The sequence below is a fragment of the Pseudomaricurvus hydrocarbonicus genome, from assembly GCF_011602365.1.
GTDB classification, from domain to species: Bacteria; Pseudomonadota; Gammaproteobacteria; order Pseudomonadales; family Cellvibrionaceae; genus Pseudomaricurvus; species Pseudomaricurvus hydrocarbonicus.
In genome coordinates this window covers 1-57,671 of the sequence record NZ_JAAONZ010000022.1, presented here as the reverse complement: position 1 = coordinate 57,671, position 57,671 = coordinate 1, and the positions used below count along the sequence as shown (strand labels likewise).

51 protein-coding genes are annotated in these 57,671 nt (G+C 56.6%); 24 read left to right on the top strand and 27 right to left on the bottom strand.

Annotation, left to right across the window (positions count from 1 at the left end; genetic code table 11):
- Nucleotides 1-290: 290 nt before the first annotated feature.
- Entirely contained in the window at nt 291-3,047 is a 2,757-nt protein-coding gene (gene polA / locus G8770_RS20675; protein ID WP_167191521.1) for a DNA polymerase I, read from the bottom strand.
- 580 nt (nt 3,048-3,627) lie between these two features.
- Here polA and G8770_RS20670 point away from each other — a divergent pair.
- Complete coding sequence (locus G8770_RS20670) at nt 3,628-3,888, top strand: hypothetical protein (RefSeq protein ID WP_167191519.1); 261 nt, start codon at nt 3,628-3,630, stop codon at nt 3,886-3,888.
- 240 nt (nt 3,889-4,128) lie between these two features.
- Here G8770_RS20670 and G8770_RS20665 read toward each other — a convergent pair whose 3' ends face one another.
- Complete coding sequence (locus tag G8770_RS20665) at nt 4,129-5,256, bottom strand: metal ABC transporter solute-binding protein, Zn/Mn family (RefSeq protein WP_167191517.1); 1,128 nt, start codon at nt 5,254-5,256, stop codon at nt 4,129-4,131.
- A 143-nt stretch (nt 5,257-5,399) separates the two neighbouring features.
- On the opposite strand from G8770_RS20665, the gene G8770_RS20660 reads away from it, so the two are divergent.
- The 3 genes from G8770_RS20660 to znuB are packed head-to-tail and all read left to right on the top strand — an operon-like array spanning nt 5,400 to nt 7,534.
- A complete protein-coding gene (locus G8770_RS20660) occupies nt 5,400-5,909 on the top strand; it encodes a Fur family transcriptional regulator (protein ID WP_167191515.1) in 510 nt (169 codons plus the stop codon).
- Nucleotides 5,902-6,756 carry a zinc ABC transporter ATP-binding protein ZnuC gene (gene znuC / locus G8770_RS20655; RefSeq protein ID WP_167191513.1) on the top strand — a complete coding sequence of 285 codons (855 nt, stop codon included), beginning with the start codon at nt 5,902-5,904 and terminating at the stop codon, nt 6,754-6,756. Before G8770_RS20660 ends, znuC begins: the two co-directional genes overlap by 8 nt.
- Entirely contained in the window at nt 6,749-7,534 is a 786-nt protein-coding gene (gene znuB / locus G8770_RS20650) for a zinc ABC transporter permease subunit ZnuB (RefSeq protein ID WP_167191511.1), read from the top strand. Before znuC ends, znuB begins: the two co-directional genes overlap by 8 nt.
- A 43-nt stretch (nt 7,535-7,577) precedes the next feature.
- On the opposite strand, the gene G8770_RS20645 is transcribed toward znuB, so the two are convergent.
- From G8770_RS20645 to G8770_RS20625, 5 genes are read right to left on the bottom strand one after another with little or no spacing between them, the layout of a single operon-like run.
- The gene (locus G8770_RS20645) at nt 7,578-8,297 is read right to left on the bottom strand and encodes an SCO family protein (RefSeq protein ID WP_208022415.1); all 720 of its coding nucleotides are present in this window, start codon (nt 8,295-8,297) and stop codon (nt 7,578-7,580) included.
- Nucleotides 8,298-8,303: 6 nt separating this feature from the next.
- Entirely contained in the window at nt 8,304-9,239 is a 936-nt protein-coding gene (gene cyoE / locus G8770_RS20640) for a heme o synthase (RefSeq protein WP_167191509.1), read from the bottom strand.
- A 52-nt stretch (nt 9,240-9,291) separates the two neighbouring features.
- Nucleotides 9,292-10,428 (bottom strand): COX15/CtaA family protein, encoded by a 1,137-nt coding sequence (locus tag G8770_RS20635; RefSeq protein WP_167191507.1) that lies wholly within the window; start codon nt 10,426-10,428, stop codon nt 9,292-9,294.
- Between the two features lie 10 nt (nt 10,429-10,438).
- A complete protein-coding gene (locus tag G8770_RS20630; protein ID WP_167191505.1) occupies nt 10,439-11,080 on the bottom strand; it encodes a hypothetical protein in 642 nt (213 codons plus the stop codon).
- Entirely contained in the window at nt 11,070-11,858 is a 789-nt protein-coding gene (locus G8770_RS20625) for an SURF1 family protein (RefSeq protein ID WP_167191503.1), read from the bottom strand. The genes G8770_RS20630 and G8770_RS20625 overlap by 11 nt, the downstream gene beginning before the upstream one ends.
- 94 nt (nt 11,859-11,952) lie before the next feature.
- Here G8770_RS20625 and G8770_RS20620 point away from each other — a divergent pair, with 94 nt between their 5' ends.
- Nucleotides 11,953-12,195, top strand: coding sequence for a DUF2909 domain-containing protein (locus tag G8770_RS20620; RefSeq protein ID WP_167191501.1), 243 nt, complete (start codon nt 11,953-11,955; stop codon nt 12,193-12,195).
- Nucleotides 12,196-12,234: 39 nt separating this feature from the next.
- Here the strand turns inward: G8770_RS20620 and G8770_RS20615 are convergent, their stop codons facing one another.
- The 4 genes from G8770_RS20615 to coxB form a co-directional block, all read right to left on the bottom strand.
- Nucleotides 12,235-13,152, bottom strand: a complete 918-nt coding sequence (locus tag G8770_RS20615) for a cytochrome c oxidase subunit 3 (protein WP_167191499.1) — start codon at nt 13,150-13,152, stop codon at nt 12,235-12,237.
- Nucleotides 13,153-13,226: 74 nt separating this feature from the next.
- A complete protein-coding gene (locus G8770_RS20610; protein WP_167191497.1) occupies nt 13,227-13,874 on the bottom strand; it encodes a cytochrome c oxidase assembly protein in 648 nt (215 codons plus the stop codon).
- 151 nt (nt 13,875-14,025) lie between these two features.
- Nucleotides 14,026-15,576 carry a cytochrome c oxidase subunit I gene (ctaD, locus tag G8770_RS20605; protein ID WP_167191495.1) on the bottom strand — a complete coding sequence of 517 codons (1,551 nt, stop codon included), beginning with the start codon at nt 15,574-15,576 and terminating at the stop codon, nt 14,026-14,028.
- 12 nt (nt 15,577-15,588) lie between these two features.
- Nucleotides 15,589-16,752, bottom strand: a complete 1,164-nt coding sequence (gene coxB / locus G8770_RS20600) for a cytochrome c oxidase subunit II (protein WP_167191493.1) — start codon at nt 16,750-16,752, stop codon at nt 15,589-15,591.
- A 455-nt stretch (nt 16,753-17,207) separates the two neighbouring features.
- Here coxB and G8770_RS20595 point away from each other — a divergent pair, with 455 nt between their 5' ends.
- Nucleotides 17,208-18,506, top strand: a complete 1,299-nt coding sequence (locus G8770_RS20595) for an MATE family efflux transporter (RefSeq protein WP_208022414.1) — start codon at nt 17,208-17,210, stop codon at nt 18,504-18,506.
- Nucleotides 18,507-18,671: 165 nt separating this feature from the next.
- Nucleotides 18,672-19,460, top strand: a complete 789-nt coding sequence (locus G8770_RS20590; protein WP_208022413.1) for a hypothetical protein — start codon at nt 18,672-18,674, stop codon at nt 19,458-19,460.
- 97 nt (nt 19,461-19,557) lie between these two features.
- On the opposite strand, the gene G8770_RS20585 is transcribed toward G8770_RS20590, so the two are convergent.
- Both G8770_RS20585 and prlC read right to left on the bottom strand, forming a co-directional pair.
- A complete protein-coding gene (locus tag G8770_RS20585; RefSeq protein WP_167191489.1) occupies nt 19,558-19,803 on the bottom strand; it encodes a YheV family putative zinc ribbon protein in 246 nt (81 codons plus the stop codon).
- Nucleotides 19,804-20,006: 203 nt separating this feature from the next.
- The gene (gene prlC, locus G8770_RS20580; RefSeq protein ID WP_167191488.1) at nt 20,007-22,043 is read right to left on the bottom strand and encodes an oligopeptidase A; all 2,037 of its coding nucleotides are present in this window, start codon (nt 22,041-22,043) and stop codon (nt 20,007-20,009) included.
- Between the two features lie 358 nt (nt 22,044-22,401).
- Here prlC and G8770_RS20575 point away from each other — a divergent pair, with 358 nt between their 5' ends.
- On the top strand, nt 22,402-22,959 hold the full coding sequence (locus tag G8770_RS20575) for a gamma carbonic anhydrase family protein (protein WP_167191486.1): 558 nt from the start codon (nt 22,402-22,404) through the stop codon (nt 22,957-22,959).
- Nucleotides 22,960-23,048: 89 nt separating this feature from the next.
- Here G8770_RS20575 and G8770_RS20570 read toward each other — a convergent pair whose 3' ends face one another.
- From G8770_RS20570 to G8770_RS20540, 7 genes are all read right to left on the bottom strand, one after another.
- Nucleotides 23,049-23,543 (bottom strand): bacteriohemerythrin, encoded by a 495-nt coding sequence (locus G8770_RS20570; protein ID WP_167191484.1) that lies wholly within the window; start codon nt 23,541-23,543, stop codon nt 23,049-23,051.
- Between the two features lie 27 nt (nt 23,544-23,570).
- The gene (locus tag G8770_RS20565; RefSeq protein ID WP_167191482.1) at nt 23,571-24,023 is read right to left on the bottom strand and encodes a bacteriohemerythrin; all 453 of its coding nucleotides are present in this window, start codon (nt 24,021-24,023) and stop codon (nt 23,571-23,573) included.
- 204 nt (nt 24,024-24,227) lie between these two features.
- Nucleotides 24,228-25,055, bottom strand: a complete 828-nt coding sequence (gene aroE, locus G8770_RS20560; RefSeq protein WP_167191480.1) for a shikimate dehydrogenase — start codon at nt 25,053-25,055, stop codon at nt 24,228-24,230.
- Between the two features lie 115 nt (nt 25,056-25,170).
- Entirely contained in the window at nt 25,171-26,079 is a 909-nt protein-coding gene (gene hemF / locus G8770_RS20555; protein ID WP_167191478.1) for an oxygen-dependent coproporphyrinogen oxidase, read from the bottom strand.
- Nucleotides 26,080-26,260: 181 nt separating this feature from the next.
- Nucleotides 26,261-26,830: an L-threonylcarbamoyladenylate synthase type 1 TsaC gene (tsaC, locus tag G8770_RS20550; protein ID WP_167191476.1), complete on the bottom strand. Its 570-nt coding sequence runs from the start codon at nt 26,828-26,830 to the stop codon at nt 26,261-26,263.
- 233 nt (nt 26,831-27,063) lie between these two features.
- Nucleotides 27,064-28,368, bottom strand: a complete 1,305-nt coding sequence (dprA, locus tag G8770_RS20545) for a DNA-processing protein DprA (protein WP_167191474.1) — start codon at nt 28,366-28,368, stop codon at nt 27,064-27,066.
- Nucleotides 28,369-28,533: 165 nt separating this feature from the next.
- On the bottom strand, nt 28,534-29,553 hold the full coding sequence (locus G8770_RS20540) for a LysM peptidoglycan-binding domain-containing protein (RefSeq protein ID WP_167191471.1): 1,020 nt from the start codon (nt 29,551-29,553) through the stop codon (nt 28,534-28,536).
- 279 nt (nt 29,554-29,832) lie between these two features.
- Here G8770_RS20540 and def point away from each other — a divergent pair, with 279 nt between their 5' ends.
- The 5 genes from def to G8770_RS20515 all read left to right on the top strand — a co-directional run bounded on the left by def (nt 29,833) and on the right by G8770_RS20515 (nt 35,991).
- Nucleotides 29,833-30,339, top strand: a complete 507-nt coding sequence (def, locus tag G8770_RS20535; protein WP_167191469.1) for a peptide deformylase — start codon at nt 29,833-29,835, stop codon at nt 30,337-30,339.
- Between the two features lie 97 nt (nt 30,340-30,436).
- Nucleotides 30,437-31,390, top strand: coding sequence for a methionyl-tRNA formyltransferase (fmt, locus tag G8770_RS20530; protein WP_167191467.1), 954 nt, complete (start codon nt 30,437-30,439; stop codon nt 31,388-31,390).
- Nucleotides 31,391-32,734, top strand: coding sequence for a 16S rRNA (cytosine(967)-C(5))-methyltransferase RsmB (gene rsmB / locus G8770_RS20525; RefSeq protein WP_167191465.1), 1,344 nt, complete (start codon nt 31,391-31,393; stop codon nt 32,732-32,734).
- Nucleotides 32,735-32,985: 251 nt separating this feature from the next.
- Nucleotides 32,986-34,371 carry a Trk system potassium transporter TrkA gene (gene trkA / locus G8770_RS20520; protein WP_167191463.1) on the top strand — a complete coding sequence of 462 codons (1,386 nt, stop codon included), beginning with the start codon at nt 32,986-32,988 and terminating at the stop codon, nt 34,369-34,371.
- A gap of 171 nt (nt 34,372-34,542) precedes the next feature.
- Complete coding sequence (locus G8770_RS20515; protein ID WP_167191461.1) at nt 34,543-35,991, top strand: TrkH family potassium uptake protein; 1,449 nt, start codon at nt 34,543-34,545, stop codon at nt 35,989-35,991.
- Nucleotides 35,992-36,079: 88 nt separating this feature from the next.
- On the opposite strand, the gene G8770_RS20510 is transcribed toward G8770_RS20515, so the two are convergent.
- Nucleotides 36,080-37,015, bottom strand: coding sequence for a lysophospholipid acyltransferase family protein (locus tag G8770_RS20510; protein ID WP_167191459.1), 936 nt, complete (start codon nt 37,013-37,015; stop codon nt 36,080-36,082).
- Between the two features lie 305 nt (nt 37,016-37,320).
- Between G8770_RS20510 and glyQ the strand changes: the two genes are divergently transcribed.
- The 8 genes from glyQ (at nt 37,321) to G8770_RS20470 (ending at nt 44,977) form a co-directional block, all read left to right on the top strand.
- On the top strand, nt 37,321-38,295 hold the full coding sequence (glyQ, locus tag G8770_RS20505; RefSeq protein WP_167191457.1) for a glycine--tRNA ligase subunit alpha: 975 nt from the start codon (nt 37,321-37,323) through the stop codon (nt 38,293-38,295).
- A 2-nt stretch (nt 38,296-38,297) separates the two neighbouring features.
- The gene (gene glyS, locus G8770_RS20500) at nt 38,298-40,379 is read left to right on the top strand and encodes a glycine--tRNA ligase subunit beta (RefSeq protein WP_167191455.1); all 2,082 of its coding nucleotides are present in this window, start codon (nt 38,298-38,300) and stop codon (nt 40,377-40,379) included.
- Nucleotides 40,380-40,513: 134 nt separating this feature from the next.
- Complete coding sequence (gene gmhB, locus G8770_RS20495; RefSeq protein WP_167191452.1) at nt 40,514-41,107, top strand: D-glycero-beta-D-manno-heptose 1,7-bisphosphate 7-phosphatase; 594 nt, start codon at nt 40,514-40,516, stop codon at nt 41,105-41,107.
- 3 nt (nt 41,108-41,110) lie between these two features.
- Nucleotides 41,111-41,836 carry a lysophospholipid acyltransferase family protein gene (locus tag G8770_RS20490; protein ID WP_167191450.1) on the top strand — a complete coding sequence of 242 codons (726 nt, stop codon included), beginning with the start codon at nt 41,111-41,113 and terminating at the stop codon, nt 41,834-41,836.
- A gap of 384 nt (nt 41,837-42,220) precedes the next feature.
- On the top strand, nt 42,221-42,805 hold the full coding sequence (locus tag G8770_RS20485) for a nicotinamide mononucleotide transporter (protein WP_167191448.1): 585 nt from the start codon (nt 42,221-42,223) through the stop codon (nt 42,803-42,805).
- Nucleotides 42,806-42,890: 85 nt separating this feature from the next.
- Nucleotides 42,891-43,283, top strand: coding sequence for a hypothetical protein (locus tag G8770_RS20480; protein WP_167191446.1), 393 nt, complete (start codon nt 42,891-42,893; stop codon nt 43,281-43,283).
- Nucleotides 43,284-43,751: 468 nt separating this feature from the next.
- The gene (locus G8770_RS20475; RefSeq protein WP_243760604.1) at nt 43,752-44,099 is read left to right on the top strand and encodes a YunC family protein; all 348 of its coding nucleotides are present in this window, start codon (nt 43,752-43,754) and stop codon (nt 44,097-44,099) included.
- 245 nt (nt 44,100-44,344) lie between these two features.
- Nucleotides 44,345-44,977, top strand: a complete 633-nt coding sequence (locus G8770_RS20470) for a cytochrome P460 family protein (protein ID WP_167191444.1) — start codon at nt 44,345-44,347, stop codon at nt 44,975-44,977.
- Here G8770_RS20470 and G8770_RS20465 read toward each other — a convergent pair.
- The 6 genes from G8770_RS20465 to G8770_RS20440 form a co-directional block, all read right to left on the bottom strand.
- On the bottom strand, nt 44,974-45,405 hold the full coding sequence (locus G8770_RS20465) for an ion channel (protein WP_167191442.1): 432 nt from the start codon (nt 45,403-45,405) through the stop codon (nt 44,974-44,976). The genes G8770_RS20470 and G8770_RS20465 overlap by 4 nt on opposite strands.
- A 41-nt stretch (nt 45,406-45,446) precedes the next feature.
- Nucleotides 45,447-46,487 (bottom strand): DUF2955 domain-containing protein, encoded by a 1,041-nt coding sequence (locus G8770_RS20460; RefSeq protein WP_167191440.1) that lies wholly within the window; start codon nt 46,485-46,487, stop codon nt 45,447-45,449.
- Nucleotides 46,488-46,595: 108 nt separating this feature from the next.
- Complete coding sequence (locus G8770_RS20455) at nt 46,596-47,822, bottom strand: HlyD family secretion protein (protein ID WP_167191438.1); 1,227 nt, start codon at nt 47,820-47,822, stop codon at nt 46,596-46,598.
- Nucleotides 47,819-49,339, bottom strand: coding sequence for an efflux transporter outer membrane subunit (locus tag G8770_RS20450; protein WP_167191436.1), 1,521 nt, complete (start codon nt 49,337-49,339; stop codon nt 47,819-47,821). Before G8770_RS20450 ends, G8770_RS20455 begins: the two co-directional genes overlap by 4 nt.
- 86 nt (nt 49,340-49,425) lie before the next feature.
- Nucleotides 49,426-50,544: an AI-2E family transporter gene (locus G8770_RS20445; RefSeq protein ID WP_167191434.1), complete on the bottom strand. Its 1,119-nt coding sequence runs from the start codon at nt 50,542-50,544 to the stop codon at nt 49,426-49,428.
- A gap of 487 nt (nt 50,545-51,031) precedes the next feature.
- Nucleotides 51,032-51,571, bottom strand: coding sequence for a manganese efflux pump MntP (locus G8770_RS20440; protein WP_167191432.1), 540 nt, complete (start codon nt 51,569-51,571; stop codon nt 51,032-51,034).
- 223 nt (nt 51,572-51,794) lie between these two features.
- Here G8770_RS20440 and gtfA point away from each other — a divergent pair, with 223 nt between their 5' ends.
- The 3 genes from gtfA (at nt 51,795) to ggpS (ending at nt 57,359) form a co-directional block, all read left to right on the top strand.
- Nucleotides 51,795-53,237, top strand: a complete 1,443-nt coding sequence (gene gtfA, locus G8770_RS20435; protein WP_167191430.1) for a sucrose phosphorylase — start codon at nt 51,795-51,797, stop codon at nt 53,235-53,237.
- 222 nt (nt 53,238-53,459) lie between these two features.
- The gene (locus tag G8770_RS20430; protein WP_167191428.1) at nt 53,460-54,701 is read left to right on the top strand and encodes an MFS transporter; all 1,242 of its coding nucleotides are present in this window, start codon (nt 53,460-53,462) and stop codon (nt 54,699-54,701) included.
- 381 nt (nt 54,702-55,082) lie between these two features.
- Nucleotides 55,083-57,359 (top strand): glucosylglycerol-phosphate synthase, encoded by a 2,277-nt coding sequence (ggpS, locus tag G8770_RS20425; protein WP_167191426.1) that lies wholly within the window; start codon nt 55,083-55,085, stop codon nt 57,357-57,359.
- The last annotated feature ends 312 nt before the right edge of the window (nt 57,360-57,671 follow it).

Genomic DNA, 57,671 nt, shown 5'->3' with positions numbered 1-57,671 from the left:
TCATTGCGGCGCTCCCCCTGCTCACACTCCTGCTCACACCCCAACTCTCACCCCAGTTCACACCGCGGACAAAAAAAAGCCCCGGTCATTCATTACCGAGGCGCTTTGAAAGTTTAAAGCAGCTGGCCAGTCGCCAGTCTTAAGAGGAGAGCAAGATACCATGAAATATCTCGCTAATTGAGACTGGCCGGTGTCCTCAAAGTTCCCGGCTAAGGAAAGTTGTCGCCGTTTTGATCGTGACGTCCCGAGGCCGGTCTCTTAGTTCAGGTCTCTTAATTCAGGCCTCTCAATTAATGCGCTTCGTCCCAATTATCGCCCACACCGGCTTCAACCAACAGCGGCACATCCAGACTCATGGCCGATTCCATGCGTGCTTTCAACCCCTCACTGACCGACTCAACCTGATCCTCTGCCACTTCCAGCACCAGTTCATCGTGGACCTGCATGATCATGCGAGCATCCACCTCCGAGCTGGCCAGCCAGCTATCCACATCGAGCATGGCCAGTTTGATAATGTCTGCCGCGGTGCCCTGCATGGGTGCGTTAATCGCGGTCCGCTCTGCCGCCTGCCGGCGCATGCCATTGCGTGAATTGATCTCGGGCAGATACAAGCGGCGACCTTTCAAGGTCTCAACGTAACCCTTTTCCGCCGCTTCAACCCGGGTTTCATCCATATAGCGCTGCACGCCCGGGTAGCGTTCAAAGTACCGGTCAATGTATTGCTGCGCTTCGTGGCGCCCCACATGCAGCTGTTTGGCCAGCCCAAAAGCGGACATGCCATAAATCAGGCCAAAGTTAATGGCTTTGGCACTGCGACGCTGTTCACTGGTGACCTGCTCAACACCCACGCCGAACACTTCCGCCGCGGTTGCCCGGTGCACATCCAGCCCCTGGGCGAACGCGCTTTGCAGCCCCGCGTCACCGGACAGGTGCGCCATGATGCGCAACTCAATTTGGGAATAATCCGCCGCCACAATTTTATAGCCCTTCGGGGCAATAAAGGCTTTGCGGATGCGCCGCCCCTCTTCCGTGCGAATGGGAATGTTCTGCAGATTGGGGTCCGAGGACGACAGTCGGCCGGTGGCGGTAACGGCCTGATGATACGAGGTGTGAACCCGACCCGTGAGCGGGTTGGCCATCTTCGGCAGCTTATCGGTGTAGGTGGACTTGAGTTTGGCCAGACCGCGGTATTCAATCAACAGTTTGGGCAGCGGGTAATCCAACGCCAGCTCCTGTAGCACTTCTTCGGCCGTGGAAGGGGCGCCCTTCGGCGTTTTCTTAATCACCGGCAGTTCCAGCTTTTCAAACAGGATACGGCCGAGCTGCTGCGTGGAGCCGAGATTAAATTCTTCCCCTGCCAGGTCGAAGGCCTGCTTCTCCAGCGCGTCGAGTCGCTCGGCGATTTCGACACTCTGCTGGCCCAACAGCTGCGAGTCGATCATCGCCCCATTGCGCTCAATACGGGAGAGGACGGACACCAGGGGCCGCTCAATCTCATTAAACACGCGGGCCAGAGTCTCGGTCGCCAGCAACTGGGGCCACAAGGTCTGATGTAACCTGAGGGTGATGTCCGCATCTTCAGCGGCGTAAGGTCCCGCCTGTTCGAGCGCGATCTGGTTGAAGGTGAGCTGCTTGGCCCCCTTGCCAGCGATGTCTTCGAAATGAATGGTTTGCACATCCAGGTGCCGCTCCGCCAGGGTGTCCATGTCGTGACGGCTGCCCGCGGAGTCCAGCACATAGGATTCCAGCATGGTGTCAAAGGCGATACCGCGCAGGTTGATGCCATGGTTTGCCAGCACACTCATGTCGTATTTGAGGTTTTGACCAACTTTCTTCTGGTCCGGGTCTTCCAGCAAAGGCTTCAAGTGTTGCCACACCCAGGTTTCCGACAGCTGCTCTGGGGCATCCAGGTAGTCGTGGCCAAAAGGCACATAGGCCGCCTTGCCCGGTTCGACGGCAAAGGACACCCCCACCACCCGGGCTTCCATGTAATTGAGGCTGGTGGTTTCTGTATCAAACGCAAACACCTCAGCCTGCCGCAACGCCTCCAGCCAGCGCAGGAAGTCAGCTTCGCTCAACACGGTCTCGTATTCGGTCTCCGTTACGGTCGCCGGGGCAGCGGGGGCAGCCTCCCCGCCGTTCGCCGGACTCACACCGGCATCATCGCCGGCCACTGGCTGACCGATTTCTTTGACCCAGGTTTTAAACTCCATGTCCTCGTACAGCGCCAGCAAGGCGGTCTGGTCGGCTTCGTCCATGAGCAGGTCTTTGGGGCCACAGTCCAGCGGTACATCCACCTTGATGGTGGCCAGTTCGTAGGACAGGTACGCAGATTCCTTGTTTTCCAGCAGCTTTTCCGGCATTTTCTTGGCGCCGCGAAACCCCAATTCACGCACCGCCTCCAGATCGCCGTAAATGGCATCCAGCCCCCCCATGTTTTGCAACAGGGCCAGCGCTGTTTTTTCACCCACCCCCGGCACACCGGGGATGTTATCGACCTTGTCCCCCATCAGTGCCAGATAATCAATGATCAGCTCGGCCGGGATACCGAACTTTTCTTTCACCCCTTCGCGATCCATTGTGGTATTGGTCATGGTGTTCACCAGCGTCACGTGCTCTGTCACCAGCTGCGCCATGTCTTTGTCGCCGGTGGAGACCACCACATCGACCCCCTGCTCCGTCGCCTGGCGCGCCAGGGTGCCAATGACATCATCCGCCTCCACCCCGTCTATGATCAGCAGCGGCAAGCCCATGGCTTTGATGATGTTGTGAATCGGCTCGATCTGGCAGCGCAAATCATCGGGCATCGGCGGGCGGTGCGCCTTGTACTCCGAATAGATGTCGTCGCGAAAGGTTTTGCCTTTGGCATCAAAAATCACTGCGACCACCGACCCGGGATAATCTTTATCCATACGCCGCAACATACTGATGACACCTTTGACCGCACCGGTCGGCTGACCTTTGGAGTTGGTGAGTGGAGGCAGGGCGTGAAAGGCGCGGTACAGGTACGAAGATCCATCCACCAGGACCAGGGGGGCTTTAGACATGCGAGATTCCATTAAGACAAGTGATCGCTTCGGTTTTGCAGAGGCGTGTATATAAAGAAGCCTATTCTAACAGCCGCCGGCGAAGAACAAACCCTATCTCTGCCGAGTACCGCTACTGCCCGCGACAACATCGCCGCCGGCCCGATGACTCGCGGCCCCAAAACCCAACACGCACGGCGGGCCACCCCATCCTTGCGGCAACCGTCCCTGCGCCATTTTGAGTCGCGGCCGCACCATTTCAGTTCAGGCTGAAACCCGTTAAAACCCAATTATCGAAGTTCAAGAATTGAAATACCCGAAAATTATTAGCAAAAACCTGCCCGGTAACACTTTTTTACACATCTCCCGCACCCCCTCATAGTGTTACCAGTCCGTTACCAGCTACTATATATGGTGTTACCTTGCTTTTTTCGAGTCAAAACAACACACCACCGATGGTTTTTTGCACTTTTAGGTTAAATAAAACTGGCGTAACCCCCGCCTCTTCGTTACAATGCGTAACACAAGGTAACAAAACAACTGATCAACAGGTTCCAAGCCCTGTTGGTCGGAATCAACCACTCTCATGGAGGACCGCACTATGAAAAAACTTGGTTTCCTGATTGCCCTAGCTCTTTGCGCCCAAGGCGCTCTGGCTAACAAGGTTGGTTCCAGCTACTCCAACGTCGCAGTACTCGTTGCAGAAACTGGCGCTAGCTCAAGCTGGGCAACAACAGAAATTGTTAATGCAGAATTGAATTCCCAGAAAATGGAAAAAACTCTGGATGAGGCCAATGAGAAACTGGCTTCAAAGATGGAAGAACGCTTCAACCTGATGCTTGAAGTCGCTGCTCAGAACTAATTTATCAACGCTGCGGTGGCTCAGCCGCAGCGGGTGTCTGCAAACACCCATTTGTCAGTAAGTTGTAAAAGTTTATTCATCGCTCTTCCCTGCGCCGGAACTCTCTCCTCCCTTATTCCCGGTGCAGGGCTCTTTTTCCCCTGCCACATCCCACACAAGCCCCTTATCTAAGACCCTTACACCAGCCTCGACCGTCAATCGACCTCGTACTCCACCGCCATTACGCCAGGTATACGCCTGTCACTCTAGCGGGGGCACTGCCGTACAACCATCAAAAGTCTTAACCAGCTCTTCGAGCAACCGATAGTAAGTGGTTACACCGTCCGACGACCCCATAATGTCGGCCCTGACCAGCTTCAGCTGCTGCCGCTGGGCAAAGCTGTTGACCCATTTTCGGGGGCTTGCGGACTCAATCAGCAAACAATCGCCCGCCGAGAGCTGTTCCCCCACCCGCCACAGTTGGCGAGCGCCAGGGCTGAGTTCCGGTATCGGGGTCAACACCAAGGGGCTGGGGTAACCGAAGTATTCCAAAAAGTGCTGATAGGCTTTATGCACAACGGCGTACTGCCTGGCTGCAGGACTCGTGTCATGACGGACCTCTGCATCGCGGTCTTCCACCGGGCGGCGACGTGATGTCAACGACAACACCCGGCGGCTTTCATCGCGTGCATTCTGCTGATACTCAGCCGCGTTAACGGGATCCAGCTCTGCCAGGCGCTTTGCCAACGCCTGCATCATGGCCGCACCGTACTCCGGGTTCAGCCAGAGGTGCTGGTCGCCATGGGAGAGATGATGGCTGGCATGATCCCCCTCACCACGGTGGTGATCACTGTTTTTCTCATTGTTGTCCTCATTGCTGTCCCCACGATGCGCATCCCCGCTTTCGCGGTCACCGTCAGATCCCGCCGGTTGCAGCCCCTGGCGGCCACTGGATGACACCAGCGAGGCCATGGACAGCTGCGGTTGCAACGCCGCAATCGAAACGAGGTAAGGCTCCAACGCTTCACCCACCCACAGTAACAGGTCCGCGCGCTCCAGCCGCTGCCGGTCAGACACTTTAAAAGCAAAATCATGCGGGGTTTGACCCGGCTGTAGCAGGTTGGTGACGTCAACATGATCCCCAACCACCGCTTTGGCCATCAGGCTCAGCGGCTGAATGGAGGTGACGATTGTTAAGCGCCTCGGAGTTAATGACTCAGGTGTTAGGGCCTCAGGGGTTAACGCCGCGGAGGCCACCGGCGCAGCCGCCCTTGCCGACCCGGCAGGTTCATAACCCGCCGGCTGCGCTTCAGCCCAGACACACACACACAAGCTCGCCGCCCATAAGCTGACGCCCAAAAGACCCCGACGTATCAAAGAAGTGTTCAAAAGTAGATCTACCCGGAAAAGATTATGTTATATAATAACATAAATTTTCAGACAGCCTTACTGGTTATCCCCATCCACTCGGGACAGCCGAACCCAGTCGGGTGCGCTCTGAGCCATCAATAAACACAACCACGGCACCCGCTATGGCCTTACCCAAATCGCCCCTGCCTACGTCCATCGCCTCGCAGCAGCACGATCACACACAGTGCATCGCCACCGCGATGACCCAGGCCCAGGAAATCTGTACCCACAATGGGGCCCGCCTGACCCGATTACGCGAGCAGGTACTGCGGCTGATCTGGCAAAGCCACAAGCCCCTGGGGGCGTACGCGCTGATGGACATGCTGGCACAAGAGTCGACCCGACGGGTCGCGCCACCCACCGTCTATCGAGCCCTGGAGTTTTTATTGGAGCAAGGCCTGATCCACCGGATTAATACCCTCAACGCCTACATTGGTTGTACCCACCCCAGTGCCCATCACGCCAACAATTTTTTGATCTGTGAACACTGCGGTGTCGCCATTGAATTTTCCACCCAATCCCTGCAAGACAACATCAACCAGACCGCCAGGGATCTGGGGTTCAGCATCAAGGCCCAATCCATTGAACTGGTGGGGTGTTGCGACCGCTGTGAGGCCAGCCGACATGACTGATGCCCTGAAACCGCCACAGTCTCTCATCCAGGCGACCGATCTGTGCCTGCAATTTGGTGAGCGGCAAATTCTCAACAACGTGTCACTGAATTTAAACGCCGGTGAAATTGTCACGCTGATTGGCCCCAACGGGGCCGGAAAAACGTCTTTGGTGAGGGTCGTTCTGGGACTGCAGGCCGCATCGCAGGGCACCCTGACCCGTCAACCCAATCTGCGCATTGGCTACATGCCGCAAAAATTGCACATTGAAGCCAGCCTGCCCCTGAGCGTAAAGCGTTTCCTGCAGCTGGCGTTAAGGCGGAAGTCCGCCGACAGCCTGCCGGTGATTCTGGAGAGCCTGCAACTCACTGGCATCGAGCACCTGATCAACAACCCCATGCACACCCTGTCCGGCGGCGAAACCCAACGGGTGTTACTGGCACGAGCCCTGCTGCGCAACCCCGACCTGCTGGTGCTGGATGAACCGGTACAAGGCGTCGACGTTGCCGGACAATCCAGGCTCTATCAATTGATTGCCGACATTCGCGATCAGCGCGGTTGCGGGGTATTGATGGTGTCACACGACTTGCACCTGGTGATGGCGGCGACCGACACCGTCATTTGCCTGAACCAGCACGTGTGCTGCCACGGCCACCCATCCAGCGTGACTGAAGATCCTGCCTACCTGGAACTGTTCGGGCAAACGACCCACAGCGGCATCGCCGTCTACACCCACCACCATGATCATCACCACGACATCCACGGTGATGTAGAGGTCAGCGACTCAGCCGCTGTCCACGAATCCGGCTGTGAACACACTCATTCACCGGCGCACAACCGCGATGACAAGGAGCACAGGCATGCCTGAGTTTATGTGGTTTGCCCTGCTCGCAGGCTGCGGCGTGGCGCTGATGACCGGCCCCCTGGGATCGTTTGCCGTCTGGCGCCGCATGGCCTATTTTGGCGATACCCTTGCCCACTCGGCACTCACCGGGGTCGCCTTTGGCCTGATCCTGTCCGTCAATGTGAACCTGGCCGTGACGGTGTTCTGTTTGTTGCTGGCCTTGTTGCTGGTGGTGCTGCAAAACAATCGCACCATCGCCACCGACACACTGTTGGGCATCTTATCCCACACCATGTTGGCACTGGGGCTGGTGGTGGTGAGTGTGTTTGCCAATGGCTGGGTCGACCTCTACGGCTTTTTGTTTGGCGATTTACTCGCCACCTCGGCCAGCGACCTGGTCAACATTGCCATTACGGCGGGCATTGTTCTGCCCCTGCTGATCTGGCTCTGGCGCCCACTGATTGCCATTACGGTGCATGAAGAGCTGGCCCAGGTGGAGGGCGTCCCCGTCGCCTGGGTGAGAACCACGTTGATGCTGATGATGGCACTGGTGATTGCCGTGGCGATGAAAGTGGTGGGGGTTTTATTGATCACGGCACTGCTGATCATTCCTGCCGCCGCCAGCCGACGGCTGGTGAAAACCCCGGAGCAGATGGCGATCTGCGCCAGCGCGATTGGCATGCTCGCCATCGCCGGTGGCCTGGCGATTTCTTTCTACTGGGACACCCCGGCCGGCCCCTCAGCCGTGCTGTGCGCCAGTGGCTTTTTTGCCCTGAGCCTGGCGAAAAAGCCGGCGCTTTAACGCCCGGCTTAGCTTTTTTAGGGCGCCAGGGTAAGCGCTGACTTTAAAAATCCGTCACTATGGATTGCAGCGTTAACTTCACCCGGGCCTGATCCATGGGTGCCTTAATAAAGCCCTGGTAATGGCCAAAGGGGTTCACAATGGCGATGTTGGCGCTGTGATCCACTGTGTACCCGTCGGCTTGGGTGACCTTCACAAACGCTATGTTCAACTGGTTGGCGAGGCGTTTGATTTCCAGAAAGTCGCCCGTCAGACCAATAAACTGCGGATCAAAATACGGCATATACTGCGCCAGTTGTGCCACGGTATCGCGGGCCGGGTCCACACTCACAAACACGAACTGGGTCTGGGCGGCAATGTCCGGTTTCAGCTGTGCTTTGACCTCGCGCATCATCGACAAGGTCGTTGGGCAGACATCCGGACAGGCGGTAAAGCCAAAAAACATCAGCGACCACTTGCCCTTCAGTTGCTCCAGCCCGAACGCCTGACCGTGTTGATCCTGCAGGGTAAAATCCTTAAAGATCCTCGCCTGTTCAAACACGTAGGTGCCATTGGCCCGCAACTCCAGTGGCGACAACACTCTGGGTGTGGTGATTTTATTCAGGAACAACGCCATCACCACCGTGATGAACACACCAATGACGATAACGGTCAGTCTGATCCCCCGTCGCTGTGTGCTCTGCACCGAAGCGGGGTTAACCGCCGGACGAATCTCATCACCCGGCACCGAGCCTTGCGCCTCTGTATCCGACATATTCGTCATCAGCACTCAATACCCCTGTCGGATCATCAGTGAATTGGCCGGCACAAAATAATGGTCCGCCAGCATGATGACAAACAGCGCCATCAGGTAAATGATCGAATATTTAAACGTGTCCATCCCCAGGCTGGCGTCGTCACTGAGCAGCAAACGCACCGCCCAGTACAAAAAACCGACCCCCAAAACCACGGCACCCAACAAATACAACCAGTTCAGCATCCCGGTGGCGTAAGGCAACAAACTGACCGCGAACAACATCACGGTGTACAACAAAATATGAATCTTGGTGTAACGCTCCCCGTGGGTCACCGGCAACATGGGGATGTCGGCATTGGCGTATTCTTCTTTGCGATGCACCGCCAGTGCCCAGAAATGCGGCGGCGTCCAGGCAAAGATAATCAACACCAGCAATAACCCGTGGCCACCAATTTCACCGGTTACCGCCGTCCAACCCAGCAATGGCGGCGCGGCACCGGCAATACCACCAATGACAATGTTCTGCGGAGTGGCGCGCTTCAAGAACAGGGTGTAGACCACCGCATACCCCAGCAGCGACGCCAGCGTCAGCCATGCCGTGACGGCGTTGATAAACAGCAACAGAATGGCCATCCCCAACACACCGGTGAGCAAAGCAAACAGACTCGCCTGGGCGGTGGTTAAACGGCCAGTGGCCACCGGACGATTAAAGGTACGCAACATTTTCTGATCGATTTGACGATCCACCAGATGATTGACCGTGGCCGCCGAACCGGCGCACAGCGCAATCCCCAGGTTTCCCAATATCAGCACATCCCAAGGCACCATGCCCGGAACCGCCAACAGCATGCCGATCACCGAGGTCAGTATCATCAAGGCAACGACTTTGGGTTTGCAGAGTTCCAGGTAATCGCGCCACTTGGCGGACTCCCGAACAACGATGGCCGCATCGACAGTCGTATTTCCCATGGTTGTTCTCTCCCGTTTCGGTTAATTGATAACAACTAATCATTCATGACAGTCAAGACATGACAGCACGCTCGGCATTGATCGTATTCGATCTGGCCGCGGCGTTATCGCGCCCCTCACAGCGACGCAACAGCTGGTAGTTCACGGTCACCAGCGTCAATAACAATAACGCTCCCACAGCGTTGTGCAGAACCGCTACGGGCAGCGGCAGGGCCGCCAGAATATTGGTCATGCCCAGCGTCACCTGAGCGATCAACACCCCTACCGTGAACAGCGCTAACCGTTTCAAACCGCGCGCTTGTGTCTGCCACAACACCGCCGACAGCAACACCACCACCAGCGTTACCACCAGCGCCCCGATACGGTGACTCAAATGAATCGCCGTACGCGCCTCATTATCCATCAGACCCCCGAGGTAATTGGGGCCCAGCGTTTGGGTAAAATTAAACCCCTGGGCAAAATCCGTGGTTGGCAGCCATTCGCCATGACAGGTGGGTAAATCAATACACGCCAGGGCGGCATAATTTGAGCTGGTCCACCCTCCCAGGGCAATCTGTAACACCACCAACACCAACCCCAGTGCCGCCAGCTTTCGCACACGTGACAGTGTTTTTGCGTTCAGCGACGCTTTAGCCAGGCCGTGATCGCGCTGGCGCAGTCTTAAAAACATCAGCCACAACAAGGCCAGCGTGGCAAACCCACCCAGTAAATGCGCCGTGACCACTTGCGGCCATAACTTGAGCGTCACGGTCCACATGCCAAACATGGCTTGTAAAACCACCAGCCCCACTGTCAACCAGGGCAACACCACAGGGATGGAACGCAGCTCCCCAGACAGCCGGTGATTGGGGTCGGTTGCGGACGATTTAAGGGCTTTGCGCCGCGCTATGGTTGCCATCATCGCCAGGGCCAGAATCACCAGACCGAGACTGCCGGCAAAGTATCGATGCACCATTTCCGGCCAGGTTTTGGTGGTGTCCACCGGCGCGTGGGGAAACAGACTTTCGGCCGATTGAATTTCTTCCGACGATTCCGGCCAGGTCATGTGCCCGTAACAGCCGGGCCAATCGGGGCAGCCCAGTCCGGCATCCACCAGGCGGGTGAAGGCTCCCAGCGCCACCACCACAAATGCCAGGGCACAGGCCAGCAAAGTCAGACGACCGCGATGACTGAGACGTTTACTCATCATGCCAACCTCCTCAGTCTTCGTAGGAATATTTCAACAAGCGTTTGATGTCATCCAGCAGATCACTGCCCTCATGGCTGGCATTATAGGTCATCATTGCAAACCCTTGCTGATCCACCACGTACAGATGCGTACCGTCCAAAGCCAGGTCCGCAGCGTTGCTCTGCTGCAAAAGCTGTTGCCACTCATCGGCATTCACATGAGCCATGACCAGGCGCGGGTGCTGCTGACGCAATTGCTGTGCAAAGTCCGCCGAATACGCAGTGTCCGTGTTCAGGTACAGTCGCTCCAACCGCACCGCTTTATCCCCCAGTCGTATATGCACCTGACGCGACAGGTAGAGATTTTCCTGGCAAGCCTTGGCACAATTGTTGTCTCCAACAATCAGCCAGCGCCATTTTTTTTTGCCCTCCAGCAAGGCCAGCGGCTGGCCATTTTCCAGGGTAATGTTGATGTCTGTGAGCGGTGTGACCGGCAACAACAAATCGCCCTTGTTGACGGTCCCGGTGGGCATCCCGACCCCGGTGCTGAACACCACATAGGCCATGACCATCGGCAGACCAATGGCTGCCAGCAACAGCCAGCTCGACCAGCGTTTGTCCTTTGGCGTAAAGGTGGAGGATGAGTTGAGATCTGTACTGGTTTCAGCGTTCATGAAAGACTGCCCCGCTTTTATTATTGTTGGAAAATATGTCACTCAAGTTGGTGTTGGCAAACAGCAACGCAATCAGCAGTGCCCCTGACATGGCAAACCACTGCAGCGCATAGCCCTGGTGTTTTGCAACACTGACATTGACATCCCGCCACATCACGGTCAAAGCAGCGGGCGAGTCGGGCTGGAGCTGCAGCGCCCAGTCAAACACTTCGCGCCCCAGTTGCTGCTCTGCCCGAGGGATATTCAGTTGCTGGATGCGGATTGGCCACTGGTCGCTCTGTTGTTCGACTTCGCGAATCATGCTGTTGGGCTCAGCCAGATTGAGCCGCCCGCGCACCGACAACAGACCTTTGGGGATCGTAACCGCCGGCAAGTGTTCCCGCAATGGCGGGGCTTCTATCCAGCCCCGGTTCACCAGCAACACCGCCCCGTGAATGTCGACAAAAGGCGCGATCACTTCGTAACCGACCTTGCCCTGGAGTACCTTGTTGTCAACCAGCCAGTAGCGGCTGGGATCGAAATGACCGGTGGTTTCGATGAACCGATAACGTAACCGGTCGATGGACTGCAGCTGAGAAAAATCTGGTGTGGGCAGCGCGGGCAAGGCCTGTTGCTGTTGAATGTCCGCTTGCAAAAGCCGTTTTTCTTCCCCCCGTTCCAATTGCCAAAACCCCAGGCGAATCAGCATTGGCAGTAAAAACAGCCCGGCAAGCAGTAACTTCCAGTTTATTCTTAGTGTTACACTGAATTTTGTTGAAGACCGGGGTTTGGCTTCCATTTTACACCTTATACATCACAGTCGCCGAGTCTATCGCTACTGTCACTGAATCATGCGTAACTCGCAACCATAAACTCAAACAGGAAATCTGATCATGTGGCTAAAAGTACTTATTGTGTTTTTATTTATCGCGGTACTCATTAGCTTAAGCAGTGCCCTGGTGTTTCTCTTAAAGGATATGGGTTCTCGCTCCAAGCGCACACTTTACGCGCTCGGTATTCGTGTCACCCTCGCCGGCCTACTGTTACTGTGTATTTTTTATGGGTTTTCCACCGGCCAGCTCGGCAGTTCAGCTCCCTGGGATAAAGGCCCCATGATAGAGCAGGGCCGCCCATAAACGTTAACGCCAACACGTCTTAAACACGAGGACTGGGATCTATCCCAGCACGTACACAAAAATAAATAAGCCAACCCACACGACGTCGACAAAGTGCCAGTACCAACTGGCCGCTTCGAAACCAAAACAATCTTCGTGCTTGAAATGACCTTTGATGACCGAACGTAAAAACATCACCAGCAACATAAAGGTGCCCAAAGTCACGTGCGCGCCGTGGAACCCGGTCAACATAAAGAAGGTGGTGCCATAAGCACCGCTCTCCAAGGTTAAGCCCATATGCAAATAGGCCTCCATGTATTCTTCTACCTGCAACACCAAAAAGATAAAACCCAGCGCGACTGTTATCCCCAGCCAAATGTTAAAGCCTTTGCGGTTGGCATTTTTCAGTGCAGAATGCGCCATGTGCACCGTCACGGAAGACGTCATCAACACCATCGTATTCCAGAACGGCAGCCAGCTCCAAATAGAGTCAACGGTGCCAAAGCTCATACTTTGTTCTGGCCCCAATACCTTGGCGGCATCGCCGTTTACCGCCATGTCCGGCGTGGTCATCAACGGCCAGGTTGCCTCAAAGCCCTGCCATAAAAATTCATTGGCAATGCCTTTGTCGCCTTCGCCCCCCAACCAGGGAATGGCAAAGTTGCGGATGTAAAACAGTGCCCCAAAAAAGGCGGCAAAAAACATCACTTCACTGAAAATAAACCAGCCCATGCCCCAGACGTAAGAACGCTTTAGCTGGTCGCTGTTCATACCCTGAAGATTTTCAGTGATGACGGCAGAAAACCACTGCCACAATACAAACGCGAAAAGCAAACCGCCACAAAATAAAATAGTGGGTCCCGTGTCGTTTCCATTGAGCCAATTAGCGGCACCAAACACGGTTAAAAACAGCCCCAGCGATGCAAAGATCGGCAGCTTACTTTGCGCTGGTACGTAATAACTTCCTTCACTTGACATGTTGCTACCCCGCCTTACGTTTTTATTGGGTGTTCTTGCGGTTAAATTCCATGACTCTCTATTTAAAAAACAAACTACAAACCAGAAACAGCTGGCTCGTTTGCAAACCTGTTCATCGCTAATGCGGTGTTCTCGACGGTGGCTGTATCCGGCTCAACAAGCGCGGACACGGCTCCTTCATCAGCGCCAAACTTGCCAGTGATATCAAACAGCGTATAGGACAAGGTGATCGTGTGCAGTTGATCGGGAATGTCCTGGTCGACAATAAACCGCAATGGCAATTCAGCACTGCTGCCAGCGGCCAACGGCTGCTGGTTAAAGCAAAAACATTCGGTTTTGTGAAAATAATCCGTGGCTTTAAAGGGCACCAAACTGGGAACCGCCTGGGCCACCATATCTCTGCTGGTCGGGTTTTGCGCGTAGTAGCGAATTTCCACTTCTTCACCCGGATGCACTTTGACACTTTGCAATACCGGCTGAAAACGCCACGGCATGTTTTCGTTGTTGGTTGCCAGAAACTGAACCGTCACCTGTCGGCTGGTGTCGACAACAATCTCGGTCGGCTGGTAACGGCCGCCGGTTTTGCCGTTCAATCCGGTGATATCACAAAACAGGTTATACAGCGGCGGCATGACGTAAATCGCAAACACAAACATGGCCACCACCACAGCCAACAATTTGAGGGTGATGATCCGCGTTGAATTTTGCGTTGAGTCCGTCATAACACCTGCCGCCACTCTTTCCGTTATTTCAGTTCTATCAACTTTTACCGTGCTTTGAGCTTTTTATCGTGCTTACAATTCTGGCGCCACGTTAAACTTTTGCAGTGCTTCCCGTTTGGCAGGCGTTGCTGCCAGTGGAGGCAGTCGATGACTACTTCACTTCCGGTGGCACAGAAAAAGTGTGGTAGGGGGCTGGAGACGGTACCGTCCACTCCAGACCCTCCGGGTTTTCCCACACTTCATCGGTGGCCTTTTTACCGCCGCGAATGGTGGCAATCACATTAAACAAAAACAGAATCTGGGCCGCACCAAACAGGAAGGCCCCCATGCTGGCGATCATGTTGAAGTCGGCAAACTGCAACGCGTAATCCGGAATGCGCCGCGGCATGCCCGCCAACCCGACAAAATGCATGGGGAAGAAGGTCAGGTTCAGGCCGATAAACGCCATCCAGAAATGGGTCTTGCCCATGGTCTCGTTGTACATGTTGCCGCACCACTTTGGCAGCCAGTAATACACCGCCGCCGTGATCGAGAAGATCGCGCCTGGCACCAGCACATAGTGAAAGTGCGCCACCACAAAGTAGGTGTCGTGGTACTGGAAATCCGCCGGCGCAATCGCCAGCATCAGCCCTGAGAAGCCGCCGATGGTAAACAGAATCACAAACGCCACCGAGAACAGCATGGGGGTTTCAAAGGTCATGGAACCGCGGAACATGGTGGTGATCCAATTGAACACCTTCACCCCCGTCGGTACCGCAATCAGCATAGTGGCGTACATAAAGAACAGCTCACCGGCCACTGGCATGCCCACGGTGAACATGTGGTGCGCCCACACAATGAAACTCAGAAACGCGATGGAGCTGGTGGCGTACACCATGGAGGCATAGCCAAACAGGGGTTTACGGGCAAAGGTCGGAATGATCTGACTTACCACGCCAAAGGCCGGCAAAATCATGATATACACTTCCGGGTGACCAAAGAACCAGAACACATGCTGGAACAACACCGGATCACCGCCACCGGCGGCATCAAAGAAACTGGTGTTGAAGTGGATGTCCATCAACATCATGGTGACCACACCCGCCAGTACCGGCATCACCGCAATCAACAGATAGGCGGTAATCAACCAGGTCCAGACAAACAGCGGCATTTTCATCAGCGTCATGCCCGGAGCGCGCATATTCAGAATGGTGGCGATGATATTAATCGCCCCCATGATCGAACTGGCCCCCATGATGTGCACCGCAAAAATAAAGAAGGTCACACTCGGCGGCGCGTAGGTGGTGGACAATGGCGCGTAGAAAGTCCAGCCGAAGTTGGGCGCCCCGCCCTCCATCAACAGCGTGGAGGCGAGCATGGCAAACGCAAACGGCAGAATCCAGAAACTCCAGTTATTCATCCGCGGCAACGCCATGTCCGGTGCGCCAATCATCATCGGGATCAGCCAGTTGGCCAGCCCCACAAAGGCCGGCATCACCGCCCCGAACACCATCACCAGGCCATGCATGGTGGTCATCTGATTAAAAAATGCCGGTTCGACAATCTGCAGACCCGGTTCAAACAATTCCGCGCGAATGACCAGCGCAAAAACGCCACCCAATAAAAACATCGCAAAACTGAACCACAGATACATGGTGCCAATATCTTTGTGGTTGGTGGTAAACAACCACCGGCTTATACCTTTCGCAGGACCGTGAGCCATTGTTTACCCTCCCTATTTGCCTTGTTTGAATTTGAGCACATCAATGGGCTGAACGGAGTCGCCCATGTTGTTGCCAAACGCGTTGCGTTGATAGGTAATGACACTGGCGATGTCCACTTCGGAAATCTGGGGACCGTAGGCCTGCATCGCGGGGTTCTTGCTGCTGCCGTGAACCACCATCTCCAGATGCGCCTGCATCGGGCCGGTAGCAATCGGGCTGCCTTTGATCGCCGGAAAGGTACCGGGAATGCCGGCACCACCAGGCTGGTGACACGCAGCACAGACCGAGTTGTAGATTTTTTCTCCCTGAGCGTAGAGCTCATCAAACTCGAAGGTTTTCTCGGTCAGCGCCTTGATGGCGGCGGCGGCTTCGCGTTTTTCGTCAAGCCATTGATCGTATTCGTCCTGCGGCAGGGCTTTGACCACGATCGGCATGAAACCGTGGTCTTTACCGCACAATTCTGCACACTGGCCGCGATAGATACCGGGCTCGTCCACGTACGCCCAGGATTCATTCACATAGCCGGGCACCGCATCGCGCTTGACCGCCAGATCCGGCACCCACCAGGCGTGAATCACATCGTTGGCGGTGATCAGAAAACGAACCTTTTTCTTCACCGGGATGACCAGCGGTTCATCCACTTCCAGCAGGTAATTGGGTCCCTTGGGGGCGCGGTTTTGAATCTGATCAAGCGGGGTATTGAGGTTACTGAAGAAACTGACCTCCTGCCCCAGATACTCGTATTTCCATTTCCACTGATAGCCGGTGATCATGATGTCCATGTCGGCTTCGTCAGTGTCGTAGATTTTCAGCAGAGAACTGGTGGCCGGAATGGCCATCACAATCAGGATCAGAAAGGGCACCACCGTCCAGAGGATTTCCAGCGTGGTACTTTCATGAAAATTGGACGCCTTGGCGCCATTGGATTTGCGGTGCACGATCATGGTGTAGAACATCACCCCAAAGACCACGACACCAATGCCGACGCACCACCAGAAAATATCCATGTGGAGGCCGTAAACATCCCGACTGACGGGAGTCACACCCTGGGTCATATTGACTCCCCAGCGCTCCACACCTTCAGCCATTTCATCAGCCAGAGCCAGGGCAGAGGATCCCAGCCCCGTCACGAGAACAAGCAGACAGGCGAACAGCCGTCTCTCTCTTATAAACATCGCCTTTCATCTCCGTGTAGCTATTGTTTTTATCTTCTACTACGAGAGCTGGTGTACGCGGTCAAATCCCAACCGCAGGCACCTGGGCATTATCGAATTGTCTTGTTTGCATCAAGGCACAGGAAAACCTTTCACACTGATACATCTAGCGCGACCTGCTTTTTTACAGCGGGGAATACCAGCAACACTGTCGACGTCCAGGAGGTACATCCAACAAAAAATGCGGCAAATTGTCGCAACTACAACGTCCTTAGGTTAGTCATAGCGGTGAACAAGAGTCAATGTTTTTATTTCGATTCGCTCTGTCCACTTTTTGTACAATTCTAATTATTTCTGTTGAATTCAGTTGCTTAGCGAAGATTTCAGTACAATACGCTGCCGCCCTCCTGACAAAGTTACGCGACATGAATTTCCGCAAGTTACCCCATAAATCGGTTCTGGCCCTGGCGTGGCCCATGATATTAAGTAATATTTCCGTGCCTTTGCTGGGGTTGGTGGACACCGCGATTCTGGGCCACTTGCCTTCCCCCGTGTACCTCAGTGCCGTCGCATTGGGTGCCAGCCTGTTATCCATTGTATTTTGGGCGATGGGTTTTCTGCGCATGGGAACCACCAGTTTAGCGGCTCGCGCACAGGGCCAGCACCGCGCCCAAAAGCAGCCCGATGAACACGCCATGGCCTCTCTGTTGGTGCGCAGTGGCGTGCTGGCGCTGGCGCTTGGGCTGCTGTTGGTGATGTTTCGCACGCCCCTCATCAACACCGCATTAACCTGGATGGAACCTTCGGCCAGCACCGAAGCCCTAGCCCGCAGTTACAGCCACATTCGCCTGCTCAGTGCCCCGTTCGTGCTGACCACCATGGTCATACTCGGCTGGTTTATCGGGCGCCAGAATACCCGCGTGCCGCTGTTGGTGATGGTCGCCACCAACCTGGTCAACGTGATTCTCGACATGGTGTTCATCTGGGGGCTGAAGCTCAACAGCGATGGCGCCGCCCTGGCCACCGTGTGCGCTGACACACTGGGATTTGTCCTCGCCGCAGGCTGTGCCTTGCGCGCAAGCCCATCCCTGATCCGGCGGTTTACACGTTACCTGTCCTGCAACCTCGACGACTACCGGGAACTGCTGTCCATCAATCGCCACTTGTTCATTCGCACCCTCTGTTTGCTGCTGACCTTCGCGTTTTTTACTGCCCAAGGGGCTCAAATGGGTGACGACATCCTCGCCGCCAACGCCATTATTTTCCAATTGCTGATGCTCACGTCCTACAGCCTCGACGGCATTGCGCACGCCTCGGAAGCGCTGGCAGGTGACGCCGTCGGAGCACAAAACCCGCAGCGACTGGAAGCGATTGTGGTCACCACCGGGTTTTGGAGTGTGTTGATCGCGATGGCCATGTCGCTCAGCTTTAGCCTGGGACAAACCCTGATTATCCCGGTATTTACCGATATTGCGGCTGTCGCGCAGATATTGTCGGAATTTTATCATTGGGTTATTGTGTTGCCCCTGGCCTGTGTCTGGGCATTTTGGCTGGACGGTATTTTTATCGGCACTGGACGCACCAAAACAATGCAAAACGCCATGCTGGGTTGTTGTGTGTTGGTGTTTTTCCCCGTTTGGTGGGCCACTCAGGCCCTGCACAATAACGGATTGTGGATAGCGTTTACCCTGTTTAATGTTGCCCGTGGCGTCAGCTTGGGCTGGTGTACGATCCAGTTCTTGTCGCACAACCGCAATCGGCTGTCGCACAACTGAAACCGACTGCCACAAAAGTGAAAATTTAAAAAACATATAACAATTTGATCTGGTGGCCGGCTTGTTTTTATTCTTTTTTAGATTATCTTTTCTTTAACACTCAATAACTTCAGGCAGGGATGCATAAGTTTTTCTACACTTCTTACACAGCGAATAAAGATGTTCATGGATATTAAAGACGTGACAACGATTCGAGAGACCATCCAGCAGGCCAAGCTGCACGAAAGCAAAACTGGCCATCTGTCCCGACTCTTGCAGGATCAAATTCCCCAACTGCACAGTTCTATTCGCCTGCCCGAAGACAACGCGGAAGCCGCGCTGATTGACTTCATTACTCGCTATATCGAGCATGTGCCGGATTTCGTGGAAGCCATTTCCCACGTGACCAGCGAGGCCCAGGTGTTTGACTACGCCGAAACGTTTTTGCGCATCGCCAAAGATTACTTTCTGCACCCACCTGAATTCATGCAAGGGCATCTGGGTATGGACGCCTTAATGGATGAAGCCTATCTCGCCCATCGTTTGATGGAAGAAGTGAATGACCGCTTTATCGCCCATTGCGGCACCCCGCTGGCGCCGATGGACATGACCCGCTCAAACTTAATCGTGCACCATCTCATTGGCGAACCCTTTGCCAACCAGCTGGATCTCGCCGTGCAATATTCGGTCGAGCTGTGCATGAGTAAAGAAAAAGTCTTTGAACAAGCCGACTTCCAGCGCTACCTGAACACGCACCGTCAATCCGGGTGGCGCAAAGAACTCGAACAGTGGCCCTGCCTGGCAAAGGACCTGGAAATCCGCCTTGATTTCAGCGATCCCAAAACCGCTGAAACGACCCCGCAGTTGCCCGAACTGGAAACGACTGACGCCTCCCTGCACCAACCCGCCGAGATCAAACCCGGCAAAGCAAAAAGAAAAAAAGTCGTGCCGCATCACTCCGGCTCGCTGCATTAGTGTTTTAACACCGTCAGCCTGTTTTCACCGGCCGAGTTAAAGGTGTAAAAAACCCGAAAAAACGCGAACGTCATCATCAATGCGACCCACAGTCCTGCTATTGGCTGGACGTGGGTGGGAATTGAATGACCTGAACTTCCGCCTGCTTTTCGTCGTCTGTTTTGTTCACCCGGGTTTCCAGCTCGCGCGCTTTCGGAGCAAAATGCATCTCATCGGAGAAGCCGCAACTGACACACTCGCGGTAATCCTGACCGTCCTTGTTGTACACGACGATCTTATCCATCTCCGAACACTTGGGGCAGACAGCCCCGGCAATAAAGCGCTTTTTCCGATCAAAAGACATAACCACTCACTCACAAATTGTATCGACGTTTCAACGACGATCACCCTTAAAAACCGGTTGAAAGATTCAACACGGGGCGATCATCGGACTTTTCTACGCTGCCGGTCTCAGCCGACTTGCCTGAATCCGTATCCTTTGCCACATAGCCAACAGCTCTCGCCGCTGCGCCAATATTGACACGTTCACTGTCAAGGCATCATCAACTACACAATGCCACTGTGGCGCAACAGGGCTTCGGTGTTGGGCTCACGTCCGCGGAAATTTTTAAACAATTCCATGGCGTCTTTGGAGCCACCCATTTCCAAAATTTCTTTCAGGAAACTCCGGCCGGTTTCAACATTAAAAATCCCCTCCTCTTCAAAGCGGGCAAAGGCATCGCTGGACAGGACTTCAGCCCATTTATAGCTGTAATAACCGGCGGCGTAGCCGCCCGCGAAGATGTGACTGAAACTGTTCTGAAAGCGGTTAAAGGCCGGCGGTATGGCCACCGCAATTTCCTTGCGAATCTCATCCAACACCACCTGTACCGGGCGGGGACTGCCAGGGTTGTAATTGCGATGCAGGCGAAAATCGAACAGCGAAAATTCAATCTGCCGCAGCATCTGCATGGCGGATTGAAAGTTTTTGGCCGCCAGCAAATTGTTCAACAAGGTTTCCGGCAGCGGCTCCCCGCTTTCAAAGTGTCCCGAAATCATCGGGATGACCGACTTTTCCCAGCACCAGTTTTCCAAAAACTGGCTGGGTAACTCCACCGCATCCCACGCCACACCATTAATACCACTCACCGCCGCGGTACTGATTTTGGTGAGCATGTGGTGCAGGCCATGGCCAAACTCGTGAAACAGGGTCACCACCTCATCGTGGGTTAACAACGCCGGTTTGTCCCCCACCGCCGGGGTAAAGTTGCAGGTCAGGTAAGCCACCGGCAACTGCAAGCCCTCAGGTCCCTGCCGACGCACCCGGCACTCGTCCATCCAGGCGCCACCGCGCTTGTTGGCACGGGCGTACATGTCCAGGTAAAACCGGGCAATCACTTCGCCGTTTTGTTCAATTTCGTAAAAGCGCGCATCCTGATGCCAAACATCCGCCGTCTGTTGGCGAATGCGGATGCCAAACAACCGCGCCACCAGCTCGAACATACCCTCCACCACGGTTTCGGCCGGAAAATACGGGCGCAATTCTTCCTGGGAAATGGCGTATTTTTGCTGTTTCAGTTTTTCACTGTAATAGGCCTGATCCCAGGCCTGAAAATCCTCCACACCGTCACGACTTTTGGCAAAGGCTTTCAGCTCGTCATAATCCACCTGGGCTGCCGGCTTACTTTTTTCCGCCAGCTCCAGCAAAAAGGCCTCCACCTGATCGCAGCTCTCTGCCATCTTGGTCGCCAGAGAACGCTCGGCGTAGTTGTCAAACCCCAGCAGCTGCGCCAACTGGTGGCGCACTGATAATATTTCATCAATCAGCGGGGCATTGTCCCACTGCCCTGCCGTCGGCCCCTGATCCGAAGCGCGGGTACCGTAAGCGGTGTAGATCTCTTCGCGCAGCTGGCGATTGTCCGCGTGCATCATGACTGCCAGGTAAGAGGGGATATCCAGCGTGATCACATACCCGGACTCGGATTTTTCGTCGGCCGCCTGCCTGGCCAGCGCCAGCGCGTTGTCGGGCAATCCCGCCAGCTCTTCGGCACTCTCCAGGCGCTTGTACCAGCCCTGAGTCGCATCGAGAACATTGTTGGAAAACCGGGTATTCAATTCTGACAGCCGTTGTTTCAAGTCACTGTAGGTTTGCTTTTCCGCCTCCGGCAGATCCACGCCGGCGAGACGAAAATCGCGCAGGGCATGCTCGACCGAGGTGCGCTGGGGCTCTGACAATTGCGCAAACTGCTCGCTGTCGGCCAGCGCCTGATAAGCCTCGCACAGGGGCTTATTCTGACCCACTTCGGTGCCGTAAGCGGTCAGTTTGGCAATGCTGCTGGTATAGGCATCACGCAAGGCATCACTGTTCATCACAGCATTGAGGTGGCCGACCGGCGACCAGGCCTTGCTCAAGCGGTCATCCTGCTCTTCCAGCGGGGTGATCAGATTCTCCCAGCAAACCCCTTGCGTCTGTGCCTGCGCAACCACCGCCGAGAGGTTTTCGCGGCACTGTTGAATCAGGCTGTCGATGGCGGGCTCGACGTGCTCCGCCTGGATGGCGGAAAACGGGGGTAATGTGGGGTTGTCTAGTAATGGATTGGTCATAGAAAGAACACTCACCTCAAAATGGATCAAACGGGCACTCGGCCAGCCCGGAGCAACCGGCGGCCCTCAGCGGTTGTGGCCGGGAGCAGGTACCAGGTAGCAAGCCTCAAGTAACAGCGCCGCGAGCCGAACAGCGGCCCGCAAACAGGGGCCCCGCAGGGAATAGTCCTATGATACACCCCTTACCCGTGATTTTGGCGGAGTTTTGACCGGACAGCGGGGGGAATTTCAGACACAGGATATGCTAAAGTCACGGATCTTTCGTCTCGGGTGCCTCAGCCGCCAGCGCCATTGCACACGCATTGAATCTGAAGCCCCCGATGCCCCTGAAGACCCCATGAGGAAAGGAGCCATCTGCATGAGCCCGCACACGCCCGCCACACCCGTTACCCCTTTTCAGCGCATGACCCCGCAACTGGGTGAACGGGTCTATATCGACCCCAGCGCCCGCATCATTGGCGATGTTCACATCGGTAGCGACAGCTCAATCTGGCCCTTTGTTGCGGCGCGCGGGGACATGCATCGCATCCAGATCGGTGCGCGCACCAGCATTCAGGACAACACCGTATTGCACATCACCCACAAGGGTCCGTTCAATGCCGAGGGCTGGCCACTGACCATCGGCGACGACGTCACGGTCGGACACAGTGCCACCCTGCACGGTTGCACCATCGGCAACCGCGTGCTGATCGGTATTGGCTCTATCGTCCTGGACGGCGCCATCATAGAAGACGAAGTGGTGATTGGCGCCGGCACCCTGGTACCACCGGGCAAGCGGTTGGAAAGTGGCTATCTCTACGTTGGCTCACCCTGTAAAAAAGCCCGCCCACTGACCGACAAGGAAAGGAGCTTTTTTACGTATTCGGCCAACAACTATGTGAAATTGAAAGATCAATATCTGGCCGGGATTGAATAACCCCGACGGCAGGTGTTACCCACGCGCCGCTGGATGCAGGACGTTCCTGAGAGCGGCGCTTGTGGTTACCGTGGCTAGTCCATTCAGCCTTATTGAAAATGCCGGGACAGGGCTTGCTGCACCCAGTGCCGGTGTTTATCCGGCTCGATACCGAGCAGTTTGTGTTTCACCAGCTCCGCATAGCGCTTGTCCTCAGTCATGATGTGCTCGATCAACCAGTGCTGCAACACACTGGCGAGCCTCTGACTCACCTCTTCACCCTGGTCAAAGCGCGCTTTGAGGCTGCCAATCAACTCGGAAAACTGCCGATGTACCAATTGATGCTCCGACAATTCCGGGTACTCTGCCTCTTCCATCAGCGCCTCTTCAAAGGCCAGGTGCGACAGGGTGTAGTCCACCAGACTGGCCAGCACCGCTTTCAAATCGGCAGTGTCTGCGTCCGTAACCTCAACAGACCCGCAAGTCCCCTGTGCCTTTAAAGAAATGTCGTAAATCTGGTTAATGTAGTCGACGATGCGCTGATGCTGATGATCAATGATATCAATGCCCAGCTCAAACTCCTTAGACCAAACAAAACGCGACATATTTCCTCCTGCCAAGTGATGGTGTGATCAACCGAATAAACGGCTCATCCAACTGCCGGATTTTGCTTTAACCCGCTTCGTCGCCTCATTCATGTTGTCTTTCACCACACCGGTATAATCACGGTCATCGTGCTTGATGTGATTCACCAACCAGGTCTTCAGCGTGTGGGTTAATTCTTCGGTCACGTCTTCCCCGGCTTTGGCGCGCTGCTGATAGCCCTGCACACGCCGGGTAAACAATGCGTGCACTTTTTTGTGCGCTTTGGTGAAGGGGTAACCGGCTTCTTCGATCAACGATTCTTCAAACTCAAAATGCGACAGGGTGTAATCAACCAGTTCATCCAGAACCACCAGCAGTTCCTTTTGACTGTGATGCTGATGGGCCAATTCCACACCGTTGATGTATTCAACAATGCGCTGGTGTTGACTGTCTATTACCGGAATACCGATTTCCAGATCCGACGACCACTGTAACGACATGAGCAGAACCTCCTTACCACTGAATGTAGGGAGATTTTACGAAAAGCCACTGGCGTCTAATTAGACATAGATCAACTAAAATTCAGAATTTCGACGGCATCCATCGAAACATTCTGATTTACAAGGAAAAGCGCTGGGGAAAAACACCAGCCACCGCCGACGCATTTTGGCGGCATTGGCTATCGGTGAACTTCACACTGGATTTTAGGAATGGATCAGTTGCGCACGCAACGACTGGATCACCGGTGCAACCTCCGGTTTCACTCTGCGCCAGAGGTAAAAAGCTTCAGCGGCCTGACCCACCAACATGCCCAAGCCGTCAGCCACCGAGGTTGCGCCGTGCGCACTGGCCCACTGCATAAAGACTGTCGGTTCGGCACCGTACATCATGTCATAACAGACCGCCTGTTCACTCAGCAGATGTTCGGGCAGAGGCGGCAGGTCACCCGACAAGCTGGCTGAGGTGCCATTAATCACCACATCAAACTGCTGGCCGGCCAGATCCGCAAAACCACAGGCCTGCACCTTGCCATAACGTTTAAACTCGCGCACTAACGTCAGGGCCTTGGCCACCGTGCGATTGGCAATCACCACCTTGGTGGGCTCTTGCTCCAGCAACGGCTGCAGTACACCGCGCACCGCACCGCCAGCGCCGAGCAGCAGTACGGTTTTGTCTTTCAATGACCAGCCCAGGTGATTGACGATGTCCGACACCATCCCCTGACCGTCGGTGTTGTCGCCCAAAATATCGCCGTTATCCAGCGCTTTTAACGTGTTCACCGCGCCCGCGTTGCGGGCGCGCTCGGTCAACCGGGTGGCAAACTGAAACGCCTCCAGCTTAAACGGTACGGTGATGTTTAAGCCACAGCCGCCCTCCGCGAAAAACGCTTTGGCCGCATCGGCAAAACCGTTCACCGGCACCAATTGTTTTTCATAATTCAGTGACTCGCCGGTTTGGTTGGCGAACTGCTGATGAATTTGCGGTGACTTTGATTGCGCGATGGGATTGCCATACACTCGGTACTGATCCATGAAACTATCCGTTAAAAAAAACAACTGCCCCTCACAACAAACGCACTGTCGATAACCCCAAAACGGGCTGGTAACGACAGCACGAGCCCTTAATCATGGGGCGGGCTGTAAAACCTTAAACCCATTCCCGCGGCTGTAAAAACACCTCGGTTAACTCGGCTTCCGCCGAGCCCGGCTCAGGCTGCCAATCGTACTCCCAGCGCACCAGGGGTGGCAGGGACATTAAAATGGATTCCGTGCGTCCTCCGGTTTGCAAACCAAACAGGGTACCGCGGTCAAACACCAGATTGAACTCCACATAACGGCCACGGCGATACAGCTGGAACTGTCGCTGCTGCTCGGTGTACTCAAGGTGCTTGCGCTTGGCGATGATCGGACAATAAGCCGGCGCGTAGCTGTCCCCAACGGAACGCATAAACGCAAAACTTTGCTCAAAGCCCAGTTCATTAAAATCATCAAAAAACAAACCGCCCACACCGCGTGGCTCGTTGCGATGCTTGAGGTAAAAATACTCATCGCACCATTTTTTGAAACGCGGGTAGATATCTTCACCGAATGGCGCACAGGCCTCTTTGGCCGTCTGATGCCAATACTGACAATCTTCGAGGTTGCCGTAATACGGGGTCAGGTCGTAGCCACCACCAAACCACCACACCGGTTCCTCGCCCTCTTTCTCGGCAATGAAAAAGCGCACATTGGCGTGGCTGGTCGGCACCATCGGATTGCGCGGGTGAATCACCAGCGAGACGCCCATGGCCTCAAAGGAACGGCCAGCCAGCTCCGGCCGATGCTGCGTCGCGGAAGCGGGCATTTCGGTCCCATGCACATGGGAGAAGTTGACTCCGCCTTTTTCTATCACCGCGCCGTCGACCAAAACCCGCGAACGGCCACCGCCGCCGCCTTCGCGTTCCCAGCTGTCTTCCACAAAGCGGCCCTCGCCATCTTCGGCTTCCAACTGACGGCAAATGCTGTCCTGCAGCGACAGCAGGTATTGTTTAACGGCTTCTTTATCCGGTTGGCTCATAATTACCTCGGTTTGTGTCTTCGGGATCCAGCCTTTGGACTGATGTTGATGCTTTCGTGGTCGGCATTTTGCCTGTTCAGCCACGGTGTCAGTTTGCGATACATCAAACAGACCCCTTTAACCCAAAAAACAATTTCAATTTACCCCCATCACCTCTTCACTGCGCCGGAGAGGGTCGGCTCTAGCTGGCGCGCACCACCTGACCGGTCACCAGGTCGCGAATCTGGGTCGGTTTGGCCTGTGCCCCCACCGCGCCCGGAGTCACCATGGCCACACTGTCACCGAAATACTGGCGGACCTTCCACTGGTGCAGGGCCGGAGACTTGCCCTGGGGGTTGGCCGAGGTGGACACAATGGGCCCGCCGAAAGCACGGCACAACCCCGCCACCAGCGGGTGCGCACTCACCCGCAACGCCACACCGCTGTACTGCCCCTTGATCCACTCGGGGATCTGGTTGTCGATATCCGGCACAATCCAGGTGTTGGGACCCGGCCAGGAAGCGCGCAGGGTCTGCTGCTGCTCCGGGGTCAGCGGACGCAGATAATCGGCAAACTGTTCCACGTCGGCGGCCACCAGAATCATGCCCTTTTCATAATCCCGTTTTTTCAGCGCCAGCAGCTTGTACACTGCCTGCTCGTCAAACGGGGAGCACCCAAGGCCCCACACCGCTTCAGTGGGGTAGGCAATAATCTCACCGCTCCACAATAAGTCGGCGGCACGTTGAATACTGGGGTGGCGGGACCAATCCATCTTTGTTGAACCTGTAGTTTCTAGTTTCTAGTTTCTAGTTTCTAGTTTCTAGTTTCTAGTTTCTAGTTTCTAGGGAATTGTGGGGCCGGGTCTCACCCTGCGCCAATGTGGGTGCGCGGCAACTTACCTTAACTCCCGTCAATGCACAACTTGTCGCAGCCCTGACACCGGTTTAACGCCATCACGCCACCCTGGCAATGAGCCTCACACCTGTTGATGATACCAGAAGCGGCTCACCCCAGGCGCACCACGTTCCCCCCCTCCTGAGAGATCAGCCCGCGCAACTCCAGCTGCATCAGGGTCGCCAGCAGCTCCGGCGTAGCCCACGACAAGCGAGCGAGCAGCTCATCAAAATCACACACATCAAACCCCAGCGCTTTCAGTAAAGCCGCCTCGGCACGGGTCAAGCCGGCCAACCGCTCTTCCGCAGCCGGTTCCCCCCCTGCCGGCAACGGTAGAGGTAGAGGAGCGTGACGAAAGTCACGGGTGACGGTATTCGAGGCCCACCCCCGCAACTCTCGAGCGATGTCCTCGGCGGTTTCCACCAGCGTGGCGCCATCGCGAATCAGGTGGTGGCAACCACGGCTGAGCGGATTGTGAATGGAGCCCGGGATGGCAAAGACTTCGCGATTTTGCTCCAGCGCGCAGCGCGCGGTGATCAACGAGCCGCTTTTCAACGCTGCCTCAACCACCACCACGCCCAGGCTCAAGCCACTGATAATGCGATTGCGTCGCGGGAAGTTGCCACTGTGCGCCGGGGTGCCCGGGGGGAATTCCGTGACCAGCACGCCACCCGCGGCGACGATGTCATCCGCCATCCCCCGGTGTCGGGCGGGGTACACTCGATCAATGCCGGTGCCCATCACCGCTATCGTCGCCCCACCGCCAGCCAGGGCGCCCTGATGCGCACAGGCATCAATACCCTGTGCCAGGCCACTGGTCACCCCCAGCCCCACGCTGGCCAGATAGCGGGCGAAATGCCGGGCGGTGTCTTTACCGTTGAGCGTGCCATGCCGGCTGCCGACAAAGGCAATTTGCGGCATGTTTAACGCCTCTACCGAGCCCCGCAAATAGAGTACCGGTGGCGCTTGTGAGATTACCGCCAACAGCTCCGGGTAACGCAGGTCTTCATGGGTCAGGATGGTCACCCCGCGTTCGGCCAACGCCTGGTGCCGCTCCGCAAACAGCCGCCAACTCTGGCTGTCGGTACGGTGGCGATAAAAGTCGCGCAACGGACTGTGGCTGGGTGCCGGAAAGAACGGCAACAAACTGTCCAGTGGCTGTGTCAGCAACCGCCCCAGCGGCAGGGATTGCTGGCGCAATTGCCAGTAGCGGGCCACGCCGAAACCGGGCAGCGATAACAGAAACGGAATTAACCAGCACGGGTCATCACCGGATGACGATGACCACGGGCTGAGGGGTTCAACCCCACCCTCTGTCCCTATCCCAGGCTCAGCGTCGCTCTCACCGTTGCGGTCAACATTGCGATCAATACCGGTATCCACACCGTCCCGACACCCGGTCTCTCCCTTCCCCATGACCTTATCCTTAAGAGCAATTGTTCCGTTGGTCAGGATGGTAGAGCAATTAGGCGCGGTCAGATAAAAGAAAACCCCCTCAACCGGAGCTGAGGGGGTTTATAGGGATCGTTGTTGGTACTTTTGAACGATGTTGCTGCAAAAAGCGGTCTGTTAAAGAGCGCCTTATGGGCGATGAACCTTATCCAGTACCGCCAGCGGACGATCCGCCTCCAGCACCAGTGCAAAGCTCATTTTCTCAAACGTGCGGAACACCATCAGCAAGCCGGCTTTCTCTTCCGGCAACTTGACCACATCGCCCTTAACCCGGTCACGAATGACGCCACCGTCTTTAAAAATGGCCATCACGTTGCCGATGGCAACGCCTTCGCGCTCACCGCGGTTAATGGCCACCACGTCCATGCGACCCACCTGGCTCACCCCCCCTTCCACGGCCATGATCACACCGGAAATGTCTTCAACGGGGACCGAGGGGAAGAAGGTCGAATCAATGGCTCGCTCTTCATTCGGCAACAGGCGATCGGCAATGCGGATTTCTTCCGTGGTGCGGGTCACGGCAAAAGTACCCACCTCACCCTGCTCTTTCTCCAGCTTCACCGTACCGATGTCCAGCGCCTGCAAACCCAGCAGCTCATTGGTCTCGGGGTCGATAAAACGCTGGCCCGCACGGTAAACACCGTAGGTCTTGATGCCATCGCTGAAATCGCCACGCGCGTAAAGGTCATCGCCTTCACCCACCACCAGGTGCTGCTCGGCACCGGTCAGGACATGAGGCGCCGCATCCAGCTCGGCAGAGGTCACCACCCGGCTGCGACTCAGGAAATTGTTGATGGCATCCAGAGGAATCGCCGGAATGGCCTCATCCAGAGGCGTCGCTCTCACCTTGGGCGACAGCTTCACCACACGCTTGCCGCGCTCCACGGTCAGCCGCGGCTTGCCGTCGAGGTAGATGAGGGTGATGTCATCCCCCGGATAAATCAGGTGTGGGTTTTCGATTTGTGGATTAACATGCCATATTTCTGGCCACATCCACGGATTTTGCAGAAAGGTTTCGGAGATATCCCACAATGTATCCCCCTTAACCACGGTGTAGCGGTCGGGGTGAGTGTCCTTTAAACGCACCTCATCGGCCAGTGCTGACACAGATAAGCACAGGGCAAAGAAGGCAAATACTAGTTTTTTCATAGAAACCGATCCTGTTTGTTCGGTCCGCAGGCCGTTAAACGTTATAATGGCGGTGCTAAACGTTACAATGACTTAGCGAACACTGGTGCTGGTTCCATTTGCTCAGGAAAAGACACAGTCGCTTGCGACCCCATGACTTCTCCCGAACTCTTGTTGCTATATATAGAGTATTCGACGAGCAGCCCTTGGAAATCACCAGCTCCAACACGTAAATGCTGTATGATTCATAATGTTAGCAGCGCTTGTTACCTTTTTACTAGAAGTTTGTCACAAAGGCTTATGGCTATATTAAACATTCTCGAATTTCCAGACCCTCGACTGCGTACCGAGGCCAAACCCGTCGACCAGGTGGATGATTCTATCCGTCAATTGATTGAAGATATGTTTGAAACCATGTACGACGCCCCCGGTATTGGTCTGGCTGCCACCCAGGTCAATGTGCACAAGCAGGTGGTGGTGATGGATATTTCCGAAGATGGCAACGATCCGTTGGTGTTCATCAACCCGGAAGTCACCGTACTCGACGACAGCACCCGGCCATACGATGAAGGCTGCCTGTCCGTGCCCGGTTTTTATGAAACCGTTGAGCGGCCTTCCAACATCATCGTCAAGGCGCTCGATCGCAACGGTGAACCGTTCACCCTGGAGCCGGACGGTCTGTTGGCGACCTGTATTCAGCACGAGCTGGACCACCTCAAAGGCAAACTGTTTGTCGACTACGTGTCGCCGGTAAAACGCCAGCGCATCCGTAAAAAGCTCGAAAAGGCCCATCGTCAGCAAGCCTAGCGCCTCGGGTTAGCCAAGCGAAACACAAGGGAAGGACGACTTCCCTTTTTTGTAACAAGACGCTCTTTATACACAACGAATTACCGACGGATACCCCATGCGACTGATCTTTGCCGGCACCCCAGACTTTGCCGCCCATCACCTGCAATGCCTTATCGACAGCGATCACGAGATAGTGGGCGTTTACACACAACCCGATCGCCCGGCCGGTCGCGGCAAGAAACTGGTGGCCAGCCCGGTCAAGCAACTGGCGCAACAACACGGCCTGACGGTGTTACAGCCCGTCAATTTCAAAGAGGAAGGAGCCCTCAACACCCTCACCGAGCTCAACGCCGATGTCATGGTGGTGGTGGCCTACGGCCTGCTCTTGCCGCAAGCCGTGCTGGATGCCCCGCGCTTTGGCTGCATTAATGTTCACGCTTCTTTATTACCCCGCTGGCGGGGTGCCGCCCCTATTCAGCGTGCCATTGCCGCCGGCGACCGCGAAACCGGCATCACCATCATGCAAATGGACATCGGCCTCGATACCGGTGACATGCTGATCAAGACCATCTGCCCCATCGCTGCCGATGACACCGGTGGCAGTCTGCACGACAAGCTGCTGCAGCAAGGCGGCCCGGCGTTGTTGCAGGCGTTACAGCAGATCGAACACCACACGCTGGCACCGGAAAAACAGGATGACCGCCTCGCCTGCTACGCCTCCAAATTGACGAAAGAAGAAGCCGCCATCGACTGGACCCAGCCGGCATCGGTTCTCTATGACCAGATTCGCGCCTTTAACCCCTTCCCCGTGGCCTACTTCAGTCAGGGGAAAGACCGAATTCGGGTGTGGGGCTGCGCCGTGGAGGACACCCCGGCGGCAACCAAGCACACCGCCGGCGCCATTGTGAGCGCCGACAACCAGGGCATTGTGGTCGCCTGCGGCGAAGGAGCCCTGCGCCTCACGCAGCTGCAGTTGCCGGGCAAAAAAGCCCTCTCAGTACGCGACATCCTCAATGGCCACGGCGACCGTTTTGCCGTCGGCAGCCAGCTCACGGGCAGTCAACCGTAAATGAGTGCCGAGACCAGTCAGAAAAAACCGCGCCCGGTGCGAGCCCAGGCCGCTCTCACCCTGGCGGCGGTACTGCAGCAACAGGCGTCGCTGGCAAGTCTGATGGCCCCCGCGGCGGAACGTGTGGACGACAAGGAGCAGCCGCTGTTGCAGGAGCTGTGCTTTGGTACCTGCCGCTGGCAGCCACAACTGCAATCGATCCTCAATCGCCTGCTGGAAAAGCCGCTCAAGGCCAAAGACAGTGATATCCACGCGCTCTTGCTACTGGGTTTGTACCAGCTCAAATACCTGCGGGTACCGGACCACGCCGCCATCAACACCACGGTTGCCGCCTGCAAGGCGCTGAAAAAACCCTGGGCCGAAAAGCTGGTAAACGGTGTCCTGCGGCGCTATCAACGCGAGCGGGAAGCGCTGGAAGACGCGCTAAAGAAGAGCCCCGCCTTTACCACCGCGCACCCCAACTGGTTGCGCAAACACATCGAGAACTTCTGGCCGGAACAGGCCGCGGACATCTTCGCGGCGAACAACGCCCACCCACCGTTTACCCTGCGACTGAATCTCGCTCAGCACGACCGGCCCAGCTACCAGCAAAAATTGAAGACGATTGGGCAGGACAGCCGCCTGACCCCGTTCAGCCCTTTTGGCATCACCCTCAACAGCGCCTGCGATGTGAATAAGCTGCCGGGCTTCCAGCACGGCCAGCTCAGCGTTCAGGATGAAGCGGCGCAACTGGCCGCCGGACTGCTGCAGCTGCAACCGGGCCAGCGGGTGCTGGATGCCTGCTGTGCACCCGGCGGCAAAACCGGGCACATTCTCGAGCTGGGTAGTCAATTGAGCTCGCCCCTCAGGGAAGTGGTGGCGCTCGATCTGGAGGCGCGGCGCCTGGAACGGGTAAAAGACAACCTGCAGCGCCTGCAGCAAACCGCAACAATCATCTGCTCCGATGCACTGGCGGTAGACGACTGGTGGGATGGCGACACCTTTGATCGCATCCTGCTGGACGCCCCCTGTTCGGCAACCGGGGTCATTCGTCGCCACCCGGACATCAAACTGCTGCGCAATGCCGAAGATATTGCTAAGCTTGCGGCATTGCAGCTAAAGATTTTACGCGCCATTTGGCCCACCCTGAAGCCCGGCGGCCGGCTGGTGTACGCCACCTGTTCGCTCTTGCCCACAGAGAACACTCGGGTTATTGAGCAGTTTATTGCGGCACAGCCGGATGCCGAACACGACGTTATTGACGCCCCGTGGGGAATCGCCCAAACCTGTGGCCGGCAACTGTTGCCGCAGCTCGAAGGCCACGATGGGTTTTATTATGCGTGTCTGCACAAAACGCGCCGCTGAGGGCAAGACAGGGCCGTCGTTGGGACAAGCCATGACACGACACCGGTAAGGTAAACTGGGCAGGCGCACGGATAGATAGGCGCACGGATAGACAGGTGACCTGAGAAACAGGACGGGTTCAACAGACCGTGAGGCGGGCTCGGGTCCGTCAGCCGAGATATGAACACAGTGAGCAGGTTTTAAGAAAATACGCCTGCGTGAAGCAGTCAAACAGCGTCAGCCAAATACTTAACTAAGGTCAGTGTCGGACCATGAAAATCATCATTCTCGGGGCCGGTCAGGTGGGCGGTACCCTCGCTCAAAACCTGGCTAACGAAGCCAATGATATTACGGTGGTGGATACCGACGAAGCTCGCCTGCGCGAACTGCTCGATCGCTTCGACATTGGGGTGGTCACCGGCGAAGCCTCCCACCCCACCGTGTTGATGCAGGCGGGCATCGAAGATGCCGACATGCTGATTGCCGTCACCAACAACGACGAGCTCAACATGATTGCCTGTCAGGTGGCCTACAGCCTGTTCCGCACGCCCACCAAAATTGCCCGTATCCGCGCCAACGCTTACCTCAACAAGCCCGACCTGTTCAGCCCCGATGCCATTCCCATCGACGTATTGATCAGTCCCGAGCGCCTGGTCAGTGATTACATCTTCCGTTTGATTGAACATCCGGGCGCCCTGCAGGTGCTGGACTTTGCCGATGGCAAGGTGCAGCTGGTGGCGGTAAAAGCCTATTACGGCGGCCCGCTGGTGGGTCAGGAACTGAGCTTCCTGCGTCAGCACATGCCGTCCGTCGATACCCGGGTGGCGGCCATCTACCGCCGCGATCGCGCCATCACCCCGGAAGGCTCCACCGTCATCGAAGCCGACGACGAAGTCTTCTTTATCGCCGCCAAATCGGATATCCGCGCGGTCATGAGCGAGTTGCGGCGACTGGAAACCCAGTACAAACGCATCATCATCGCCGGCGGCGGTAACATCGGCTTCCGTCTGGCACGCTCACTGGAATCGCGCTACAGCGTCAAACTGATTGAATATCACCTGGACCGCTGCCGCTATTTGTCCGAGCGACTGCACCGTGCCATCGTTCTGCACGGTAGCGCGTCCGATCAGGAATTGCTGCTGGAAGAAAACATTGAAGACACCGATGTGTTCCTGGCCCTCACCAACGACGACGAAGCCAACATCATGTCGTCCATGCTTGCCAAACGCCTGGGGGCGCGCAAAGTCATGACCCTGATCAACAACCCCGCCTACGTGGACCTGGTGCAGGGGGGGGAAATCGACATTGCCATCTCGCCACAACAAACCACCATTGGCAGCTTGCTGACCCACGTGCGCCGCGGTGACATCGTCAACGTTCACTCACTGCGTCGCGGTGCCGCCGAAGCCATTGAAGTGATTGCCCACGGCGACTCCCGCACCTCAAAGGTAGTGGGCAAGGCCATTGAAGACATCGATCTGCCCACCGGGGCCAGCATCGGTGCGATCTTGCGGGAAACCGACAAGGGCAGCGAAGTGCTCATCGCTCACGACAACATCGTGGTGGAGACCGGCGATCATGTCATCGTGTTCCTGGTGGACAAAAAGCACACCAAGGACATTGAGCAACTGTTTCAGGTTGGCTTCACCTTCTTTTAGGGCACGGCTCTTAAATAAGCTCGAGCGGTTGTCTCGGTGAAATCAATTTTCGGTATTACAGCAATTTACTTTTAAGGCGACTGGGATGTTCAACACGCAGAGTTTGGGAAGTTACATCGGCCGCACGCGCGCCCTCCCGCACGACTGCGCCTGACATCCGGCAGAACATTTATGCATTTCACCGTTATCTCTCGCATTCTCGGCATCCTTCTGATGCTGTTCAGCCTGACGCTGATACCGCCGGTGCTGGTCTCGCTGTGGTTTCACGATCACAATCAAGTGTCGTTTCTGATCGCCTTTATCATCACCTTTGCCGCCGGCATGGTGGCGTGGTTTCCCGTGCACAACGTCAAGCAGGATCTGCGCACCCGCGACGGTTTTCTGGTGACCGCGCTGTTCTGGACCGTCCTGGGGCTGTTTGGATCACTGCCCTTTATGTTCAGCAACGGCCTCAACCTCTCCTTCACCAACGCCGTGTTTGAATCCCTGTCCGGCTTGACCACCACCGGGGCGACGGTGATTACCGGGCTCGACACGCTGCCCAAATCCATTCTCTACTACCGCCAGCAACTGCAGTGGCTGGGCGGCATCGGTATTATTGTGATCGCGGTGGCGATCCTGCCCATGCTCGGCATCGGCGGCATGCAGCTCTACCGCGCCGAAACGCCGGGGCCGGTGAAAGACAGCAAACTCACACCGCGCATCACGGAAACCGCCAAGGCGCTGTTTTTGATTTATTTAAGTCTGACCGTCGTCTGTGCGCTGTCCTACTGGTTTGCCGGCATGAGCCTGTTTGACGCCATCTGCCACGCGTACGCGACAGTGGCCATTGGCGGCTTTTCCACCCATGACGCCAGCATGGGATTTTTCCAGAGCGAGACCATCCACGCCATCTGCGTGTTCTTTATGGTGGTGTCCGGCATTAACTTCGCGCTGCACTTTTACAGCTGGCAGGATCGCCGCATCAGCAATTATTTTCGCGATCCGGAGTTTCAGTTTTACATATCCGCCATCCTCGTTGGCTGCGTTCTTACCATCTTTCTGCTCTACCACTACGATGTGTTTAACTTTACCGACAGCGTCGGCCACGGCATTTTTCAGCTGGTGTCGATCTTAACCACCACCGGCTTTACCACCACCGACTTCAGCGCCTGGCCCAGTATCCTGCCGTTTATGCTGCTCTACTTCGCGTTTATGGGGGGCTGTGCCGGATCGACCGGTGGCGGCATCAAGGTGATTCGAATTCTGTTGATTTTCAAACAGGGCATCCGCGAAATTCACCGCCTGATCCACCCCAGTGCCGTCATCCCCATCAAGGTTGGCAGTACCAGTGTCTCCGACCGAGTGGTGGATGCGGTGTGGGGATTCTTCTCGGTGTATGTGTTTGCCTACTTCATGATGTTTTTGGTGCTGGTCGGTACCGGCCTGGATGTCATCACGGCTTTTTTCGCCGTCGGTGCCTGCATCAACAATCTCGGCCCGGGGTTGGGTGAAGTCGCCACGCATTACGGTGACATGAACGAAACCGCCAAGTGGGTGCTGTGTTTCGCCATGCTGCTGGGGCGACTGGAGGTGTTTACCCTGCTGGTGCTGTTCAGTCCGATGTTCTGGCGGCGCTAGAAACTAGAAACTAGAAACTAGAAACTAGAAACCAGGAAAAGCTTACAAGACAGGCTGTGCGAGATGAGCGGTCTCTCGCACGGAGGGCTCAGGCCTGTTTTTTCTTGTAGCGTTTGGGCATGCCCGCGGGCTGTTTGCGGAAGCGTTTGTACTCCCACTGGTACTGGGCGGGAATCTGGTTCACACACCGCTCGACGGTTTTGTTCAACGCCGCCAGCGCCACCGCCGGGTCGTCGGCATCAATGCCCGCTGCAGCCTCAATGAAGTGAATTTCAAACCCGCCTGGCACCCGTTCGGCGTAACCGGCGAACACCGCACACCCCAAGCGCTGGCGTAAATTGTTGACCAGGGTCATGGTCAGCGCCGGCACACCGTAAAAAGGCGCAAACTCACCACCCGCGGCATCGGGCACCTGATCGGGCAAGATACCGGTAAAGCCACCGGCTTTCAGGGCTTTCAGCAGCGCCAGTACCCCCTTGCGGTTGGTCGGCACCAAATGAGCGCCGGCCTTTTCCCGTCCGTCGCGGATGATCTGCTCCAGCTTGGCGCTGTCGGGCGGCTGATACAGAAAAGTTGCCTTGGGCAAATCCGACACATACAAACCCAGCACTTCCCAGTTCCCCAAGTGTGGTCCCAGCAGGATAACGCCCTTGCCGGCCGCCATCCCCTGCTCCAGTAGCTCGAGGTTGTGAACCTTGAGGACATGACGCTTCAGCCAGGCTTGATCTTTCAGCCAGACCGCACCGGTTTCCAGCAACATCTTGCCGGTTTCCAGCAAACTGGCCCGGGTCAACCGGCGGCGCTCTGCCTCACTCAGGTCGGGGAAACACAGGGTCAGGTTTTCCCGTGTCACCTGATACATTCGGTTGCGGCTGACATAAGCCAGCCAGCCTACCGCCGCGCCGAGACTGCGGCTCACCGGCAACGGTAACCAGGCACTGCCTTTTAACAGGGAAATCCCCAGAAACTCCTTGAAACGGTCACCCGTCGAGCGCTCATCCGGTGAGGTAGTAGAATCCGACATTGATGTGCCTGCAGCCAGTAAAAAAGTAGCGGAAGCTTACCCAATGACTCCGCCGTGAACAATACCGGAGCACTTCGGCCTGGCGTCACAGACACCCGGGGGTGCCGATCCGGGTCCGTTTCAAGCCTCTCGCTCCGCCGACATCTGGTCCACAGCGGCCCATGACCCTCAATCCCCAACCAGGAATCAGCTAAATTGGACGCATTCCTTGGTACAGCCTGCCGCTAAGGCTATAATCTCGCCCCTATTTTTACTCGTTTATCCATTTTCACCGAAATTCACCAAAGCCGGAGGGACAGACAGCCGTGTCTGAGACCAACAAGCCCGATGTCAGTACGTTTCAAGGACTGATTCTCGCACTTCAACAATACTGGGCCCGTCAGGGCTGCGTGGTTCTACAACCTCTCGATATGGAAGTGGGTGCGGGCACCTTCCATCCGGCCACCTTTCTGCGTGCCATTGGCCCGGAAACCTGGAATGCCGCTTATGTGCAGCCCTGCCGCCGTCCCACCGACGGTCGCTACGGTGAAAACCCCAACCGCCTGCAGCACTACTACCAGTACCAGGTGGTGCTGAAGCCCTCCCCCAGCAACATTCAGGATCTGTACCTGGGCTCGTTAACAGAGCTGGGGCTGGACACCCTCATCCACGACATCCGCTTTGTGGAAGACAACTGGGAGTCCCCCACCCTCGGCGCCTGGGGCCTCGGCTGGGAAGTGTGGCTCAACGGTATGGAAGTCACCCAGTTTACCTACTTCCAGCAGGTCGGCGGGCTCGAATGCTATCCCGTCACCGGTGAAATCACCTACGGTCTGGAGCGCATCGCCATGTACCTGCAGGGCGTCGACTCCATTTACGATCTGGTCTGGACCGTCGGCCCGGATGGCAACAAGGTCACCTACGGAGATGTGTTCCTGCAAAACGAAGTGGAAATGTCCCACTACAATTTTGAAGAAGCCGATGTCGACTTCCTGTTCCAGACCTTCGACACCTGCGAACGCGAAAGTCAGCGCCTGATCGACAAGAACCTGCCGCTGCCGGCCTACGAGATGGTCATGAAAGCCTCTCACGCTTTTAACCTGCTGGATGCCCGTCACGCCATTTCCGTGACTGAGCGCCAACGTTACATTCTGCGCGTGCGCACCCTGGCCCGCGCGGTGGCCCAGGCCTACTTTGATGCCCGGCTGAAACTGGGCTTCCCGCTGGCGGAAGACAACCTGAGACAACAAGTGATGCAACTGGCGGCAGAGTCTGCCAGTGAAAAAGGAGGTGTACAGTAATCATGGCTAAGGATTTTCTGGTCGAACTGGGCACCGAAGAACTGCCCCCAACCGCACTGAAAAAATTAATGCTGGCGTTCAGCCAGGGAATTGCCGACGGGCTCAAACAGCAGGACCTGGCCTTTGAGGCGATTGAACCCTATGCGGCTCCCCGCCGTCTGGCGGTCGTGGTGCGCAATCTGGAACAACAGACCCCGCAAAAAGACGTGGTCATCTGGGGACCGCCGGCGAAGATCGCTTTCGATGCCGACGGCAATCCCACCAAAGCCGCCGAGGCGTTTGCCAACAAAAACGGCATTGCGGTCAGCGCGCTAACCAGCGAAAGCGACGGCAAGGTTGAGAAGCTGGTGTTCCGCTCCCAGGCCGGTGGCGAAGCCACCACCGACCTGCTGCCCGCCATTGTCGAGCAATCCCTCAATGCCCTGCCCATTGCCAAGCGCATGCGCTGGGGAGCCAGCCGTGCAGAGTTCGTGCGCCCGGTACACTGGTTGATCATGCTGTTCGGCGATGACGTGGTCGATGCCGAAATGCTCGGTCTGCACGCCGCGCGTGAAACCCGTGGTCACCGCTTCCACTACAACCAGACTCTGCAAGTGGACAACGCCAGCGATTACCTGAAAAAGCTGCCGTCCATCGCCTACGTGATGGTGGATTACGAACAGCGCCAACAACTGATTCGCCAACAGGTCGAAGCCGAAGCCGAGAAGATCAATGGCGTTGCCGTGATCGACCAGGATCTGCTGGACGAAGTCACCGGCCTGGTCGAGTGGCCCGTGGCCCTGACCGGACGCTTTGAGGAACGCTTTCTGGCAGTGCCTTCCGAGGCGCTCATCTACTCCATGAAAGAGCACCAGAAATACTTCCCGGTGGTGGATAAAGACGGACAACTGCTGCCGCACTTTATCACGGTCTCCAACATTGAAAGTAAAGACCCCGCTCAGGTGATCGACGGTAACGAGCGGGTCATCCGTCCGCGTCTGTCCGATGCCGCTTTCTTCTTTGAAACCGACAAAAAAGTTTCCCTGAGCGAATTCCGCCAGCGCCTGAAACCCATCGTGTTCCAGGCCAAACTGGGTTCGATTTTTGACAAGACCGAGCGCATCAAGGGACTGGCTGCCAACATTGCCGCCCAGCTGGGTGCCGACGTCGACAAGGCTGCGCAAGCCGCTGAGCTGTGCAAGTCGGACCTGGTGTCCGATATGGTGGGCGAGTTCGACAAGATGCAAGGTCTGGCCGGCTACTACTACGCGGTGCACGAAGGCCTCGACGACGACGTTGCCAAGGCGCTGAAAGAACACTACCAGCCCAAGTTTGCCGGCGACGCGCTGCCGGAAACCATGACCGGCACCATTGTTGCCCTGGCAGACCGTATCGATACGCTGTGCGGTATTTTCGGCATTGGCCAGAAACCCACCGGCTCCAAAGACCCGTTTGCCCTGCGTCGCGCCAGCCTCGGTGTGCTGCGCCTGCTGGTGGAAAAACAACTGCCGCTGGACCTGAAAGCCCTGTTAAGCGCCGCCGCAGACCAACACGGCAGCAACATTGGCAAGGCCGACGAAACCGTGACCACCGCTTTCGCCTACATGGTGGAACGCTTCCGCGCCTGGTACGAAGAAGATCAGATCGCCGCCGAAGTCTTCCAGGCCGTTCAGGCCAAGCAGTTGTCCGAGCCGCTGGATATCCACAATCGGGTCCTGGCAGTCAACGCCTTCCGCGCCCTGCCGGAAGCCGAAGCACTGGCCGCCGCCAACAAGCGCGTCTCCAACATTCTCGCCAAGTCCAACGTTGAGACCGCCTCTGCGGTGGACGCCGGGCTGCTGCAAGAGCCTGCAGAAAAGGCGCTGGCGGAACTGCTGACGCAGAAATCCGACGAGGTAGCGCCGCTGTTTGCCGCCAACGACTACACCGCTACGCTGGCGGCTCTGGCCAGCCTGCGTGCGCCGGTGGATGACTTCTTCGACAACGTCATGGTGATGGCCGACGACGAGGCGCTGCGCAACAACCGTATCGCCCTGTTGAACCAGTTGCGTCAGTTGTTCCTGCAGGTTGCCGACGTGTCTCTGTTGGCGCCAAGCAAAAACTAAACCGCTAAACCGCCGTCATTGCGAGCGTAGCGCGGCAATCTCTTGCGAAGGGTTCAGGACCACGGAGATTGCCGCGTGGCCTTAAGCCCCTTACGACCATCGCAATAACAGGGATCAAAGTGAGCCAACACCCTATGCCCAAAACCAAACTGGTGATTCTCGACCGCGACGGCGTCATTAACCGTGACTCCGACGCGTTTGTGAAATCCGTGGATGAATTTATCCTCATTGATGGCAGCGCCGAAGCCATCGCGCACCTGCATCACCACGGTTTTACCGTGGTGATTGCCACCAACCAGTCCGGCATTGCCCGCGGTTACTTCAGCACCGACGACCTGGAAGCCATGCACAATAAACTGCGTGCGGCTGTGGCAAGCGCCGGCGGCGAGATCAGCGCGGTTTTTTATTGCCCCCACGGCCCCGATGATGGCTGCACTTGTCGCAAGCCCCTGCCGGGTCTGATTGAGCAAATCGAAAAAGAGTTTGAAACCAGCGCCGCCGGTGTCCCCGTGGTCGGTGACAGCCTGCGCGACCTGCAAGCCGGCACCGCCAAAGGCTGTGATCCGATTCTGGTTAAAACCGGTAAAGGGGAAAAAACCCTCAGGCAGCTAGCCGAGGCCAGCAGCCCGAACACTCAGCCTGCCGACGAGAAACTGGCCTTAGACAATTTGCCAGTGTTTGATAATCTACAGCAAGCCGCTTTCTACATCACTGAACATTACGGATAATTTATGCAGGTTGCCCGCGCCATTGCCTTTTATGCTTTTATGTCTATTACTGCAATCGTCTTTGGCGTTATCGGTATCGTCATGCCCCTGACGCCCTACCGATTCCGCAGCCGCTTTTTTATCTCTTTCAATCGGGTCATGCTGTGGGCCCTGAAACACATCTGCGGAGTGACCTGCCGGGTGCGAGGCATGGAGAACCTGCCCCAGGGGCAACCGTTTGTCATCATGGCCAAACACCAGTCCACCTGGGAAGCCATTTTCTTCCAGTGGTTTTTTCACCCCACCTCAATCATCCTCAAAAAAGAGCTGCTGAAAATTCCGTTCTTCGGCTGGGGCCTGGCCCAATGTCGCCCCATCGCCATCGACCGCAGCAACCCCAAAGAAGCTCTCAAGAAGGTGAAAACCTACGGCCAGAAACGCCTGGATGAAGGTAACAACGTGCTGGTCTTTCCCGAAGGTACCCGCACCCCGGTGGGCAAAGCCGGCAACTACGCCCGCAGCGGTGCCGACATTGCGATTAACGCCAGCGCCCCGTTGATACCGGTTGCCCACAACGCCGGCGTCTACTGGCCGATGAAAAAATGGCTGAAAAATCCGGGCACCATTGAAGTTGTCATCGGTGCTGCCATTGCCACCGAAGGGCGAACCAGCAAGGTGGTGACTGCCGAAGCAAAGGACTGGATTGAGGCGGAAGTTGCGAAGATGGCGCAGCAAAGCCCAGTCCACTAAAGCACCTTTATCCCCACCGCTGGCCTTACCGCTGACCTTATAGTCCCGCTCTCAACTTCTTTCCCGGGCCTGCCTGTTGCCCGGCATTACAGCGTTACCGTAAATGCCGGCAGGCCCCCGCCAGAAAACAACACGGATGCCGGGCGCTTCCCAAACTCAACCCAAATCAGCAGCCCCGTGGCATCAGGGGGTTTGTACAATAAGCAGTTCTGTAAACACCAGTTCACCAACCTCGTACAGCTCACCAGCGTCGTCGTCCCGCCACAATCCGACCCGGTCAAAACCCGGCGCCGCAAAAGCCGATGCTCAGTGAAAAGCTGACGAGAGCCGCTGGAAACAGGTATAGTGCAAAATCAAAGCAGGACAAATTGATGTGTGGTACATATGGATCTGATGTTGCAAATCTGGGGTGGCTCTTTTTATCTGATCAACAAGATACTGTTTTCCCTGTCCGAGTCTCAGCCCGAACCCACCAAAAAAACCTTCAGACTTTCCGCCTGGACCATCTACATTCTTGGCGTGCCCGCCTGGGTGATTGTGCTGGTGGGCCACCAGAACTGGATCGCAGCCTCGATCGAAGCGGGCGGAATTCCCGCCATGCTGCTGGGCCTGTATAACACCTACCACGACCATAAAAAGCCCCACAAACTGTTCAACAAGCTGGTCACGTTGTGTACGTACTCTTCGCTGGCCTTCGGTCTGGCCTACAGCGTCAATCTGCACGGCGGCATCACCTCGGTGTCTCAACTGTTGGAAATCGGAGTCATGCTGGGCTTTTTACTGGGCAGTTTTTACATGGCCAAGAACCATCGCAGCGGCTGGGTCTTTTTCATGCTGATGAACCTCAGCATGGCCACGTTGATGTTGTTACAGGACAAACCGATTTTGATGGCGCAGCAACTCCTGTCGCTTTGCTTTGTGGTCTATGGCTTTAAGCAGTCTCAGGCATTACAGCCCCAGAACAGTTAACCGTTACCCATCACCGGCAAGCACCTTGCCGGCCCAAACCAATGCCGTTAAATCAGCATAACACCCAACCACTGGAGTTTTTTACATGAAAAAAAGTTTACTGCCACTGATGTTAGTCTGTACCTTCTCCACCGCCGCGCTGGCTGAAAAGCCCGAGTGGGCCGGAAAAGACAAGGCTAGCGAATCCCCTCAGGCAGAACACATGCAGGCGATGGAGCATAAAGAAGCTCACGGCAAAAACGAAAAACCCAACAAGTCCGAGAAATCTGAAAAACCTGAAAAATCTGAAAAAGCCAAAAAAACCGAGAAATCCAAAAAACCCGAAGACAACGACGCTGCCAAACACATGAAAGGGAGCGACAAACAAGCGCAGGCTAAAGCCGAACAATCGCGCAATGAGCTGGGTAAAGGGTCTGAACAAGGACAACAGGCTCGGGAAGAACACAGCAAGAAATGGTGGAAATTCTGGGGCGAATAAACCCGTTACTGTCGCCAGCGTTGCGCCCATCAGGCTCTGTGAGCCGGGTGGCCGCTTTGACCCCCTGAGGCAACTGGAGCGGCATCATTTCCAATGGCGGTTGCCACTGATAACGCCCCCACACCATGTGCGTTAAACAACTGACCGTTGAACTCACAAGGAAGCGCACGACAAGTGACCACAAGACCAAGGATGTGCCCTTTTCTGATATCCCAATGCGCAGGTAGCTGAGCCTGGCTACTCGCACCGGGAACCTGACTCTGGATATCTAAACATAGATATCTGAACCCAGATACCTGAGCGACAGTGCATCAGCCCGGCTGGTGATTGTGTCGCGGGTACCCCCCAGCGCCGGTTACTGGCGATCGCGACTGTCCCGTCGACAGTACACGCGCTGTACAGCGGCATAGATTTTGCTCTGGATTGACCCGTTCGCTCAACACCCTAACCCACCCCTCCGGAGTCGTCATGAAGTATTGTCTGTTGATCCTTTTCGCCCACTGTTTAATCTCACCGGCCATGGCCAACCCGACCCGCACTGAACTGCCTGATATGGACTGGAACAACCTCACCCGCGAGCGGGTGGAGCTCAAGCTGCCGCTGTTGGTGATCAAGGGCAGCAAAGGTCTGCTGGCCTGCGCCTATCTCGATATCGAGACCTGCAATAAAACCGGTGAGGCCTGTGCCATTGTCAGCGGCGTCAAAAGCCACGATGACATGCTAAAAGCTCAGGTTAAAGCTGTCTCTGACAACGCCAAAGCCTTGGGTATTGAGGTGGGTATGAACGGCATCGATGCCGTCAACAAACTGCGATAACCAATCACCCTCGTCACGAACCAGTCCTTCGCGGGTTCACTCACGGCACCATGAACCCGCGCTTAAGCGCGGCCCCTTGTCACCAGACTTGATCTTTCCAACCCCAACGACCAAAACTCTGCCCCAAACCAAAGTGCACAAGCAAAGCGTTGCATATTAAATTAAATTGCTTACAATTTAATTTTTTACAACCTAAAATACCGTCTCTTCTCAAGCCTTTACGACCGACAAGGAGCTCCACGCCCATGATGAAAGTGATCAACACCCGTCCCTCATTCCCAGACTCGCAAGTAAACCTCACCTTGTGGGCTAAATCCGCACTGCTGTTCATCATCACTGGACTCTGCGTCATCAGTGCCAACGCAGAGTCCACGTCCCCTCAGCCCCTCAAGGTCGAGGCCAGCGATTTCCGCTGTATCCTGGACATGAACCCCGTGCGGGGGTTTTACGTGGACAACCTGATTGAAGGCAAACTGGAAGATACTCTGGCCATCGCCAGGGCCGAACAGGGGGAATACCCCCCAGGCTCGGTGGTGCAACTGGTGCCGACCGAAGTGATGGTCAAACACCCCAAAGGCTTCAATGCCGCCACCAAAGACTGGGAGTTTTTTGAGCTGAACGTCGCCAGCGATGGCAGCGAGATACACAAGCGCGGGTTTGTGGATGTGGTGAACCGCTTCGGCGGCAACTGCTTCGCCTGTCACGTGAAAGCCAAACCCGAATTCGACATGATCTGTGAAACCGGCCACGGCTGTGACCCAATCCCACTCACCGCAGCGATGCTGCAACTGCTGCAAAAAACCGATGCTCGCTGTGGTGGCCGCTATACCCCAACGCCGGAAGAAGTGGAGTTGTTAAAAAAATTAAGCGCTCGCTAGTCAGCCCTCGGCGGGAGGTGATCGTTCATCACCTCCGCAAAGGCGCGGGTCAGTGCCGCGGTGGACACGCCGATCATCATTGCCCCGTTGAGGGCCTCCAGCGGGCCCAGTAACTTGTTTTCATCCGACATGACAATATCACCGTAACCCAATGTCGCGAAATTCACCGCCGAGTGATACACCGCCACCGACAACTGCTGAAACTCCCCCAACCAGAGAAACAACATCGCCCAGGCAAACACCTGAGCGACATTGCCCACAATCAGGATGAACATCAACCCTACCGTCACCCGCATACCGGCCAGAAACGCCGAATGCAATCGCGACTGGCGACTGGCGTAAAACCGCAGTGCCTGCACCACCAACACGCCCTGTAACAGCAGGCAGACCGCCATCATTGACAGCCCTATCACGATATTTATCAACATCTCCACGTCTCCGTTATTTGTCTGCGGTATTTGCGGTTGCCTTACTCGCCGGCAAGCCGACGCCGGGAGCGACGCTTGCGCCACTGCTCCAGCGCCCACATCGCCAGCCCGGCATAGAGCGCGGCCAGCAGGAACAGCGCCATTCGCACGGCAAAAGCCTGGTAAACGTCCTTGCCGTTGGCGCTGTCCTGAACCGCTGCCCCCAACAAAATGATCGCCGTGGTTAAGGTACCCACCCAGAACGAGGGTCCAAAACGGCTGCGCAGGACACCGTAAACCCAGCTGGACAACAACAGACTCAGCAGCAGCATCCAGCCCCAGAAGAACCACAACAGCGGCGCCAGACTCAGGCAGATCCACACCCCAATGGCACAAACCCCGCCCAGGAAAGTAGAGCCGAGCATTTCCCGGTTGGCGTGACGCAGCCCCACCTCGGAGGACTCGCGCCCGAGCAGAATGCTTTTCAACGCCAGTGGTAAATAGGTAGCCGGATTCGTCAGCATCAACAAAAACGCCGGCAGCACAATCAAAGTCGCCCGCAGCGAGAGCCAATCGGAGTCCGCCAAGGTGGGTGGGACCGGCATCGGAACTGCGGTCTCATCTTCCGGAAACAAGGGATAGATTAACCACTGGCAGACCACCGCAATCACCACCCCCACCACCAGCGCCATAATCAGGGCGCTGGCCAGGGCCTGACTGACGCTGCTGGCGGCCGGAATCAGGGTAAAGCCAAAGGCCAGCAACACCGAGCTGGCCTCCTTGCCATCGGCAATCGCCATGCGGTTACTGACGAACAGCCCGGCAAAAATAATCAACAGCGCTGACAGCGGTGCAAATTGCAGCAGTGGCCCCAACAAGATGCCGACGCCCAAGCTGAGGCTCACCGCCACCACCAGAACCAATAGCTGTTTGGGGCCTGGCGGCGGTGCCGGAGTGGCCGTCAAGATCACCGCCAACAGGGGGGCCAGAAAAGGCAACCCCAACCCCATGCCGTAGGCCAGAGCAAGAGCCAGGCTGGCCACCAGCGCCAGTCGAAAACTGCGCCGTGCTGCCAACGGCAGGCGGGTCGTGTGGGTGATCATGGCAGCCCCTGTTCTCTGAATCCGGCTCCGCCAGCGTCTTTGCCTCTCAGCCGCTGGGCTAATCTCTAACCTAAGCTCTAACCTAAATTCTGACCTCTAACCCTGGCCTCAAAAGGCATACGACAGGTAACTTAACAGCCGAATATAACATTGACCCAACAGCCTGAGCAGTCCGTGCCCCTCGCTGTAGGCAATCACGGTGGCCTGCGCCCCAATCCGCAACTGGCGCAACACTTGCGGCGGCAAAGGGCCGTTAAACTCCACTTGCACCGGGAAGCGCTGGGCCTGCCGCAACCAGTCGCGATTGTTCTGCACGCTGGGCAAGCCACCGGGAGGGGGCGGATTGCCGGCACTGATGCCTACCCCAATGTTGCGTATGCGGCCCTGCAGCACTTCCCCCGGCAGTGCATCGAGCAGGATTTCCACCGGGGTTCCCGGCTGCAAGTGCCCCAGGTTGTTCTCGGTAAATTCTGCGTTGATCCACAGATCCTGCACCGCCACCAGGGTCATCACCGGGGTCCCCGTTCCGGCAAACTGCCCCACATCCGCACGCATGTCGGTAATCACACCATCGGTCTGGGCCACCACCGTGGTGTTGTCGAGATTGAGCTGCGCCATGTCGACGCCCGTTTGTGCGGTGTTCAACAGGGTATTGTCGGCGTCGTTCGCGCCCCCTTTTTGTTCAACGGCCCGCTGGATATCCGCTTGCGCCGCCGCGACATTGGCCCGCGCCTGTTCCAGGCTGGCCCGGGAGAGCTCCAGCCGGCGCTGGGAAATGGTGCCGGGGTCGTTTTCGCGCAATCGCTTAAGGCGGGTGTAATCCTGTTGTGCCTTGAGCAGTCCCGCCTCTGCGGCTCGCAGCTTGGCCTGCGACATTTTGACCGCCGCCTCACCCGCTTCGACCTGTTTGCGAGTATTGCGCAGATCCGATTCGGCCTTCTCCAGGGCAAGGGCATACTGACTCTGATCAATGGAAAACAGCCGCTGCCCGGCCTGCACCGACTCGTTATTGGTGACCCAAACGTCGGTTAATACCCCCGCCACCTTCGGTGCCACACCGATCACATACCCCTGCACCCGAGCCTGGGAGGTATAGGGCGTGAAACGGTCAGCCGTCAAATACCAGATCAGGGTCACCAGGATCAGAACCAATAGGCCCAAGCCACCTCGTTTAACCGCTTTCTCGGCCGCAACAGACTCCGCATCGTCAGCCCCGGGCGCGGCCTTCACCGCGTTGTCGTGGACCTCCTGAGAGAGCCGCTGATCGGCCGCCGAGGCCGGGTTCGCAGCTCGGTCGGTCGGCGGCCCCCCGGCTGTGTGTGAGTGCTCGCTCATGGTGTAGCTCCTGATGCTGCTGAGGGTGACGACGGCTGGGGCACGGCAGGCGTAGCGAGCGGCTCATCCAATAAGTCACCCCAATCGGTGCGCTCGTGCATGTTGTGTTTCACTGCTGCCGGGATCACCGTCTCCAGCGTCGCCGCCTGCCAGCCGCCGCCCAGAGCCTGGTAGAGACCAATGATGGCGGCCACATGATCGCCGCGATTGACGATGGCACGATCGGCCTGGGCAAAGCTCCTGGCCTGGGCATCCAACACCCGCTGGAAATCGGAATAGCCTTCGCGATAGCGCCGGCTGGCGATCTCCAGAGAACGCTCAGCCGCGGTCAGTGACTGATCCAGAATCGTTTGGCTGGCGCCGGTCTGGGCAATGCGACTGGCCGCATCGTCGATTTCCCGGGCCGCATTCAGCACACTGCTGCGATACCCTTCCAGCACCTGTTCCAGACGCGCATCCTGCACGCGCACCGCATTTTTCAGGCGGCCATAATTGAAGATGTTCCAGCTCATGGTCGGACCCAGGGCGGTGGTGGTGACATTATCGGTCAGCTCCAGACTGTTGCCCGACCAGCCAAACGTTCCGAACAGGGAGATCGACGGATACAACTCCGCTTTCGCCACACCGATTTGGGCCGACTGGGCTGCCGCCGTCCAGGCGGCGGTGCGCACATCCGGACGCCGCAACAACAGCGTCGCCGGTATCTGCTGCAAGCTCAACGGCGTCAATTCCGGCAAGCGACTGTCGACCCCCTCCAGCTCCGGCAGATCATCGGGTGCTCGCCCCAGCAAGGCACTCAGCGCATTGCGCTGTTGTTGCAAACCCAACTGTAAGGCGGGAATGGTGGCCTGAGTGGCCAGGTATTGGGATTTGGCCTGCTGCAGATCGAGCTCGGAACCCTGCCCCTGTTGAAACAACTGCTCGGTAATCTGGTAACTGCGCTGTTGCAGTGCGACGTTGTTCTGAGCGATCTCAATGCGTTGCAGAGTCGTTTTGTAACCGTAATAAAGACGCGCCACCTGAGCGGCCAGCAGCACCTGTACATCGTGCTGGTTGGTGATTGAGGCAAAGTAGGCGGCATCGGCCGATTCGATGCTGCGGAGGAAACGGCCCCAAAAATCCAGTTCCCAACCCAGATCAAAGGAGGCATTGCCGGTGTTGAACTCCCGGTCCAGACCACTGCCGTGCTGTTCATAAACATAAGCGCCGGTGGCGTTGAGCTGCTGCAACTGGGGGTATTTCAACCCGGTCGCCACACCCAGTAGCGCCCGACTCTCAAGAAGGCGCAAGCCGGCAATGCGCAGCCCCGGGTTTTCCCGGCGGGCTTTGTTCACCAGGTCCGTCAATACCCCATCATCAAAGCGCTGCCACCATTGGCTCAGGTCAGCGGCCTGAGGATCAACGCCGGCTTCACCATAAAGACTCGGTTGCCAGTCGGCCAGCCAGTTGATCTGCGGCTCGTGGTAATCGGGCCCCAAGGGCGCACAAGCGGCCAAACCCAGCGAGCACAGGACCACAGCGCTGCGGCTTGTCCTTGCCGCGGCACAGAGGCAAAAAGCCCTTGCCGATGTGAACCATAGAGCGGATAAGCACTGCACACGAATCACTCGACCGAGGGACTCTCACCCATGACCGTATCCGGGCCGGTATCCACCCAGGCCATGAAGATCTGGTAGCTCACCGCGAGAATCACCGCCCCGACAAACAAGCCAATCAAACCGCTGGTCATCATGCCGCCCAGGGCCCCCAGCAGCACCACCGGCATGGGTGCGGCCACGCCTCGCCCGAGCAATATGGGTTTGAGGATGTTATCGGCCAGGCCGGCGAGGATCAGGTACACCGTGAGCAGCACATTGGTCAGCGCGGAGCCATCACCGGCCATCCACAACCAGGCCACCACCGGGATCACAAACAGCGCCGCAGGCAGCTGCATGATCCCCAGTACCAGCACCCCCAGCGCCAACAGACCCGCCGCCGGAATGCCCGCCAACAGAAAACCGATACCCAGTAACACCGCCTGAATAAACGCAACCCCGATCACCCCCGTCGCCACCGAGCGCACCGTCGCCACCGTCAGCGTATGCATCTCGGGGCCCACTGTCGGACCACAGACACGGGTAAAGATGCGGCGGGTGCTCGCCGCCCCGGGATGGGCATAAGCCAACATAACGCCCGCGACAATAAACGCGGCGAGAAAGCCCAGCAAGGTGGTCACGACACCGCCCAGCGCCGCCGCCGTCCGCCGCGACGCGTCCCGCAATTGTTGTTGGTGTTCAGCAATAAAGGCCGTGAGATTGTTGGAGGCCGCCTCCCAGGTGGCGTGGATCTGCTCACCCACCAGCGGCCATTGGGCCACGTTCGGTCCCGGGCCACGAATGGTTAAGCTACCGTCTTCCAGTGACTGGTAAGCACTGAGCATATGATCCACAAGCGAAATACCCAGCAGCACTGTGGGCACCCCCACCAACAGCACCACCACCAATACCAGTAGCGTCGCTGCGCGCCCCTGGTGCCCGCCCAGTTTGGCCGCGAGTTTCGTGTTCAGGGGATACAGGGCGATGGCCAAAATCAACGCCCACACCATCAACCCCAGGAATGGCGAGAAAACGCGCAGGGCCAGATAAACCATGATGGCGATCAGCCCCAAACGGATCGCCGTATCGAGCACCGGGGTCGGGATCTGCTTGGGGTGGGAGGTCTTCGCGGGCTTCAGGTCATCCATCGTGGCCAATCCTTAGGTTGCATTCATTACTGATGTCGCCGGCACAGGCGCCGCTCGGAACACCCGGGCAAGGAACAGTGAAACGCTGCTCAAGATGTAATCTATGCCATTCAGTGTAGACGCAATTTGGAAAATTTTTCCAAGGCCGGGCCTCTGGCCCGCAGCCACCCCGGCCGCAAGCGGTTGCTACGGAATCGCAGTGACATAAATCCGGAACTGAAACGCCGGTGCGCGGTGGCTGGACACAACTTGCGAATGAGGGGGGACGTGAGACATCGGCTGGACGGGGGGGTGGTTTCGGCGATCGATGGGGTTGAAGGGGGTGTTTTTGACATCGGAGGTCGGGCAGCAAACACCCCAGACAACAACCGTTGCCGGCACTGCAGCGCCGGCAACGGTTGTTTCTAAACGTGGGGCTCTAACAACAGTAGCCTGTAAAAAAGCACCGCGGCAACCACACCGGGCCGGCTACCTGCGCACCAGCAGATCAGGTCAGAAGAATTTTCAGCCCGATGAGAATCAACACCACCCCGCCGAACAACTCCGCTTTGCTTTCCAGCCAGGTGCCGCTTCTGGCCCCTACATACACACCCGCGAAACTGAACAGAAAGGTCGTCACTGCAATGATCAGACACGCCAGCAAGGGCGCCACATCCATCAGGGTCAGGGCAAAGCCAGCGGCCATGGCATCGACACTGGTGGCAAACGCCAGGATCAACATTACATGGTGCGTCACCTGGGTGATGTCCTCTTCGACCCCCTCGGTGAAGGATTCATAAATCATCTTGCCACCAATGAACAACAGCAACGCAAAGGCAATCCAGGGCGCGTACTGCTCCACCCAGCCCAACACCCCTTTACCACCCAGATAGCCCAGCAGTGGCATCACGCCCTGCGCAATCCCGAAGTAAACCCCCGCCAGCCACGCCATGGAGAGCGGCGTTTCTTTTTTCTTGGACCCCAGGCCAATAGACACCGCAAACGCATCCATACTCAGGGCCACCGCCAGTAACAATACTTCGATCATCGAGATTTCTTCTTAAACATGAGTTTCCAAAACAGGGCAGCCGGAAAGCCAAATGACTTCCCCCGTCACCGAACCCTGAGCCAATAAAAAGGCGCCCATTCTACCGTATTTTCGTTCCAATACCTGCCCGTCATCACCCCAAACCGTGTCCGGCTGTATGCGCCGGACTACTTCACTGGCACAGACCTTGCTGCCTCCTGTCGTAACAACCACTGGAGGAATGATGCCTTTACGCAACGCCGTCCAACTCATCTGTTACCCCAACCGCATGGGCAGTCACCTGAAAGATCTGCATCAGGTGCTCAACCAACACTTTTCCGACGCCATCGGGGGAGTGCACATCCTGCCCTTTTTTCCCTCCAACGCTGACGGAGGCTTTTCCCCGTTATCGCACCGTGAAGTGGAGCCAACGTTCGGCAGCTGGGCCGATATTGAGGCGATCGCCGCCGATTTTGATTTGGTGTGTGATGTCACCATCAATCACATCTCCGATCAATCCGTGGAATTCCAGGACTACATCGACAAACGCGACCGGTCGGAGTACGCCGACCTGTTTGTGGACGTGGACAAGCTGGGCGACATCTCCCACGACGACCTGAGCAAAATCCACATCCGCAAGGAGAAAGAACCCTTCCGCGACGTCACTTTTGGTGATGGCTCCAGCGGCCGCGTCTGGTGTACCTTCACCGAAAACCAGATTGATCTCAATTTCGAAAACGAGATTACCTACCAGTTTATGGCGGAAAACATGCAGTTTCTCGCCGAAAAAGGGGTAAAGTTGTTTCGCTTGGACGCGTTTGGCTACACCACCAAACGCATCGGCACCAGCTGCTTTCTGGTCGAGCCCGAGGTGTATCGACTGTTGGACTGGGCCAACGAGGTCGCCCAAATGCACGGTGCCGAAATCCTGCCCGAGGTGCACGACCACCCCAGTTATCAGTACGCCATCGGGCGGCGCAACATGCACCCCTACGGTTTTGCCCTGCCACCGCTGCTGCTGTACTCGCTGCTGGACGCCAACAGCGTCTACCTGAAAAACTGGTTGCGCATGTGCCCGCGCAACATGGTCACCGTGCTCGATACCCACGACGGCATCTGTATTCCGGACGTGGAATCCATTCTGCCGGAAGAACAGGTCACGATCCTGATCGACAACATCAACACCCGCAGTGCCGATCCCATCCTGCGCCGCTCGGCGGCCAACGTGCACAGTGTTGGTGCCATCTATCAGCTGACGTGCACCTTTTACGATGCGCTGATGCGCAACGACGACGCCTACATTGCCGCCCGCGCCATTCAGTTTTTTACCCCCGGTATTCCGCAGGTTTACTACGTCGGCTTACTGGCTGGCTGTAACGATTATGAGTTAATGGACAGCACCGGCGAGTTCCGGGACATCAACCGCCACTTTTATTCCCGTGACGAAATTGACCAGGCCGTGGCGCAACCGGTGGTACATCGACTGCTGGCACTGATGCGCTTTCGCAGCCACTACCCGGCCTTTGACGGTCACTTTGAACTCAATTATTCCAGCCAGTGCAGCGTGTCCATGGCGTGGCGTCACGGCGAGTACTACTGCCATGTATTTGTGGATCTGAATTTCAAAACCGCCACCATTGACTATCTGGATGTGGATGAAAAGGTCACCAAATCCTTTCAGTGTTAAACCTGCGCACCACTCTCAACCGCAGCCCTGACGTCGACGGGTTATTGCCCGCCGGCCTTGGCCTCACGAAAACATGTGAGCTCACTCACCACACCGGGCTCATGCGGGCACTGACCCGACAGGAACTCAAGCTGCGTTAAGCGCACCAAACGGGTTAACCACAGAGCCTCGCTGTGATCGCGGACACGGCTCAAAACTCTCGATGTAACAGGAGTCTGAATCATGTTGACCCTCGTTGTCCCCATTGCCGCCTTGCTGACCGGCATCTCGCTGCTGCTGTTGGGCAGCGGCTTACTGAACACGCTGCTGGCGATTCGCGGTGGCCTGGAAGGCTACACCGACAGTGCCATGGGCATGATCATGTCCGGGTATTTTCTCGGCTTTTTTGTCGGCACCTTTCTCGCGCTGCCCCTGATTCAGCGCGTCGGACACATTCGCACCTTTGCCTGCTGTGCCGCTCTGGCCTCCAGCTCGGTGCTGCTGCACGCCCTGTTTGTCAGCCCCTTGAGCTGGCTGCTGTTGCGCGTGATGACCGGCACGGTGCTGGTGATTCTCTACACCGTGACGGAAAGCTGGCTCAACGCCCAGACCAGTGGTCCGCAGCGCGGCCGGGTCTTTGCCCTCTACATGGCCGTCAATCTGGGGGCTCTGGCCATTGCCCAGCAGCTGTTGCGCCTCGGTTCGGCCGAGGGGTTTCTGCTGTTTGCCCTGGCCGCGATTCTGATCAGCGTGAGCCTGGTGCCCATCACGCTGACGCGGATGCAGCAACCGCACGTTTCCATCGTGCCGCGCTTAAAAGTCACCGCCATCTTTCGCATTTCCCCGGTCGCCGTCGCCGGGGCGCTGCTGTCCGGCCTCGCCATGGGCGGGTTTTGGGGGCTGGGAGCGATTTATGCCAGCCGTATCGGTTTGGACAGTCATGGGGTCGCCACCTTTATGTCCTGCGCGATCCTGGGTGGCGCCCTCTTCCAGTTTCCACTGGGACGCTACTCGGATACCCACGACCGGCGCAAAGTCCTCGCCGTCGTCACCGGCCTGGCGGCGCTGGTGGCCTGCGGCCTGTGGGCAACCTCTTACGTGGGCGACTGGGTATTGATGGCCGCCGCCCTCTACGGCGGCTTTGCATTTGCCGTGTATCCGGTGTCAGTGGCGATGTTAATGGACGACCTGGAGCCCGACAATATTCTCTCGGGTGCCAGTTGCCTGCTGTTTCTGCACGGTCTTGGGGCGGCCATCGGCCCCGCTGTCGCAGGACAATTCATGTCCTGGAGCAGCCACCAGGCCCTAACGGCCTACTTTGTGGTCGTGCAGCTGGCACTGTGTCTTTTCGCGGTACAAAACTTGCAACGCAGTAAGGCAGCGCCTTCCGAACATCCGATACAATTTGTGCCCATGGTGCGAACCACACCCACGGTGCTGGAAATGCTGCCGGAAGATGAGGAAGACGCGGCTGCTCAGGTTTAATCAAGTGTCCCTGCTATTAGGGGGTTGCGGTATTAACAGCGAAAGGTTGCGTGCGCTGAGAACAAGGCCGCAACGCGCTCGGACGGTGTACCACCCGATTCCCGGCGGCATTGATACTTGCTTAAGTCTGACGCCCACGGTTGAAACGAGCCTTAAAAAAGGCTGTCGCTGATGGTCCAGAGACCATTTCTAATCGCGAGGTTTCGCGACCATAGCACGCGCATGCGGCTAGCTTTTTTAAGGCATACACACTGCCTTGATTGTCGAGGCTCCCATTATCGAGGGTCTTATCGCCAGGATATTTAAACTCCGGCGTGTCAACGTCGGAACTGCCAATAACCCCTCCCCGGGAGCGGCGACAATCACGAACAGGAGATTGTCATGCTCTTAGCCACCGATTTGGACGGAACTTTTCTGGCCGGTACAGCCGAACAACGGCTGCAGCTTTACCAGTTGATCAGTGCCCACCCAAAGATCACCCTGGCTTTTGTCACCGGCCGCGGACTCGAGTCCGTGTTGCCGCTACTGTCTGATCCTACCATTCCCCAGCCCGACTACATCATTTGCGATGTCGGTTGCACCATTGTCGAAGGCCACAACCAGCAACCCATTCAGCCAGTACAGGCACAGATTGATGCCCTCTGGCCCGGCACCCAGGTCATCGAGAGTGCGCTGGCCCACAAGCAGGGTCTGCAACGCCAGGACGTTCCCCAGGAACGCCGCTGCTCGTATTTCTGCGACGAGGGCGCCATTGACGATGAAGTTGTGTCCATTGTCGAGGACCTCGGCTGTGACCTGCTGTATTCCGCCGAGCGCTACCTGGACGTACTGCCACCCGGCATCAACAAGGGCAAAACCTTACGCGAACTGGTCACTCACCTCGGCTGGCATCCCGAACAGGTGATGGTGGCTGGCGATACCCTTAACGATCTCTCCATGTATGAGCATGGCTTCATCGGTGTCTGTGTCGGTGACTCGGAACCGGCCTTGTTGCAGGCCACTGAACACCGCACTCGGGTATTACACGCCCAAGAACCCGGCTGCGGCGGTATTCTCGAAGCCTTCCAGCATTTTGGCTTTCTCGGTCCCGCCGGACTGCAGGCAGAGATTCAGGACACCCTGCCCCCGGGCAAAGCGGATCTGGTGATCGTCTACCACCGCCTGCCCTACGAAGAAGTGTTTGAGGATGGCGAATTAAGGCGTCGCCGTCCCTCTTCCCCCAACGGCATTATCCCCACCCTGCTGGGTTTTTTTGCCGATGGTCGTCGCGGCTCGTGGGTTGCCTGGTCGACCCACGATGACAATCACGGAGAGTTCGAAACCCACACCGAAGTGGACGCCAGTAACTACCCCAATCTGCGCGCCGCGCGGGTGCGCCTGACCAAAGATGATGTCGACATTTTTTACAAACAGTTTTCCAAAGAGGCCTTCTGGCCCACGCTGCATACCTTTTGGGAGCGCGCGACCTTCCGCGAAGAGCACTGGGAAGTGTTTCTCGAAGTGAACAAGGCCTTTGCCGAGCGCACCGCCGCCGAGGCCGCTGAAAACGCCGTGGTGTGGATTCACGATTACAACTTATGGATGGTGCCCGCCTACCTGCGTGAAATCCGCCCGGACGTTACCATCGCTTTCTTCCACCACACCTACTTTCCCTCCGCCGATGTGTTCAATGTCTTGCCCTGGAGAAAAGACATTATCGGCAGCCTGCTGCAGTGCGACTACGTCGGTTTCCACATCCCGCGCCAGTCAGAAAACTTTGTCGATGTGGTACGCGGTGTAACGCCGTTTACGGTGAAAGAAAAAGTCAGCTGTGCGCCGCGCTTTCTCACCTATGGCTGTGCGGTCGGTCTGGAAGAAATGACCAAAACAATCGAAGTCAACGGTCGCAACATCAGCCTCGGCGCTCACCCGGTAGGCTTAAGCCTCGACCGCATCAAGAACGCGCTGGCGATGCCTTCAATTCAAACTCGTATGGCGCAATTGCGAGCAGAATTTGAGGGTACCAAAGTCATTTTGTCGGTGGAGCGACTCGACTTTACCAAAGGCATTCTGGAAAAACTCCAGGCCTATGAACGCCTGCTCAAGTCCCACCCCGAGTTGATTGGCAAGATCACGTTAATGACCGTGTGTGTGCCCGCCGCCAAGGAAATGTCGATCTACGACGAACTGCAAACTCAAATTGAGCAAGCGGTCGGGCGCATCAACGGCAGCTTTGCCAAAGTGGGCTGGACTCCCATTCAGTTTTTCTTCCGCAGTTTTCCATTTGAAGAACTGGTGGCCTACTACGCCATGGCCGATGTTATGTGGATTACCCCGTTGCGTGACGGTCTCAATCTGGTGGCCAAAGAATACATCGCCACCCAGGGGTTAACCGCAGGCCGTGGTGTTCTGGTGCTGTCGGAATTTGCCGGAGCTGCGGCAGAATTAAGAGGTGTCGTTTTGGCCAACCCCCACGACCCGGTAGAGCTGGCAGACACCTGTTATTTCGCCCTGACGATGCACGCCAAAGATGCCAAAGCCCGACTCAAGGAAGCCTTCGAAGTGGTCGAGTACTACGACATCAACTATTGGGGGCAGGAATTTATGTCGTCGGTGGCCGAGACCAAAAAGGGCAATGTAATTGATATCAAAGAGGACCCTAAAAAGGCCGTTGCCTGATTTGGCATCATCTATCACACTGAAAAAAAACCTGGGCCGTGAGAACACTCACCGTCCAGGTTTTTTCAGTGTGTTCGTTGTGTTTATTCTCTCCTCTGAAAAATACATGTCTCGCGGCTAACCCGGATGTTTCACCAATACCCAGCTCCGTCGCAATCAAGGCCGCGCCAGCGGCCAGTTTGAGCTTCAAACCCTGATTCAGTTTACTATTTGAACGATTTCCTTTTTCAGGGCACAACTCCCCCTTACCCCCAGTATTTGTCAGCATGCCGGGGCAGCACTCTTTGAGGAGTTATGAGGTGTTCAGACGAG

Bases quoted from the DNA above. Each gene is read 5' to 3' on its own strand.
- gtfA (WP_167191430.1), top strand. From the start codon at position 51,795: ATGCCTTTACGCAACGCCGTCCAACTCATCTGTTACCCCAACCGCATG.
- G8770_RS20510 (WP_167191459.1), bottom strand. From the start codon at position 37,015: ATGTCGGATTCTACTACCTCACCGGATGAGCGCTCGACGGGTGACCGT.
- ggpS (WP_167191426.1), top strand. From the start codon at position 55,083: ATGCTCTTAGCCACCGATTTGGACGGAACTTTTCTGGCCGGTACAGCC.
- G8770_RS20620 (WP_167191501.1), top strand. From the start codon at position 11,953: ATGTGGCTAAAAGTACTTATTGTGTTTTTATTTATCGCGGTACTCATT.
- G8770_RS20645 (WP_208022415.1), bottom strand. From the start codon at position 8,297: ATGACGAATATGTCGGATACAGAGGCGCAAGGCTCGGTGCCGGGTGAT.
- polA (WP_167191521.1), bottom strand. From the start codon at position 3,047: ATGTCTAAAGCCCCCCTGGTCCTGGTGGATGGATCTTCGTACCTGTAC.
- G8770_RS20460 (WP_167191440.1), bottom strand. From the start codon at position 46,487: ATGATCACCCACACGACCCGCCTGCCGTTGGCAGCACGGCGCAGTTTT.
- G8770_RS20440 (WP_167191432.1), bottom strand. From the start codon at position 51,571: ATGATCGAAGTATTGTTACTGGCGGTGGCCCTGAGTATGGATGCGTTT.
- trkA (WP_167191463.1), top strand. From the start codon at position 32,986: ATGAAAATCATCATTCTCGGGGCCGGTCAGGTGGGCGGTACCCTCGCT.
- fmt (WP_167191467.1), top strand. From the start codon at position 30,437: ATGCGACTGATCTTTGCCGGCACCCCAGACTTTGCCGCCCATCACCTG.
- G8770_RS20455 (WP_167191438.1), bottom strand. From the start codon at position 47,822: ATGAGCGAGCACTCACACACAGCCGGGGGGCCGCCGACCGACCGAGCT.
- rsmB (WP_167191465.1), top strand. From the start codon at position 31,391: ATGAGTGCCGAGACCAGTCAGAAAAAACCGCGCCCGGTGCGAGCCCAG.
- G8770_RS20660 (WP_167191515.1), top strand. From the start codon at position 5,400: ATGGCCTTACCCAAATCGCCCCTGCCTACGTCCATCGCCTCGCAGCAG.
- G8770_RS20470 (WP_167191444.1), top strand. From the start codon at position 44,345: ATGATGAAAGTGATCAACACCCGTCCCTCATTCCCAGACTCGCAAGTA.
- aroE (WP_167191480.1), bottom strand. From the start codon at position 25,055: ATGGATCAGTACCGAGTGTATGGCAATCCCATCGCGCAATCAAAGTCA.
- glyS (WP_167191455.1), top strand. From the start codon at position 38,298: ATGGCTAAGGATTTTCTGGTCGAACTGGGCACCGAAGAACTGCCCCCA.
- G8770_RS20540 (WP_167191471.1), bottom strand. From the start codon at position 29,553: ATGAAAAAACTAGTATTTGCCTTCTTTGCCCTGTGCTTATCTGTGTCA.
- znuC (WP_167191513.1), top strand. From the start codon at position 5,902: ATGACTGATGCCCTGAAACCGCCACAGTCTCTCATCCAGGCGACCGAT.
- coxB (WP_167191493.1), bottom strand. From the start codon at position 16,752: ATGTTTATAAGAGAGAGACGGCTGTTCGCCTGTCTGCTTGTTCTCGTG.
- G8770_RS20465 (WP_167191442.1), bottom strand. From the start codon at position 45,405: ATGTTGATAAATATCGTGATAGGGCTGTCAATGATGGCGGTCTGCCTG.
- dprA (WP_167191474.1), bottom strand. From the start codon at position 28,368: ATGGGGAAGGGAGAGACCGGGTGTCGGGACGGTGTGGATACCGGTATT.
- G8770_RS20630 (WP_167191505.1), bottom strand. From the start codon at position 11,080: ATGAACGCTGAAACCAGTACAGATCTCAACTCATCCTCCACCTTTACG.
- G8770_RS20490 (WP_167191450.1), top strand. From the start codon at position 41,111: ATGCAGGTTGCCCGCGCCATTGCCTTTTATGCTTTTATGTCTATTACT.
- G8770_RS20430 (WP_167191428.1), top strand. From the start codon at position 53,460: ATGTTGACCCTCGTTGTCCCCATTGCCGCCTTGCTGACCGGCATCTCG.
- G8770_RS20565 (WP_167191482.1), bottom strand. From the start codon at position 24,023: ATGTCGTTACAGTGGTCGTCGGATCTGGAAATCGGTATTCCGGTAATA.
- znuB (WP_167191511.1), top strand. From the start codon at position 6,749: ATGCCTGAGTTTATGTGGTTTGCCCTGCTCGCAGGCTGCGGCGTGGCG.
- cyoE (WP_167191509.1), bottom strand. From the start codon at position 9,239: ATGGGAAATACGACTGTCGATGCGGCCATCGTTGTTCGGGAGTCCGCC.
- G8770_RS20635 (WP_167191507.1), bottom strand. From the start codon at position 10,428: ATGATGAGTAAACGTCTCAGTCATCGCGGTCGTCTGACTTTGCTGGCC.
- G8770_RS20670 (WP_167191519.1), top strand. From the start codon at position 3,628: ATGAAAAAACTTGGTTTCCTGATTGCCCTAGCTCTTTGCGCCCAAGGC.
- G8770_RS20445 (WP_167191434.1), bottom strand. From the start codon at position 50,544: ATGGATGACCTGAAGCCCGCGAAGACCTCCCACCCCAAGCAGATCCCG.
- prlC (WP_167191488.1), bottom strand. From the start codon at position 22,043: ATGACCAATCCATTACTAGACAACCCCACATTACCCCCGTTTTCCGCC.
- G8770_RS20590 (WP_208022413.1), top strand. From the start codon at position 18,672: ATGGATATTAAAGACGTGACAACGATTCGAGAGACCATCCAGCAGGCC.
- G8770_RS20585 (WP_167191489.1), bottom strand. From the start codon at position 19,803: ATGTCTTTTGATCGGAAAAAGCGCTTTATTGCCGGGGCTGTCTGCCCC.
- G8770_RS20570 (WP_167191484.1), bottom strand. From the start codon at position 23,543: ATGTCGCGTTTTGTTTGGTCTAAGGAGTTTGAGCTGGGCATTGATATC.
- G8770_RS20625 (WP_167191503.1), bottom strand. From the start codon at position 11,858: ATGGAAGCCAAACCCCGGTCTTCAACAAAATTCAGTGTAACACTAAGA.
- gmhB (WP_167191452.1), top strand. From the start codon at position 40,514: ATGCCCAAAACCAAACTGGTGATTCTCGACCGCGACGGCGTCATTAAC.
- G8770_RS20575 (WP_167191486.1), top strand. From the start codon at position 22,402: ATGAGCCCGCACACGCCCGCCACACCCGTTACCCCTTTTCAGCGCATG.
- def (WP_167191469.1), top strand. From the start codon at position 29,833: ATGGCTATATTAAACATTCTCGAATTTCCAGACCCTCGACTGCGTACC.
- G8770_RS20475 (WP_243760604.1), top strand. From the start codon at position 43,752: ATGAAGTATTGTCTGTTGATCCTTTTCGCCCACTGTTTAATCTCACCG.
- ctaD (WP_167191495.1), bottom strand. From the start codon at position 15,576: ATGGCTCACGGTCCTGCGAAAGGTATAAGCCGGTGGTTGTTTACCACC.
- G8770_RS20485 (WP_167191448.1), top strand. From the start codon at position 42,221: ATGGATCTGATGTTGCAAATCTGGGGTGGCTCTTTTTATCTGATCAAC.
- G8770_RS20615 (WP_167191499.1), bottom strand. From the start codon at position 13,152: ATGTCAAGTGAAGGAAGTTATTACGTACCAGCGCAAAGTAAGCTGCCG.
- G8770_RS20515 (WP_167191461.1), top strand. From the start codon at position 34,543: ATGCATTTCACCGTTATCTCTCGCATTCTCGGCATCCTTCTGATGCTG.
- tsaC (WP_167191476.1), bottom strand. From the start codon at position 26,830: ATGGATTGGTCCCGCCACCCCAGTATTCAACGTGCCGCCGACTTATTG.
- hemF (WP_167191478.1), bottom strand. From the start codon at position 26,079: ATGAGCCAACCGGATAAAGAAGCCGTTAAACAATACCTGCTGTCGCTG.
- G8770_RS20480 (WP_167191446.1), top strand. From the start codon at position 42,891: ATGAAAAAAAGTTTACTGCCACTGATGTTAGTCTGTACCTTCTCCACC.
- G8770_RS20610 (WP_167191497.1), bottom strand. From the start codon at position 13,874: ATGACGGACTCAACGCAAAATTCAACGCGGATCATCACCCTCAAATTG.
- G8770_RS20595 (WP_208022414.1), top strand. From the start codon at position 17,208: ATGATATTAAGTAATATTTCCGTGCCTTTGCTGGGGTTGGTGGACACC.